This is a genomic window from Microbacterium sp. WCS2018Hpa-9 (genome assembly GCF_031843745.1).
GTDB lineage: Bacteria > Actinomycetota > Actinomycetes > Actinomycetales > Microbacteriaceae > Microbacterium.
In genome coordinates, this window is record NZ_JAVTIY010000004.1 from 1 (window position 1) to 55,998 (window position 55,998).

Here is a 55,998-nt window from a genome sequence, read left to right on the forward strand (position 1 = left end):
GGCGGATGCCGCGGCATCCGCCCCTTCTGTCTGTCTATGCCTGTATGCGTGTCTCGGAATGCGGGATGCGGGATGCGGATGCGTGACACCGGCCACGCTTCGGCGACGCCCGTGGCCGGTGCAGGCGCCCGGACACGACGAAGGCCCCGGATGGTGAATCCGGGGCCTTCGCTCGTGATCAGTTGGTGCGGGAGATCAGGTTCTCGGCGTCGTACACGTACGTGCCGATCGAGGCGCCCTGCGGGTCGCCGTTCTCGTCGAACGTGATCTCGCCCGAGTATCCGTCGTAGTCGGCCGTGCCGCCTCCGTTGATGATCTCGGCGCAGTCGGCGAAGCTGGTGCACTTCTCTCCGTCGCCAGTGCCACCCGAGACCTCAGCCATCTTCGCTGCGATGTCGGCGCCCTCGGTCGAACCGGCCGCGAGCGACGCGAGCGAGACGAGCACGACGGCGTCGTACGCCTCGGCCGCGTAGGTGAAGTCGTTGACCTCGGGGTTGCCCTCGCCGGTCCAGTACTCCTGCAGACGGTCGGTGAAGTCATCCTCGAGTGCCGGGCCGGGCTTGGTGCCCTGAGCGCCCTCGAGCGAGAACGGGAAGTTCGTGTCGGGCGAAGAGCCGTAGTCCGACAGGTTTCCGTCGACGAGGTAGAACTTGTCCGGCGAGATGCCCGCGTTCACGAGCAGCGGAGCGATCGTCTTGAACTGGTCGAACGACACGATCGCGACGGCGTCGGGGTTCTGCGCCTTGATGGTCTCGACCTGTGCGTCGAACTGACCGTCACCGACGTTGTACGACGCGTCGGCGACGACCTCGCCACCCGCGTTCTCGAACGTCGACTGGATGTTCTCGAAGAGTCCGGTGCCGTAGGCGTCGTTCTGGTAGATCACGCCGAGGGTCTTGTGTCCGTCTTCGGCGATCAGGTTGCCGAGGACCTCGCCCTGCAGCAGGTCGCTGGGAGCGGTGCGGAAGTAGAGGCCGTTGTCGTCCCAGTCCGTGAAGTCGGGGCCGGTGTTCGAGGCCGAGATCTGGAGGATGCCTGCGCTGACGTTGCCGTCGAGGATCAGGCGCGAGACGCCGGACGCTGCGGCGCCGACGATGGCCGTGACACCTGCGCTCTGCAGCTTGCTGATCGACGTCTCGTAGGCCTTGGTGTCGGTGTCACCCTCGTCTTCAGCCGTCAGGTTGATCGTGACACCTGCAGCAGCGTCGTTGACTTCCTTGACTGCGAGGCCGACGCCGGATTCCATGGGCGGTCCGAGGAACGACAGCGAACCGGTCTGCGGCAGCAGCGAGCCGAGCTCGAGCGTGAGGTCGGCCGTCGATCCGCCGCCCCCGCCGTCGGACGGCTCCTCAGAGGGCGTGTTGCTGCAGCCCGCGACGACGATCGCCGAGACGCTCAGCAGTGCGACTCCGGCGAGAATCTTGGCGCTGCGCGAGCGCGTGAATGAGGTCATGATGCTCCCTTGCGTGACTGGCCGTGGATTGTGACCGCGGCCGGGTGCTCTAACACTAGGACTGAAAGGCTTCGCATAGGGGTCGCCGATGTTTCGGTGCGTTAACGATCCGACACCGAGTTCCGCAGACGTGAACCGGGAGTTCAGACCAGTGCGGGCTGAGCGATCCGACGCCCTCGCCGCGCGGCGAGCAGCAGGTCGATCACGAACACGAGGATGGCGACCCAGACGATGATGAACCCCGCCCAGCGCTCGGGCGGCATCGGCTCGCCGAGCACGACCGCGCCGATGATGAACTGCATGATGGGCGTGATGAACTGGATCATCCCGATGACGGTGAGGTTGATGCGTCGGGTGCCGGCGGCGAACAGCAGCAGCGGCACCGCCGTGGCGACTCCCGCGAACGCGAGAAGCACGGCATGCCAGACACCGTGCGTGCCCATCGTGATCCCGGCGGGGGTGGCGGCGACGAGGATCAGCTGCACGACGGCGATCGGGATCAGCCAGAACGACTCGAGGGTGAGTCCGCTGACCGCGTCGACCGCGGGGCCGATCTTCTTCTTGATGAGTCCGTAGACCCCGAACGATGCCGTCAGCGAGAGAGCGATCCACGGGAACTCGCCGTAGAAGAGGACGATCACGATCACGGCGACCGCGGCGATGCCGATCGCGGCCCACTGCAGCCTGCGGATGCGCTCCTTGAGCACGAACACCCCGAGCAGCACAGTGGTGATCGGGTTGATGAAGTACCCGAGGCTGGTCTCGACGATGTTCCCGGAGAGAGTGCCGATGAGGAACACCTGCCAGTTGACGTAGATCAGGACGCCGGCCAGAGCGGTCCATGCCAGCAGCCTCGGCTGCCGGATGATCGCGCCGAACGCCGCCCAGCCGCGCATCACCGTGAGAAGCAGAAGACAGAAGACGAGCGACAGCAGCACCCGCCACGCGACGACCTCCCACGGGCCCGTCGGCACGAGCAGAAGGAAGTAGAGGGGCAGCACCCCCCAGAGCAGGTACGCACCCCCGGCGTACGCGACTCCCGCCGTCTGGGTGGCTCGGGATGCGGCGTTCGTCGGGGTCACCGCACAACCCTATGCCCGCCGTCGAGCGGCATCGCGCCCGCGGTGGTCGTCGACCGGACATTGGCAGGAATCGATGCAACGGTGACGCCTCCCCGGCCGTTCAGCGGCGCGGACGTCTGAGGACGACGGCGACGAGGAGTGCGGTCGAGAGCGCCATCGCCGCATTGAGTCCGATCGCCATCTGCAGCCCGGCGAGAAGGCCGGCACCGGCGAACGCCGCGACCACCGCCGCCATCACCGGTGTGCCCAGCGCGATGCCCGACTGCTGGCTCATCGTGACGAGCCCGGTCGCCAGGCCCTGCTGCTCAGAGGGAACCGCCCCCGTCGCCGTCACGACGTAGCCGACGATCGCGACGAGGTTCGCCACCCCACCGAGGAACGTCAGAATCAGGAGCGGAACCGCCCAGGCATGCTCGTCGGACGCGAAGGCGAGCGGAAAGGTTGCGGCGGACTGCACGATCAACCCGACGACGATCGCCCGCGACGATCCGACCCGTCCGATGACGCGGGGCGCGAGAAGGCCGCCGAGCACGGTGCCGAGACCGAGCACTCCGAGCATCAGCCCGGCCGCGATCGGGGTGTACCCGAGGATCTCCTGCAGATAGATGGTCAGCAGGAAGACGAGCGACGTCTCTGTCGCGAAGGCGAGGAGACCGGCGAGGTTGCCCCAGGCGATCTCCTTTCTCCTCAGCAGTGAGGGTGCGATGAGCGGTTCGGTCGCTCGCTTCTCGGCGAGAGCGAACACCACGAAGAACACGGCGGAGACTCCGAGCGGTGCCCATGTGCCCGGGTCGCCCCAGCCGACGCGCCCCGCGGAGTCGATGCCGAAGACGAGTGCCACCAGAGCGGCTGTCACGGTGATCGCGCCGACGACATCGAGGCGAGCCCGTGCGACGCGCCGCGGCTCGTGAAGGACGAACGCCCCGACGAGCAGAGCTGCAGCGGCCACCGCGACGTTGATGAAGAACGCCCAGCGCCACGAGACGCCTCCGGTGAGCAGTCCTCCGAGCACCGCTCCCGACGTGAACCCCGCTGCCATGAGCGCACCGTTGAGCCCGAGCGCCCGCGAACGCGCCCTCCCCTCGGGGAACATCGTGGTCATCAGCGCGAGAGCCGCCGGAGTGACCATCGCCGTCGCGATGCCCTGACCGACGCGGGCCGCCAGGAGCACACCCGGCGTGGTCGCGAGTCCGCCAAAGACCGACGCCGCACCGAGCAGCACGAGACCGGCGATGAACAGTCGCTTGCGCCCGAGCAGATCCGCCACCCGCCCGAAGAACAGGGTGAACGACGCGGCGCAGACCGCGAAGGCGGTCACGATCCACTGCAGCGACGCGGTGTCGAAGCCTAGTTCCCGCCCGATCGGAGGCAGCGCGACGTTGAGGATCGAGAAGTCGACGGCGAGGGTGAAGTTCGCCGTAAGAAGGACGCCCATGGCGAGCACCTGCGCCGGGGTGAAGCGATCGGTCGAGTGCGGCGCCGTGGCCGCGAGAGTCAGGTCGGTTTGAGTCACGCTCCTCAGCCTCCGCGCCGCCGCGCGGGTCAGCCAGCCCCCTCTCGTGACTAGCACCGACAGGGACAGGCTGTACGTGCGACGGTCATGGAGAATGGCACCATGGATCCGCAACCCGCCCTCGCCGGGCCGATCGCCTCTGCACGGCCGGTGACCGAGCTGGGCGAGTTCCTTCGCTCTCGGCGGGATCGCGTGACCCCGGATGACGTCGGAGTGGCCAGCTTCGGTCGCCGCAGGGTTCCGGGCCTGCGCCGCGAAGAACTCGCCCAACTCGCCGGGGTCTCGGTGACCTACCTGACCCGCTTGGAGCAGGGCCAGTCGCAGAACGCATCCGACGCGGTCGTCGACAGTCTGGCCCGTGCGCTCCAGCTCGACGCCGACGAGCACACGCACCTCCGAGCGCTCGCGCGCCCGAGATCGGCCGCTCCCCGCCGTGCCCGAAGGCCGGAGCAGCCGCATCGAGGCGCCTCGCAGCTGCTGCACGCCATGGGAGTGCCTGCCGTCCTGCTGGGACGTTTCAACGACATCCTCGACTGGAACAGCGCCGGCCACCTGCTGATGGCGGGCCATGTCGAGGTCGATGCCCCGTCTCGGTCGGCGGACCGCCCCAACCACCTTCGGATGCTGTTCCTCGATCCGCACACGCGAGATCTGTACGCCGACTGGCACGAAGAGGCCGTGTTGGCTGTGGCCTCACTGCGCTACGTCGCCGCGCGATTCGTCGACGACCGGCAGCTCGCCGAACTCGTCGGCGAACTGAGCCTGAGCAGCCCCGACTTCGCGAAGCTCTGGGCAGGACACATGGTCAAGCTCTGCACGAGCGGCAGCAAGCGCTTCCGCCATCCCGTCGTCGGCGAGCTCACACTGGGCTACGAGGTTCTTCACCTGCCCGAGGGAGATGGTCAGCGCATCCTCGCGTACAGTGCAGCTCCCGGCAGCGCTGCCGCGGCGGCCGTCGCCCTGCTTCCGTCGCGCTGAGTCCCGACCACGGTCGCCTCACACGATGCGGACACGCAGAAAGGCCCGGATGCGTGATGCATCCGGGCCATCCGAAGACGTTGTCTCAGCGGACGACGACTGCGAGCACGTCGCGAGCCGACAGGACGAGGTACTCGTCTGCGCCGAACTTCACCTCGGTGCCGCCGTACTTGCTGTAGAGAACACGGTCGCCCACGGCGACGTCGATCGGAACGCGGTTGCCGTTGTCATCGATGCGACCGGGGCCCACAGCCACGACCTCGCCCTCCTGGGGCTTCTCCTTGGCGGTGTCGGGGATGACCAGGCCACTCGCGGTGGTCTGCTCTGCCTCGACCTGCTTGATGACGATGCGATCCTCGAGCGGCTTGATGGAAACCGACACGGTCTACCTCTTCTTTCTTGACGCTGACAGGAAGACTTTTCGCACTCTCAACCCGAGAGTGCTAATTCAGTCTAGGCGCTCCGCTGGCACTCACGCAATGCGAGTGCCAATGGGGCGAACGGGCCGCCGCCTAAGCTGGAGGCGTGGAGATCTCCGAGCTGCGCGCCCTGCTCACCCCCGAAGGCCTGAAGGCGCTGGACGAACTCGGCCCCGTCGACGAGGTCGCCGATGTCGCTCGGATCGTGTCTCGGCTGCGCGCCGCCGGGCACTCCCCCGAGCTGGTCTCGGCCGTCGTGGGGCAGGCGCGTCTTCGCGCCAAGGCGAAGGGCAAGTTCGGCGACTTCGCGTCGCGGATGCTGTTCACCCGCGCCGGGCTCGAGCAGGCCACTCGACTGGGCGTCGCCGCACGGCACGCGCAGCGGCTGCGCCGGGCCGGCATCACTCGGGTGGCCGATCTCGGCTGCGGCATCGGCGGGGATTCGCTCGCTTTCGTCGGCGCCGGACTCGACGTCATCGCCGTCGATGCCGACGAGGTGACCGCAGCGATCGCCGCCTACAACCTCGCACCCTTCGGAGACAGCGCGGTCGTGACGCACGGCACCGCCGAGACCCACCTGCCGGTCGACGGCGACGAGACCCAGGCGATCTGGATGGACCCTGCCCGCCGCACCGCGGGTCACAGCGAGACGCGGCGCGTGTCGTCCAATGACTACTCTCCCCCGCTCGACTGGGCCTTCGATGTGGCCTCCCGCATCTCGACCGGCATCAAGCTCGGCCCCGGCCACGACCGGGACTCCCTCCCGGACGACGCCGAGGCGCAGTGGGTGAGTGCAGAAGGCAGCGTCGTCGAGCTGGTGCTCTGGACGAGAGCGCTCGCTCGCGACGGCATCCGCCGATCCGCTCTCGTGATCCGCGGCGAGCGCTCGCACGAGCTCACCGCGGGAGCGGATGCCGAAGATGCACCCGTGCGCGAGCTCGGCGCCTTCCTGCACGAGCCGGACGGCGCGGTGATCCGGGCGCGCCTGATCGGCGACGTCGCACGCAGTCTCGACGCGGGCATGCTCGATGAGCGCATCGCGTACCTCACCTCAGACACGGCGGTCACGAGTCCGTTCGTGCAGTCGTTCCGGGTGCGTGAGACGATGCCCGCCAACCCCAAGGCGATCAGCGCCGTGCTCAAGGCGAATGATGTCGGTTCGCTCGAGATCAAGAAGCGGGGCATGGACATCGACCCGGCCGCCTTCCGCAAGAAGCTGACGCTGCGGGGCGATCGATCGGCGACGCTGATCCTCACCCGCGTGGGCGATCAGCGCCGGGCGATCCTCGCCGATCGGGTGCCCGCGGCCGAGTAGCGTCAGCCGAGGCGGCCCTAGCCGTCGGAGTCGTCGGACGGGATGTCGACCTGGATCGGATCCTGCTTCTCGCCGCCGAGCTCGAGCGTCTCGCCGGGCTTGACGGTCTGCTCGGCCTGCGACGCATCGAGGTCTCCCGAGACCACGAGGTACGACACCCCGTTCGGCGTGTATGCGAGCGTCACAGTCCATTGATCGGCGGGTTGCCCGGACTCGTCGACGGTTGCCCCGCTCACCCTGATGCCGTCGGCGGAGGATGAGACGTCGCCTGCCACGCGGCATTCGACGCCCGCGACGGCGTCGACGATCAGGCAGTCCTGGGCGACGTCGTCCTCGATGCGCTGTCCGTACCAGACGGGGGCATCGCGGAAGTATCCGACGATCGAGAACGAGTACTCCTCGAACCCCTCCTCGACCAGCTGCTCGGCCCGGTCTCGCTCTTCACCCTGGAACTGGGCGAGCCAGGAGTCCTGGTCCGAGCGCCAGCGCTGGACGATCCCGACGACCTCCCCGTTCATCGCCCGCGCCGCCGACGCCCAGACCTGCTCGGCGGCTTCACCGTCCTCGTTCGCGACGATGACGCTGGCACTGATGCCGATGCCGTTCCCGTTGTCGAGATCGGCGGCCGGCTGACATTGGTCCGCCGACTTGTCGGCGGTGTCGAGCGTGATGCAGATCGTCTCGCCCTCGTTCTTGGTCGCGAACCAGACGAGCGCGTCCTCATCGCGTCCGATCGCCCGCAGGCTGCCGGCGTCGAACCCGCCCTCCGCCTGCAGCTCGGCGCGACGCTGCTGCTGTTCGGAGGTCAACGCCACGGCGTCACCGGTGTGCCCGAAGAGAGCCCAACCGACCCCGAGGCCGATCACGAGCATCGCTGCGGAGGCGGCGACGGCAGCCTTCCAGTGCTGTCGGATCGCTGCGCGAAGGCCCCCGGTCCCGAGAGGCCGTCGCCCGTCGGCCCCCTCATCGTCGGGATCCTCGCGACGCATGTCGGAGGCTGGCGCCTCGACGTGCGGGGGCAGCGAGTCCTCTGCCGCACGCGGCACGTCGACCGGGTCCGCGCCCTGACCCCCCGTGACAGCGGCGGCTCGGGCGTTCTCGTCCGGCTCGGCGCGCATCGATTCGAGGTGGACCAGCCTCGACGCTTCGGCCTCGGTCAGGCCGCCGTCGCGCCCGTACGCTTTACCCTGCAGGGCGCGCAGCTCGGCGGACTCACTCTCGTGCAGCATCTTCGCTCTCCCAGCCCTTCGTCACGGTGAGGTACTGCTGACCGTAGCCGAACTGGTACTCGTAGCGGGTCGTCTCTCCGTCGTCTGCGACGTCGAGCACGAGCGTCCGATCCGCATCGGCGAGCATCAGGCTGTCGTCGCATGCCATCGGCGGGTCGGGCATGGACCCGTCGTAGACGAGACAGTATCGCTGGGTGGACGTGTCGATCCCGGTCCAGATCGGCACCTCGTCGTCATAGCCGACGACCAGGATCGTGCGCCGATCCAATCCGGTCTGCTCGGCGAGCGTCGTCGCGGCCTCGGCCTCCGCCTCGCTGGCGAACATCGACGACGACTGTGACGACGTGATGTAGCTGCGGGTGATGACCGCGGGCTCGCCCTCCTGCGTGAGGAACATCTGCGCCTGGATGTCGTAGGTCTGAGATGCGCTCACGGGCTTCGCGAGCGTCGCGGTCACGCCCTGGACGGTCGCCTGCTCCCGCGTCGTGCATGCGGGAGCGGTCGCGTGTTCGTGGGCGAGGACGAGGCACACGTTCGCACTCTCGTTCTTCGTCGCGAACCAGATCACGACGCCCTCTTCCTGGGTGATGGCGCGCACAGAACCCGGGTCGAAGTCGCCCGATGCGACGATCGCACTCTGCCACTCCTGCTGCTGTGCGGTGAGCTGCATCGGGGCAGGACCACGATCGGCGAAGATCAGCCACCCCAGTGCGAGGCCGATGACGGCGAAGACCGCGGTGATCGCGACGGCAAGACGCCAGTGCCGTCGCAGCGCTGCGAGGGCGGAGTCGCCGGGGGTCACGCCGGTGGTGCGGGCCTGCGCGGACACCGGGGCGGCATCTCCCTCGACGACGGCCGATGCGGCGGCCTCGATATTCTCGGGTTCCGGCGGCCGCGGCGCCGCGCTCCTCGGTGCGGTCGGCTCCGTCCCGCGCGTCCTCCCGGTCTCCAGCTCGCGCAGCCGCGCGGCCTCCGCCTCATTCAGCGCACCGGCACGACCGTAGGCCCGCGCCTGGAGAGCCCGCAGCTCGACGGATTCGTCCGCGTCGAGCATCCGCTATCCGAGTCTCTCGAACTGCATCCCGGCCCAGACGAGCCAGCCGAGGCTGTAGACGGTCGCGCACAGACCGAGCACGAGCGCCCAGCGTGCGATGGCGCGGCTCTCGACCGGTCGGCGCAGCGACATGATCGACGCGATCACGGCGACGATGGCGATCGGGATGCCCCAGCCGACGAAGAACGACGAGACCAGGGCGACGACGGCGGCCATCAGCGCCCACGGGGCGAGGCGGGTGTCGTCGACGGCAGACGCGTCGGTCGACGGCGCCCAGTCGGTGCCGCGCCCGATGTCGTCTGCCACAGGCCCGCTGACGACCACCGGTTCGACTCCGACCGGCCCCGTCGGCAGCTTCGTGTATCCCTCGCGGCGCGACCCCGGTATGCGCGCCGAACCCGCCGGATGCTCGACCTCTTCGCTCGGGCGCTCGATCCTGGTCGGAGGCAACGCGGCATCCGACGCTGGTTCTGCGCCCACCGGATCGGGCGTGCGCGGCACGTCGCTCATCACATCACCGCGACGCGCTCGTCGACCTGGATCTCGGTGACCGGAAGGGTGGAGTCGGCTCCGAACGCGAGCGTCGACGGGCGTCGACCCGACGAGATCAGCTCCGCGGCGAGAGCAGCGATCATCGCCCCGTTGTCGGTGCAGAGCGACAGGGGCGGGATACGCACGGTCACCCCCGCCTTCTCGGCCCTCGCGAGCGCGACCTCGCGGAGTCGTCGGTTGGCGATGACCCCGCCGCCCAGCAGCAGTCGCGGCACTCCGAGGTCTGCGCAGGCGGCGAGCGCCTTCGTCACGAGCACGTCGACGACCGCCTCGCGGAAGCTCGCGGCGACGTCGGCGACCGGCACGGGCACGCCGTCGGCCTCGCAGCGTTCGACCCAGCGGGCGACCGCCGTCTTGAGCCCGGAGAACGAGAAGTCGTAGCGGTGCTTAGCCAGGTCCGATGCGCGAGACAGCCCCCGCGGGAACCGGATCGCATTCGGGTCTCCGTCAAGCGCCGCTCGGTCGATCTCGGGACCGCCGGGGTACGGCAGCGACAGGAGCCGGGCCACCTTGTCGAACGCCTCCCCCGCGGCGTCGTCCATCGTCTCGCCCAGCATCTCGACGTCGGTCGTGAGGTCGCGCACGTGCAGCAGCGACGTGTGCCCTCCCGACACGAGCAACGCGATCGTCGGGTACTCGAGAGGCTCGGAGTCGGGGGTCAGGATGTCAGCGGCGATGTGGCCGACCAGGTGATTGACCGCATACAGCGGCTTGTCGAGCGACACGGCGAGACCCTTCGCGGCGCCGACACCGACCATGAGCGCCCCCGCGAGACCCGGTCCGCTGGTCACCGCGACCGCATCGAGGTCGTCGAGCCGCACCCCGGCCTCCGCCAACGCGGCGTCGATCGACGGCTGCAGGGCTTCGAGGTGAGCGCGGGCGGCGACCTCGGGCACGACGCCGCCGTAGCGGGCGTGCTCATCCATGCTCGACGCGATCGTGTTCGACAGCAGCGTGCGTCCGCGGACGATCCCGATGCCCGTCTCGTCGCAGCTCGTCTCGATGCCCAGCACCAGCGGCTCGGTCATGCGGTGGCCTCCTTCGCGGCATCCACAGCCGGCGCGTCTCGATGCGACGAACACGGATGCTGCAGCGCGAGGCGCATCACGATCGCATCGACGTCGTCTGGCTGGTAGTACCGGGGGCGGCGGCCGATCTCCTCGAACCCCTCGGAGCGGTAGAGCCCCTCGGCGCCCGGGTTGTCGGCCCGCACCTCGAGGAACACCTCTCGGGCTCCGCGTTCGGCTGCCGCATCGAGCAGCGATCGCAGCAGCGCGCGACCGCGACCGGCACCACGGTGCTCGGCGTCGAAGGCGATGGTCTGGATATCGGCATCGCGCGACCCCTGCAGGGCGCGGACTCCGCCGTAGCCGATGATGACGCCGTCATTCTCGTCGACCAGATAACGGCCGTGCGGGCTCGCGAGCTCCAGCGCCATGGCTTGGGAGCTCCACGCGTCGGTCGGGAACGAGCGATGCTCTATCGCCATGATGGCGTCGAGGTCGTCTGGCGTCGCTGCGCGCAGAGTCATCGCCCCACCTTCTTCGGCGCTCCGGGCACGATGACATCGGGCTGTCGCAGATACAGCGGCTCGGCCCCCGCGAGCGTGCGCCCCGCGGCCACCGCTCGGGCGCCCACGCGGGCGAGGTCGACGGCAGACAGCGTCTCGACATCGATGCGACGGATGCCGTCGAGGTGCTCGTCCGCATCGACACGCGCCACGAGCACCGTGTCGGCGACCATGTTCGGGAGGCCGTCGGCATCCGTCCCGTCGAAGACCGTGATGGCGACCTCTCGCCGGCGGGCGTCGGTGACGATGGCGAACGGGCCGGTGACGGCCTCCCGCTCGATCGCGGTGAGCGCCGCGGCGAAGTGACTGGGTACGGGGATGACCGGGATTCCGCGGCCCAGAGCGAACGTGCGCGCGGTCGCGATGCCGATGCGGAGTCCGGTGAAGGGGCCGGGTCCCATGCCAGCCACTACATGGTCGATGGATCCGCTTCCGGTCTCGCCGATGGCTCGCACGAGCAGCTCGCCGATGACCTCCGCGTGACCGAGGGGGTCGGCGGCCGAGGCGTCGGACAGACGTGTGCCGTCGTCGTCGATGAGGGCGACGGCGGTGCCCAGAGAGGTGTCGACGGCGAGGATCACCTCTCCAGGGTAGTCGTCGTTCAGCCGGTGATCGCTGAGCGCCCTCCGCGCGTGATCGTCACGTGCCGCGGGGCATCCGCGTCGAGCTCGGAGGGGTCGAGATCGTCGTCGCCGCCGACCGGGCGCTCCAGCTCGATGTCCCACCAGGTCTCGGCCAGGTCCTCAGCCATTCCGCGTCCCCACTCGATCACGACCACTGATCGCGCGAGGTCGAGATCGAGGTCGTCGAGTTCGGCACCCGAGCCGAGACGGTAGGCATCCACGTGCACCAAGGGGGCGCGTCCGACGAGCGAAGGGTGCGTGCGCGCGATCACGAACGTGGGGCTCTGCACGGGGCCCCGCACTCCGAGTCCTTCCGCGAGCCCTCGCGTGAACGTCGTCTTCCCGGCGCCGAGGGGACCGGTGAGGATCAGCAGATCTCCGGCTTCGAGCTGCTCGCCGATGCGGAGGCCGAGCTGCTCCATGGCATCCGACGTCTCGATCTCGAGGCGTCCGAGGAAGGCAGGGTCGACGCTCATGCCGACCTCCGGGGCACGCGCGGGCCGATGCGCGTGACGATCTCGTAGTCGATGGTCGAGGCGGCGTTGGCCCACTCGGCCGCCGACGGAACCCCGAGGGTCGGGTCGCCGAACAGCACGACCTCGTCTCCGATCGACACCGGGGCATCGCCCACGTCGACGACGAACTGGTCCATGGCGACCCGGCCGACGTTGGTGTACCGACGACCGCCGATCGACACCGGCAGGCGTCCTGAGGCGTGGCGCGGCACCCCGTCGGCATAGCCCAGCGGCACGAGCACCAACGTCGTGTCACGCGAGGTGCGGTGGTCGTATCCGTACGACACCCCCGCACCCGCCGGTACGCGGCGCACGGCGGCGATCGCACCCCGCAGGGTCATGGCAGGGCGAAGCCCGAGCTCGGCCGACGAGCGGTCGTCGAAGGGCGAGAGGCCGTAGATGCCGATGCCGATGCGCACCGCATCCAGTCGCATCTCCGGCAGGTCGATCGCGGCCGCGGTCGCCGCGATGTGCCGGATCTCGGGGTGGATGCCGAATGAGGCCGCCGCGGTGACCGCCTCCTCGAACTTCGCCAGGGCCTCACGGTCGTCCTGGGGCGAGGTGTTCGAGAGGTGGCTGAAGAGCCCGATGATGCGCAGTCGTCCGATGCGCTCGAGACGCGCGGCCTCGGCGAGCACGCGCCGCCAGTCGGCCGGTGCGATGCCGTTGCGCGAGAGTCCCGTTTCGAACTTCAGGTGCACGCCGACCGGACGATCGACCGATGCGACGGCACCGGCGGCCTCGAGCTGGTCGAACGACGAGATGCCCACCTCGATGTCGTGCGCTGCCGCCTGGTCGAACCGCTCGCCGGGGGCGTGCAGCCACGCGACGATCGGAGCCGTGATGCCCTGACGACGGAGCTCGACGGCCTCGGGGATCTCGGCGACGCCCAGACGGGTGGCGCCGCCGGCGAGAGCCGCGACCGCTACGGCCGCGGCGCCGTGACCGTAGGCGTTCGCTTTGACGACGGCGATGACCTGCACGCCGGTGAGACGGCGGAAGTGGCGGACGTTGTCGCTGATGGCATCGAGTTCGATTCGGGCCTCGCGGAACGGAACGGTCACAGGGGCTCTCCTTCGGCGACGACGAACGCGGCGGCGAGTCCTGCGTCATGGGTGAGGGTCAGATGCAGTCGGGTGATCCCGCGCTCGGCGATGACCTCGGCGGTCGACCCCGACAGCACGAAGTGCGGGCGACCCGAAGCCTCGGAGGCGACCTCGATCTCGATCCAGTGCACCCCGTCCGAGCCGCCGAGGGTCTTGATCAGGGCTTCCTTCGCGGCATACCTCGCGGCCAGGGAGGGAAGCCGCAGCGCCCGCTCCCCCGGCGCGAACAGCCGCTCCAGAAGCCGCGGCGTGCGCTCCATCGTGCGCTCGAACCGCGGGATGTCCACGAGGTCGATGCCGGTCCCGATGATCACCCGTTCAGCCTAGTCGCGGCATCCGCCTCCTTCGGCTCCCGTCCCGCCCCGGCCCGCCCGGCCCCGCCTGGCCCGCCCGGCCGGCCCTCACAACACGGATGCATGCTCAGATCACACCTGCATGCTCAGATACTGCATCTGGGCCTGCATCCGTGATCTGAGCATGCATCCGTGCGGGAGACCGTCACTGCACGAAGGTTCGGCATCGAGAGTTGTCCACGGTTTCCGCGAAACGGTCGCGCCATCCTCGAACCGACCACGGATGCTCGAACGATGTGGGAACCCTCGGATCTTCTCGAAGCGCTCGGCGGCATAGCCCGGGGCCTGATCATGCAGCGTTACGGGTGCACTCGCACCCAGCTCGCCGCCGCCACACGCGCGGGCGCCATCCGTCGGATCCGTCCAGGGATCTACGCGCTCGGCACAACGGATCCCAAGATCGTCACTGCAGCGGCGCACGGTGGCGCGCTCACCTGTGCCGACGCACTCCGCGCGCACGGCGTGTGGGTGCTCCCCCAGGTCGATGCTGTCGTGCATGTATGGATGGGCGCGTCCGGGCGGAGGCATCACGGACACTCCTGCGGCTGCGTGACACACAACTCCCCCGGGACCGCCGACGTCGGGCTCGCACCGGTCGCCGCAGCCCTAGTTCATGCGTACAGGTGTCTCGATCGGGAGGCCTTCTTCGCCGCGTACGAATCCGCATGGAACAAGCGCCTCATCTCGACGAAGGACCGCGCGCGGATCAGGCGGGAGCTTCCGAAGTCGGCTAGCTGGCTCCTCGATCTCGCGCGTCCGGATGCCGAGAGCGGCCTCGAGTCTCTGCTCCGCCTGCGACTTCACCTGCTCGGCATCCATCTCGAGTGCCAAGTCGTGATCGGCGGGGTCGGCCGCGTGGACTTCGTGATCGAGCGCCGAGTGATCGTTGAGGTCGACGGGCGCGCGAACCACTCGGGCCGGGAGATGCGGCACAAGGACCTCGCGCGGGATGCAGAAGCATCCCGCCTCGGATACGAGACCCTCCGCTTCGACTACGCGATGGTGATCCATGACTGGGATGCCGTCGCGAGCGCGATCATCTCCGCTGTCGGACGGTCGAAGTGGTGACTGCTCGTACAGATGCATGCCGTGAACACAGATGCATGCCCAGACTCTTCATCTGGGCATGCATCCGTAATCCTGACCTGCAGGTGTCAGCCGATCGGCCGCATCGAGACGGCCATGACCGACGCCTACTCGACGGTGACGGATTTGGCGAGGTTGCGCGGCTGGTCGACGTCGAGGCCCTTCGCTGTGGCGAGAGCCATGGCGAAGATCTGCAGCGGGACGACGGCGAGCAGCGGCTCGAACATCGCTCCGGCGAGCGGAATCCGGATGACCTCGTCGGCGAAGGGCAGGACCGCCGCGTCACCCTCTTCTGCGACCACGATCACGCGGGCTCCGCGCGCACGGATCTCCTGGATGTTCGAGACGACCTTGGAGTGCACCACGGCCGAGTGGCGCGGAGACGGCACCAGCACGAAGACCGGCTGCCCTGGCTCGATCAGCGCGATCGGTCCATGCTTGAGCTCGCCGGCGGCGAAGCCCTCTGCATGGATGTAAGAGATCTCCTTGAGCTTGAGCGCGCCCTCGAGAGCGATCGGGAAGCCGACGTGGCGACCCAGGAACAGCACGGAGCGGGTGTCGGCCATCCAGCCGGCGAGCTGCGTGACGTGCTCCTGCTCGCTCGCGAGGACCTTCGCGATCTTCTCGGGAAGGGCGATGAGCTCGGCGACGTCGACGGACGCATCCTGGACGGAGCCGCGCACGCGCCCCACGTGCAGACCGAGCAGCAGCAGAGCGGTGATCTGTGCCGAGAACGCCTTGGTCGACGCGACCGCGACCTCGGGGCCGGCGTGCGTGTAGACCACGGCGTCGGACTCTCGCGGGATGGTCGCGCCCTGGGTGTTGCAGATCGAGAGGGTGCGCGCGCCGCGCTCTCTCGCGTACTTGACCGCCATCAGCGTGTCCATCGTTTCGCCGGACTGGCTGATCGAGATGACGAGCGTGTCATCGCCGATGACCGGGTCGCGGTAGCGGAACTCGTGCGCCAGCTCCACGTCGACGGGGACCCGCGCCCACTGCTCGATCGCGTACTTGCCGACGAGCGCCGAGTATGCGGCCGTGCCGCACGCGGTGATGATGATGCGGTTGATGCCGAGGAACAGCTCGTCGAGGCCGTCGAGCTCGGGGATGACGACCTGATCGCCCTGGATGCGACCGCGGATCGTGTTGGCGACAGCCTCGGGCTGCTCGGCGACCTCCTTGGCCATGAAGCTGGACCATCCGCCCTTCTCAGCAGCGGCGGCGTCCCACGAGACGTCGAACGGCTCGGCTTCGACAGCTGTGCCGGCGAAGTCGGTGACCGTGACGGCATCCGGGGTGATCGAGACGATCTGGTCCTGCCCGATGGCGAGCGCCTTGCGCGTGTGCTCGATGAATGCGGCGACGTCGGAGCCGAGGAAGTTCTCGCCCTCGCCGAGGCCGATCACCAGAGGCGAGTTGCGTCGCGCGCCGACGACGAGTCCGGGGTGGTCCTGGTGCATCGCGAGCAGGGTGAAAGCACCCTCGAGGCGGTTGACCACGGCACGGAACGCACCCTGCAGGTCACCGCCGTTGGTGCGGTACTCCCGACCGAGCAGCGCGGCGGCCACCTCGGTGTCGGTCTCGCTGCGGAACGCCACCCCGTCGGCGAGCAGCTCGTCACGCAGCGAGGCGAAGTTCTCGATGATGCCGTTGTGGATCACGGCGAGCTTGTCGTCATCGGCGAGATGCGGGTGCGCATTCTCGTCGGTGGGGCCGCCGTGGGTGGCCCAGCGGGTGTGCCCGATGCCCGTGTTGCCGTCTGCGAGGGCGGCATCCTTCAGCGAGTCGCGCAGCATCGCGAGCTTTCCCGCCTTCTTTCGCATGCCCAGAGAGCCCTCGCCGTCGATGACTGCGACGCCTGCGGAATCGTAGCCGCGGTATTCGAGACGGGCGAGCCCTGCGAGCAGGATGTCCTGGCTGGGGCGCGGGCCCACGTATCCGACGATTCCACACATGTGGTCAAGAGTAAGGCTGGGTTTTTGCGAAGGTGCCGAACGAAAGCCCCGACCCTGCTCAGAGCTTGCGGAGAAACACGCTCTCGACGCTGTGATCGACACCCTTGTTGAGCACGAGACGCGCCCGGTGCTTGGTCGGCATCACGTTCTCGACCAGGTTCGGCATGTTGATCTCGTTCCAGTAGCCGAGTGCCGTCGTGATCGCCTCCTCGTCGGTGAGGTGGGCGAAGACGTTGAAGTACGACGACGGATTCGAGAAGGCTCCCTCGCGCAGGGCGAGGAACCGGTCGACGTACCACTTCTCGATGTGCGAGGTGTCGGCGTCGACGAAGATCGAGAAGTCGAAGAGATCGCTGACGGCCACATCGTTGGGTGCGGGCGGCGGCTGCAGGACGTTCAGTCCTTCGACGATGACGACGTCGGGGCGCCGGACGACCACGTGGGCGTCGGGGACGATGTCGTAGCGCATGTGCGAGTAGAACGGCGCCCGCACCTCTGCGGCCCCGCTCTTCACCTCGGTGAGGAACTCGAGCAGCGCCCGCCGGTCATAGGACTCGGGAAAGCCCTTGCGCTCCATCAGGCCTCGACGCTCGAGCTCGGCGTTCGAGTGCAGGAACCCGTCTGTCGTGACGAGCTCGACGCGTGGGGTGCCCGGCCACCGGCTCATCAGCTCTCGCAGCAGACGAGCGATGGTCGACTTGCCGACGGCGACGGAGCCTGCGACTCCGACCACGAACGGGGTGGTGGAGTCGTCCTCCTGCAGGAACGAGCTCGTCGCCGCTCCCAGGCGCTTCGTGGCCGTGGCGTAGAGGCTGAGCAGACGGCTCAGGGGCAGATAGACCTCGCGCACCTCGGTGAGGTCGAGGCGGTCTCCGATGCCGCGGAGTTCGACGACCTCGGTCTCTGTGAGCGGCTGATCGAGGCCCGCCGCCAATCGCGCCCATTCGTCGCGCCCGATCTCGCGATACGGAGACAGGGGCAGCGTGGGGTCGACGGTGGTCACGGATACATCGTAACGGCGCACGAGTAGTCTCTATCCGTGCGCCTGGGAGTACTAGACATCGGTTCCAACACCGTCCACATGCTCGCCGCCGATGTTCGCCCCGGCGGTCGGCCGCTGGCGACCACCAGCGATCGCACCGTTCTGCGGCTGATGCGGTACCTCACCGACGACGGATCGATATCCGAAGAGGGAGTGCGCGCACTCGAGGCGGCCGTGACTCAGGCGCGCAAGGTCGCGGATGCCGAACGTGTCGACGAGCTGCTCGCCACCGCGACGAGCGCGGTGCGCGACGCCCGGAACGGTGCCGACGTGATCGCCCGCATCGAAGCTGCCCTCGGCCAGCCGCTGCAGGTTCTCGACGGAGAGACCGAGGCCGAGCTCACGTTCCTCGCCGTGCGGCGCTGGTTCGGCTGGTCGGCCGGACAGCTGCTGCTCCTCGACATCGGCGGCGGATCGCTCGAGGTCGCGGCGGGTGGCGATGAGCTGCCGGATGCTGCGGCATCCGTCCCGCTCGGAGCCGGCCGGATGACCGTGCAGTTCCTGCCTCATGATCCGCCGGGCGAAGACGACGTCGAGCGCCTTCGGGAGCACGCGACCGCCACGCTCGCCGAGGTGCTCCCCCGGTTCTCGGCGCTGCCGCGCCCCGATCACGTCGTCGGCTCGTCGAAGGCGATCCGATCTCTGGCCAGACTCGCGGGCTACCCGGTGCCTGGGTGGTCGGGAATCCAGCGCATGGTGCTGCCCCGCGCGTCATTGGGGTCGTGGATCCCACGGCTGGCCCGTCTGCCCGCGTCCGCGCGGCAGGAGCTTCCCGGCATCACCGCGGACCGCACGTTCCAGATCGTCGCCGCGGCGGTATCGCTGCACGCGGCCATGACCGCGCTCGACGTCGATGAACTCGAGGTGTCGCCGTGGGCGCTGCGCGAGGGTGTGCTGCTGCGATACATCGAGCAGTTGAACTGGAGCACGCCGCGCGGCTGACCTGTGGTCGGTGCCGCACGGCGCGCTCGACGGTTCAGAGCGAGAGTCGCTCGCGCACGACGGCGACCAGCCGGTCGGCGTATGCCTGAGCGGATTCGGCATCCGCTGCCTCGACCATGACCCTGACGAGGGCCTCGGTTCCGGACTTGCGGAGCAGCACGCGACCGGTCTCGCCGAGTTCGGCTGCGACCTCGCGCACGGCCGCCTGCACGACCGCGTCGGACTCGAGTGCGTCCTTGTCGACGTCGCGCACGTTGACGAGCACCTGCGGGTACACGGTCATCACGCTCGCGAGCTCGGCGATGGTCTTGTTCTGACGCGCCATCTCGGCGACCAGGTGCAGCCCCGTGAGCAGGCCGTCACCGGTGGTGGCGAACTCGCTCATGATGACGTGGCCTGACTGCTCACCGCCGAGGGCGTAGCCGCCCCGGTCCATGTCCTCGAGGACATAGCGGTCGCCGACCGCGGTCTGGCGCACGGTGATGCCGTGCTCGCGCATCGCGACGTGCAGACCGAGGTTGCTCATCACCGTGGCGACGAGCGTGTCGTCGGTCAGGTGACCGCGCTGCTTCATCGACACCGCGAGGATCGCCATGATCTGATCGCCGTCGATCACGTTGCCCTGCGCATCGACCGCCAGGCACCGATCGGCGTCGCCGTCGTGGGCGATTCCGATGTCGGCACCGAGGCGAACGACGGCCTCGGCGAGCTGGTCGAGGTGGGTCGACCCGACGCCGTCGTTGATGTTTAAGCCATCAGGGTCGGCGCCGATCACGGTGACGTCGGCACCGGCATCGCGGAAGGTCTCGGGAGACACCCCTGATGCGGCGCCGTGTGCGCAATCGAGCACGACCTTGATGCCACCTAGGCGGTTCGGCAGCGACCCGAGCAGGTGCACGACGTAGCGGTCTTCAGCGTCGGAGAATCGGTCGATCCTGCCGACGCCCGCACCGGTGGGCCGCAGCTTCTCGCCCGCCATCGCCTCTTCGATGCGCTGCTCGACGACGTCGGGCAGCTTCACACCGCCGCGGGCGAAGATCTTGATCCCGTTGTCGGGTGCCGCGTTGTGCGAGGCGGAGATCATCACGCCGAAGTCGGCGTCACGGTCGGCGACGAGGAATGCGAGCGCAGGCGTGGGAATGACCCCGGCCTCGAGCACGTCGACTCCCGAGGAGGCGAGTCCTGCCGCGACCGCTGCAGTGAGGAAATGACCGGAGACGCGGGGATCGCGGGCTACGACCGCGGTGAGTCGCTTGCCTTCGGCTTTGCGAGCCTCCGCAGTACGGCCCTGGCCCAGGACGACAGCAGTCGCCTGGGCCAGGGTGAGCGCGAGGTCGGCGGTGAGGATGCCATTGGCGAGTCCCCGCACACCGTCCGTGCCAAAAATCGGCATCGGAGCGGTTGACCTTAACGCTTCGAGTACTGAGGCGCCTTACGGGCCTTCTTGAGTCCAGCCTTCTTGCGCTCCTTGACGCGAGCGTCGCGCGAGAGGAAGCCGGCCTTCTTCAGGGTCGGACGGTTGTTCTCCTCGTCGATGCCGTTCAGCGAACGGGCGATGCCGAGGCGCAGCGCGCCGGCCTGACCCGAGGGGCCACCGCCGGAGATGCGCGCGATGACGTCGTAGCCGCCGGCGAGGTTGAGGATCGTGAACGGGTCGTTGATCAGCTGCTGGTGCAGCTTGTTCGGGAAGTAGTCCTCGAGCGTGCGACCGTTGACCGTGATCGTTCCCGAGCCGGGGACGAGACGCACGCGGGCGATGGCCTGCTTGCGACGGCCGACAGCGGCACCCGGGACGCTGAGCACGGGGCGGGGGGCCGCCTCGACTGCGTCGGTCTCGGGAGTCGAGGTCGAGAAGTTCTGCGGGTTTTCGGTGGTGTCCTGGATGTCAGCCACGAGTATGTCCTTAAGTCTTTACGGCGCTTACTGGGCGACCTGGTCGAGGGTGTACGTCTGCGGCTGCTGCGCGGCGTGCGGGTGCTCGGCACCGACGTACACCTTGAGCTTCGACAGCTGCTGACGGCCCAGGCTGTTCTTGGGGAGCATGCCACGGATGGCCTTCTCGACAGCGCGGATCGGGTTCTTCTCGAGGAGCTCGGCGTAGGTGACCGACTTCAGTCCGCCCGGGTAACCCGAGTGGCGGTAGGCCAGCTTCTTCTGGAGCTTCTGACCGGTGAGCGCGACCTTGTCGGCGTTCACGATGATGACGAAGTCACCCGAGTCGATGTGGTTGGCGAAGGTGGGCTTGTGCTTGCCACGCAGGAGCGTAGCGGCGTGCGAGGCCAGGCGGCCGAGAACGACGTCAGTGGCGTCGATGACGACCCAGTCACGCTGGACCTCGCCAGCCTTCGGGGAGTAAGTGCGCGTCACGATAGTGCTGCTTTCTTGTTCGAACGGAGAAGTTCGTGAATCCCACTCCGGGGTGGTTCTTCCCTACAGGGATGAACACGCCAGTGGAGGGCTCACGTTCGTTAGTGCTCGGCAGTCGAGTACCAAAGTGACAGCTTACGTCATTCCGGACGTTCTCCCAAACCGAGTCGGTCGGCGATCAGTCGAACTGCGTCGTCACCAGGATCGGTCGATGGTCGCTCATCCCCTGCGGGAGTGTGGTCACCCGCTGGATCTCGAAGCCGACGGAGGTCGCGAAGTCGTAGTGCCCTCGGAACACGCGGTAGCGGGTGTAGGTGTGGTCGTCGCTCAGCGTCAGCGCGTAGCCGTGCCTGCGGATCGTCTGACCGAGGTTCTCTTTGAACACCGGGTAGTTGTAGTCGCCGACCATCAGCTGCGGCAGCTCTTCGCCCAGGGTCGCGAGCTCGGTGAGGGCGGCCCGGATCTGGTGCCGACGCAGGGAGTTGAGCGCGGTCAGCGGCGCCGCGTGGAACGAAGCCGCGATGAACTCGCGCCCCGCGTCGATGTCTCTCAGCCGTGCGCCCAGAACGCGCTCGTGCGCGGGCTTGGCGATCCGATCGTGCAGGGACTTCTTCAGCTCGATCGTCTTGATCGCCTGCAGGTGGAACTCGCTGGCGCGATAGAACATCGCCAGTCCCAGCCGATTCCCCTGCGTCGCATCGGCGAGGGTGAGGTCGCCGATCGTCTCGGGCAGATCTGCGACATCGCATTCCTGGAGGCACAGGATGTCAGGATCGTGCGCCGAGACCAGTGCCGCTAGTTCTCCTGCGGCGCGGTGCTTCTGCAGGTTGTACGAGATGACTTTCATCGCACCTCACGCTAGTGGCTCAGTCTTGGATTCCGGTGGAAATCGCCGTGTGATCCGCTGCACGTCGCCCGCGCGACGTCACCCGTCGTATCCCCACCGGAGGTGCGATCGGCCCCAGGCGCGAGGTCGGGACCAGCAGGCTCCCGAGATGTCCTCGATGCAGACCGAGACGGTCCTCGATGCCGTCGACGACGCTCAGCGATTGCGGTCCTTCGGGCTGCCGATCACCGGAGCGCCAGTAGCTCAGCGTCGCCATGGACACCCGGTTGCCGTCGTCGATCAGCTGACTCCGCAGCCGTGCGAGGGTGATTCCCCGGTCTGAGATCGCCGCACGGAGCGCAGCGGCGAATGCGCCGCTCTGGTCATCGATCCGATCCGTCACAGTCCCCCGCCGCAGTGTGAAGGCGCCCTCCGTACGATCAGCATACGGTTCAGCAGCGCCACACCCCTCGGCCTGCACGAGTCGTCACCGCCGCGGACGGGCTGGGGCCCGCCGTCCGTAGCGGCGCTCCCGCATCGTGGCCGTCCTCGTGGGGAGGGCGGCCACGAATCGGTCAGCTGCGGCGCCGGCGTCTCCGCGCGTGCTCCGGCGTGTCGACACCGACGCGTCCGACGTCACCCGGGAACAGGACCTCCCGCACGAGCTGCCGCTCTCTGCGGCTGCGGCGCGCATCCGCCCACCCGACGACGAACCCGAGCGCGATCAGCACCACGGCGGCGAGGAGCACCGCGCGAGTGTCCACGGCGGCCCACTCCGCCCAGAGCGCCCCTGTGCCCACGACCACGGCACCCGCGCCGACGGCTGAGAGACCCAGCTGAAGACGCATCATCGACCGGTTGCCCGAGATCAGAGGCTCGATCAGGCTGACGTCGACACGACGAGATGCTCGGTCCGAGACCCACCCCACCAGCGCACGCTCCCGAGCGAACTGCAGGACCACACCTCCGATCCAGGCGAGGATGCCGAGCGCTGCGCACACGGCGATCGCCGCACCGCTGCTCAGGCTCAGCACATCGATGCCGTTCTCGATCGGCTCGTTCCAGTAGACCGGGTCGCAACCGCGACACTGCTGACGCATGAAGACCGAGAGCATGAAAGCGCCCAGTGCGACGAGCGTCGCGGTCAGCAGCACTCCGGAGATCCGATTGAGAGTCCGTCTGCTCGGAGTCGAGAGCCACTGCGGAACGACGGCTCGGACCGACGCCTCGCGACGATCCGCATCGGACGCCTGAGCGCGGGGGACGAGCTGCTTCCACCGCGACCACTGGTCGCGCATCCGCGCGTCGTCACGTTCGACGAGTCGTCGCCCCAGCCGCCGCAGCATCGCCGCGCCGAGGGCCAGCACCGCGAAGACGAGCAGCACAGCCCAGATCACGCCGTCTTCTCGCAGGTCCTCCGTGAAGAAGACGGCCAGCGCGAAGAGGGCTCCGATCCCGACGAGGCACCAGAACAGCACGGTTCCCGTCGTCTGGAGAAGTGTGGCGGGAGCCTTCGACAGCTCCATCCTCAGCGATCGCTGCGGCACGGCATCCGGGTTCGCGCGTGCGCTCGCCTCGACCGCGCGCAGGGCGGCGAACCGCTCGGCGACCAGCACGAACGGCACGGCGATGGCGAGCACCGCGGCGACGAGCAGGATCACCCCCATGCTCGCGCGGAACAGCGGATCGAGGTCGATCTGCCAGTACAGGGAGGACAGCGCCTCCTCCCCCACGATCCCGACCACGATGATGCCGAGGAATGTGTAGAGCGTGCCGACGCTCAGGCCGACGCAGGTGTCGAGAGCCGCCCGCCAGAACGCCCACCCGGGCGATGTGACCTCGACGAACACCGCAGTGCGGCGAGTCATGCGCTCGTGCTGTCGCGGCGAGCGCGCGTCTGCTCCGCCCTGGTCGACAGGAGCTCGTCTGCCGGGTATCCGACCTCGGTGAGCGTCAACCCCCTGGCCGCCAGCACCTTGAACTCGCTGGTTCGGGTGAGCGCGTCGCGCAGCACGACCAGATCGTCGACGTCGAGCCGCCCCTCGCCCACCGCGACGCACGCGCCCACCAGCGCCCGCACCATGCTGTGGCAGAACGCGTCGGCCTTCACCTCGGCGACGAGCACGCCCTCGGAGTCGCGCGACCATCGGTAGTCGAGGAGCGTGCGGATGGTCGTGGCCTCTTCACGGGGCTTGCAGTATGCCGCGAAGTCGTGCAGGCCGATGAGCGTCCGCGCGGCGGCATCCATCGCCTGTGCGTCCAGAACACCCCGGTGCGCGGCCGTGTCATGGCGACGAAGGGGGTCGTACCCGGCGGTCGAGTCGGCGAGCCGATATCGGTAGCGGCGCCAGACCGCCGAGAAGCGGGCGTCGAACCCTTCAGGCGCGATCGATGAGCGGGTGACTGTCGCGTCGGGGTAGGCACCGAGCACACCGCGCATACGCCGCGCGATCGACGCCGCGGGGTCTTGCGGGGCGCGACCCTGACGCGATTCGATGCGTGACCACTGCGCCTCGTCGAGGTCGACGTGAGCCACCTGGCCCTGGGCGTGCACTCCGGCATCCGTCCGCCCGGCGACGACGAACTGCACGTCCGAGCCGACGATGCGAGCGAGCGCGGCTTCGAGAGTCCCCTGCACGGTGCGCAGGGTCGGCTGCTTCGCCCACCCGCGGAAGTGGGTGCCGTCGTAGGCGATGTCGAGCCGGATGCGCACGGATAAAGCCTAGGCCGTACCCGTGCGCGATCCGGCTTCGCTCAGATGCCGCCGTCGATCGAGCGGATGACCTCGCCCGGCTCGTCCGGAACCATGACCTGGGTGTCGCGGTTCAGGCTCTCGCCGCGGAAGAACCGCTTCGAACGCGGGAACAGATACCAGGCGAACATGAGCACGAGACCGAAGGCGAGCGAGCCGATGCCGATCACGAACGTGCCGCCGATGCCGAAGAGCACCGTGTAGCCGTAGTCCACATCCCACATGTCGATCGCCGACTGCACGAACGCGCCCGTCAGCATGAGACCTCCGAGCAACGGGAAGAGGCCCTTGAAGAAGAAGTCCCGAGCCGAGGTCGTGAGGTCCTTGCGGAAGTACCAGACGCAGGCGAAGCCGGTGATCGCGTAGTAGAACGCGATGGCGAGGCCGAGCGACAGGATCGAGTCCTGCAGGATGTTGTCGCTGATCAACGTCATGCCGACGTAGTACACCGAGGCGACGACGCCCATGACGATCGTCGAGAACGAAGGCGTCTTGTAGGTCGGGTGCACGTCCTTGAACTTCGCGGGCAGAGCGCGGTAGACGCCCATCGCGAGAGTGCCGCGTGCGGTGGGCAGGATCGTCGTCTGCGTCGAGGAGATCGCCGAGATGATCACGGCCACCACCAGCACCCAGCCGAAGGGTCCGAGCAGTCCGTCCTTGATCGCGAGGAAGAAGTCGTCGGCGTTGGCCTCGTTGCCGAGCCCGGTGCCCGTGTCTCCGAGACCCGCGTACATCATGGCCGCGATCGTGACGCCCACGTAGGTGAATAGCAGGATGACGGTGGTCAGCAGCGCGGCACGACCCGGGATGCGCTTGGGGTCCCTCGTCTCCTCGTTGAGTGCGAGACAGGTGTCCCAGCCCCAGTAGATGAAGAGGGCGAGCAGGATCGACTCGGTGAAGCCAGACCAGGAGGTGAAGCCGAACGGGTTGAGCCATTCCATGTCGAACGGGGTGGGATTCGGCGCGGTGCCCGCGAAGAACTGCCAGAGGGCGGCGACCACGAAGATCGCCAGCGCGAGGTACTGGATGCCGAGCAGGACGTTCTGGATGCGCTCGCCGATCTCGACACCGCGCCAGCTCACCCACGTCATCGCGGCGATGAAGAGCACCGCCACCAGGATGATGCGCCAGTCGTTGTTCTCGAGATCGAAGCCGATCAGCGACCAGAAGTAGACCGAGGCGATCTGGGCGAGGTTGGCGAGCACGACCATTCCCGCGACCGCCACACCCCAGCCGCCCATCCATCCGACCCAGGGTCCGAAGGCCTTGGTGCCCCAGGTGAACGTGGTGCCGCAGTCGGGAACGGCGTTGTTCAGCTCACGGTAGGCGAAGGCGATCAGCAGCATCGGCACGAAGGCGATGATGAAGGCGATCGGCGCCTGCGCGCCGACAGCCAGCACCACGAATCCGAGCGTGGCCACCAGTGAATAGACCGGTGCGGTGGATGCGAGCCCGATGACCGTGGACCCCCACAGCCCGAGCGAACCGGTTGCGAGCCCCTTGCCGTCGGGGCGTTCGAGATGGATCGGCGTCGTAGCTGACATGCTCAGAACATACGGCTACCACGTATATCGCGTCAATCCTTTTCTTTGACCGACGGATTTCGTGGCTAACCGCGCTGACGAGCGACGGAATCCGTCGAGCTAGTCCCGATCGATCATTCCGTCGGCATGGTCGGCGACCCACTCGACGAGCGGCAGCATCCGCTCCATGAGATCGCGGCCGAGCGGAGTCAGGCTGTACTCGACGTGCGGTGGCACCGTCGGGAACGACTCACGGCGCACGAGCCCGTCGTCAGCCAGGGTGCGCAGGGTGGAGGCGAGCATCTTCTCGCTGATGCCGCCGACCTCGCGGCGGAGTTCGCCCCAGCGACGGGTTCCGTCTGAGAGCGACGAGAGCACCAGCACCCCCCACTTGCTCATCACGTGGTCGAGGATCACTCGCGTGCTGCATCCGGGCTCGAAGATCTGCGGGGTCGCCTCGCGGATCTGCGCATAACTAACCGTCATGTACGTACCTTACTTCAAAGTGGGTACCCTCAGCCTGGAATGTTCCTCACCGGTGGGGAGGTTGTCGCTCATGTCACCTACGAAAGGACATCCCATGACCATCCTCGTCACCGGCGCGACCGGCAACCTCGGACGCCTCGTCATCGCCAGCCTCCTCGAGCGCGGCGCCGACCCGCAGGCGATCATCGCCGGCGCTCGCGACGTCGCCAAGGCCGAGGATCTCGGCGTGCGGGTCGCGCGCCTGGACTACACCGACCCCTCCTCCGTCTCCGCTGCACTCGAGGGCGTCGACAGCGTCCTGCTGATCTCGGGCTCGGAGGTCGGCCAGCGCGTCGCCCAGCACCAGGCCGTCATCGATGCCGCCAAGGCAGCCGGAGTGACGAAGTTCGTCTACACCAGCGCCCCCAAGGCGACGACGAGCGATCTCGTGCTGGCCCCCGAGCACAAGGCGACCGAAGAGCTCATCGCAGCCTCTGGCCTCCCCTCGGTGATCCTGCGCAACAACTGGTACACCGAGAACTACGCCGCCGACGTCGCCCGCGCAGCCGAGACCGGCGTGCTCGCCTCGGGAGCCGGCGACGGACGCGTCGCCTCCGCGAGCCGCAAGGACTTCGCCGAAGCCGCAGCCGTCGTGCTGCTCGAAGACGGCCACATCGGCCAGGTCTACGAGCTCGGCGGCGACGTCGCGTGGGGCTACACCGATCTCGCCGGTGCGATCGCCGAGGTCACGGGTCGCGACGTGGATTACCAGCCGCTGACCGCCGACGAGCAGCTCGCCGGTCTCCAGGCGGCCGGTCTCGACGAGGGCACGGCAGGATTCGTCGTCGCTCTCGACGCCGGCATCGCTGCAGGCGCGCTCGCCGATACGGACGGAACCCTCGCCCGGCTCATCGGTCGGCCGACCACGCCCCTCGTCGAGGGCCTCCGCACGATCGCCTGATCACCCGTTCGCAGCGAAGAGGCGCCGATCTCCACCCAGGATCGGCGCCTCTTCACGCTCACGCGCACTCAGTCAGACGAGGCCTCTCGAGGATGGACGTACGCGATCGTGAGCGCGATCTCGACGGGCCCCAGCCCGTCTTCCGCGAGGACCTTCCCGATGGCCGCGCGAACGTCTCGGAGCAGCTCGAGGGCACTCGCCGAGTACTCGATGCCCAGCGATGCCTCGACCTCGACGCCGTCGTCCGTCACCCGGACCGCGACGAGAGGCTCGTCGTTGCGGCTGATGCCGAGCGCCACCGCCCCTTCTCCGACGAGATTCGACACCAGCGAGCCTGCTCGGTAGACATCGCGCATGCCGGGCGTCGCCAGCACCGCCGCCTCGATCCGCTCGGCGAGTCCGGGTAGGGCTGTCGTGCTCATGAGGTCTCCTCCGCCGCACTGCTGATCCGTTGGATGTCTCGCACCGTGACGTCGATCGAGGTCACGGTGAGATCCGTCTGGCGGCGCAGACGCTCCGCAATCTCGGTGCGAAGCCGTGCCACCGCCGTCGGGATCGATTCCCCGTAGACGGCATTGACCTCGATCGAGATCCTGATCGGCTCGCCCACGACGGTGACGTCTCCGTCGAGAGTCGACCGGCCGACCAGGATGCCCGGTACGGCGTTCTCCGCCGAGCGGATGAGTCCCCGAACCGCACCCTCCGTGATTCCGAAGTCCACGGACGGGTCAGGCTCGGCGAACGGGATGCGGCGCCCTGCACGGGCATCGAGCGCGATCCCCGAGAGGATGCGGTCGACCCAGCTGTCGTCGACCTCCGGACTCGCCGCGGCATCCGCCTCGATCAGCTGTCCGCCCAGACCGCGCAGCCGTTCGAGCGCGTCGAGTGCGAGCTGGCACCCGGGCGAGCCCTCGATCGACGGGTCGACCGGAAGCCTGTCGGCCTCGAGATAGTCGCTCAGCTCTTCGAGCGTGTGTCCGTCGAGATCACCCGGCTCGAGTCCGAGCTGGCGCACGTCGGGAGTCTCCTGCTCTTCAGTCATCGCCAGGCCTCCATCCGCACGATCATGAATTTTCTGGCTCGGGCGAGAAGACCACGTGCCGTCGACACCGAGATGTCGAGCTCCGTCGCGATCTCGTCGTACGAGTAGCCGCCCATCTCCCTCAGCACCCAGCATTCACGCTGAGCCGCGGGCAGCTCCTGCAACGCCGCACCGAGCGCCTCGATCCCCGCTCGTGCCTCCACCACGCGCGCGGGCGCGGCGTGCGACGGAGCCGCCTGCTCCAGATCGTCGACGTCGAGCATCGGTCGCAGCGCACGGATGCGGTCCACCGCCTTGCGGCTCACGATGCGCATCAGCCAGCTCTTGACCTTCGCCGGGTCATCGAGCTCGGAGAACCGCTGCCATGCGGTCACGAACGTCTCTTGAACGATGTCATCGACATCGGCCGAGGCGTTCAGCATCCGCTGCGTGTACGCGCGCATCATCGGGGTGTACCTGCGCACGAGCACCGCGAAGGCGGCCACATCGCCGTCCATCGCGCGACCGGCGACGATCCGGTCGTCGGCCTGCTCGAGAGCAGAGCGAAATCGTTCCCCGGCCATACGTCGACTCCCTCTTCCATGCCCCGCAAGAGATTCGGAGCGGACCGGCGATCGGATCGAGCCAACGACCCGATCGCGTGGTCACGAGATGCTGATCCGATCACTCGTTCGCATCTCGATGGGTCACAGGACACGCGTCTCCGCGTCGGCGTCGACGACGACGGTCTCGTCGGACGCGTCATCATCGGAGGGGATGTGCACGTCGTTGATGGTGACGTTGACCTCGACAGCCTGCTTGCCGACGAACTCGCTCATCGCGACGGAGATCGCCGCGCGGACGTCATCGGCGACCTTCTGCAACGACACCGGGTACTCGGCGACGATCGTCACATCGACCGCGACCTGGGTCTCGCCGACCTCGACGCTCACGCCCTGGGTGAGGTCCGTGGAGTTGAGGGCGTCGCGGATGGCACCGACCGCGCGCGCGGCTCCGCCACCGAGCGCGTAGACGCCGGGCACCTCACGAGCCGCGATGCCCGCGATCTTCGCGACCACGCCGTTCTCGATGATCGTCGCACCTGTCGAGGCGACGGTCGAACCTGCCGGGGCGACCTGGACCTTGGGCTGCTGTGCGTTCGAGACGTTCGCCATCGTGTGCTCCTTCATCAGTGTGTGGGATCCCCAGCGGGGAGGTCGCAGTGCAGCGACACCACTAAGACGGATGCCGGAAGCAGATCGTCACAGATTCGTCTGAGAATCTCTTCACAGTGCACTCTTAGGTTGAGAGTGCAACATTGCACTCTATGAGCGAGAGTGCAGATTCATTGCGAGAGCAGCGCAGACGCGAGACGACGCGCGCGCTCACCGATGCGGCGCGGCGCCTGACGACCGAGCGCGGCTTCGCCGGCTTCACGGTCGAGGAGCTCTGCGCCGAGGTCGGCGTCTCGCGACGCACGTTCTTCAACTACTTCGAGAGCAAGGAGAACGCCGTCTTCGGGTTCGCCGCGATCGACTCGAGACAGGAAGCGCTCGAAGCGGACTTCGTCGCGCAGAGCGGCGACCTGCTCGACGACTTCATCGAGCTGACGACAGCCCGCTTCGAGCTCTTCAATCCGCTCGACGACGCGCCCGCGATGTTCGCGGTGATCGAGCAGGAGCCTCGACTGCTCAAGGCCGCGTTCGAACAGCTGGCGAAGAACGAGCGGCGTGACATGGAGCTCGTCGTGCGGCGAAGCGGTGAGGGCGCCGACTCCGAGTTGCACGCGCAGGTCATGGTCCACACCGTCGGCGCACTGGTGCGCCTGTGCATGGACCAGCTGCTGCACCACCACTCGACCGATTCCTTCAGCGATCTCGTCAGCCGACGCCTCGAGATCGCTCGCGCCGTGTTCGCACCATCACAGAAAGCCGACTGAATGTCCGCCACAGCCACCAAGGATGCGCCTTTCCTGCTCACGAAGCGGCGCATCTGGATCATCTTCAGCGCCCTGATCGCCGGGATGCTGCTCTCGAGCCTCGACCAGACGATCGTCTCGACCGCCATGCCGACGATCGTCGGACAGCTCGGCGGCGTCGACCATCAGGTCTGGATCACCACCGCCTACCTCTTGGCGACCACCATCGTCATGCCCATCTACGGCAAGTTCGGCGACGTCCTCGGTCGACGCAACCTCTTCCTGGTCGCGATCGCCCTGTTCACGCTCGCCTCCGTCGGTTGCGCCTTCGCCACGGACTTCTGGATGTTCGTCACCTTCCGTGCTCTGCAGGGCCTCGGCGGCGGCGGACTGATGATCCTGTCGCAGGCGATCATCGCCGACATCGTGCCCGCCAACGAACGCGGCAAGTACATGGGCCCGCTCGGCGCCGTGTTCGGCCTCTCGGCCGTGGCCGGTCCGCTGCTCGGCGGGTTCTTCGTCGATCACCTGACCTGGCAGTGGGCGTTCTACATCAACATCCCTGTCGGCATCGCGGCGTTCATCATCGCGCTCGTCGCTCTCAAGCTACCGAGCAAGAAGGCGCAGAAACCGATCGACATCTTCGGCGTGATCTTCCTCTCGATCGCGACCACCTGCCTGATCTTCTTCACCGACTTCGGCGGCGACAAGGAGTTCGGCTGGGACTCCCTCGCCACTTGGGCCTGGGGCGCCGGGCTGATCGTGGCAGCGACAGCGTTCGTCATCACCGAGGCGAAGGTGCAGGACCCGATCATCCCGCTGAGCCTCTTCCGCAATCCGATCTTCGTCAACGCGACCGCGATCGGACTCGTGCTCGGCATCGGCATGTTCGCCGCGATCGGCTTCGTGCCCACGTTCCTGCAGATGTCCTCCGGAACGTCGGCCGCGGCATCCGGTCTGCTGATGATCCCGATGATGGTCGGACTGATCGGAACCTCGATCTTCTCGGGCATCGCGATCTCGAAGACCGGAAAGTACAAGATCTATCCGATCGTCGGCACGATCCTCACCGGCATCGCGATGGTGTCGATGACCACCTTGTCGGCTGCGACGCCGATCTGGTTGATCTGCACCTTCCTGTTCGTGTTCGGCGCCGGCCTCGGCCTGATCATGCAGGTGGTCGTCCTGGTCGTGCAGAACGCAGTGCCCGCGAGCGAGATCGGCACCGCGACCAGCACGAACAATTACTTCCGCGAGGTGGGCGCCTCACTGGGCACCGCCGTATTCGGCACGATCTTCACCACCCGGCTGACCGAGAACCTGCTCGGTGTCTTCGCTGATGCCGGGGCATCGCCCGAGGATGCATCGCAAGCGGCGTCGACCATCGACCCGGCGACGCTCAACGCGCTCCCGGATGAGGTGCGAGACGGGATCGTCACGGCCTACGCGGATGCTCTCGCACCGGTGTTCTGGTTCCTCGTGCCGTTCATCGTGCTCGCACTCGTGCTGTCGCTGTTCCTCAAGCAGATCCCGCTGTCGGATCAGGCCGGGCTCGTCGCCCGAGGCGAGGCCATCAGCGGCGAGGAAGCAGAGCGCCTCGAGGCCGAGCAGCGAGGTGCGGTCGTACGGACCATCTCCGGTTCGGACGGCGAGGGCCGCGTCGCTGTCGAGAGCGACGCGCCACCGACCGCTCGCTGACGTCTTTCGCACAGATCACGGGCCCGCTCCTCACATCGAGGAGCGGGCCCGTGGTGTCTGCGGAGTCAGGGAAGGTCGCCGACCTCGAGCTCGTCAGGGTGATCGGCGTTGTCGCCGTCGGCCTTCTGATCCTCACCGGGGGTCGCGGGGTCGACCTCGGGATCCGGGTCGTTCGTCACGAAATCGGCGTCCACGCCGGTCGCGTCGATCTCGGCACCTTCGTCCGGGCCTGCCTGAGGGTCTGACATGATCGCTCCTATCGTCGGGGGTAGTGGACGATCAGTGTGACCGCGGCAGACCCCGAGACGGCATCCCCTTGACATCCCATCTCCGCACCGTGCGGCGTTCGATCGGATGAGAGTCGTGCGACCATCGGATCATGCGCGATGCCCCTCTCGTCCTCCCGAGCCTCTCCGGCAGACACGTGCGGCTCCGCGCATGGCGCGACACGGACGTCCCCCTCGTCCAGGAGGCATCGCGCGACCCGCTCATTCCCCTCGTGACCACGGTTCCGCGGACGTCGGACGAGCCAGCGGCCCTGGCGTTCATCCGTCGTCAGCATCAGAGGCTCGAATCGGGCGCGGGCTACGCGTTCGCGATCGCAGACCTCGATGACTGCGCGGTCGGTCATATCGGCCTCTTCCCCGTCGGCAGCACGCGCGCGAGCATCGGCTATTGGATCGGTGCATCCCAGCGCCGACGCGGCTATGCAGCCGATGCTCTCGCCACCCTGACGTCGTGGGCATCGACTCTCGAACGCCTCGACCGCCTCGAGCTCTATGTGGAGCCGACCAACGAAGGATCCTGCCGCGTGGCGGAGAGCGCAGGCTACGAACGTGAGGGCCTTCTGAAAGCCTGGCAGAGGATCGACGGGCGTCCACGGGACATGTTCATGTATGCGCAGCTCACCGAGCATGCCCGGGCCGGAGCCGGTCGGCCCTGAGCCCGGATACGACAAAACCCCCGGGAAACCGGGGGTTTTGATCTGTAGCAGGAGCGGGGCTTGAACCCGCGACCTCACGATTATGAGTCGTGCGCTCTGACCAGCTGAGCTACCCTGCCACACCGCATCCGCATCGCAGATACGAACGCTGTGAGCCCCGAGTCAGGATTGAACTGACGACCCCTTCCTTACCATGGAAGTGCTCTGCCACTGAGCTATCGGGGCGTGCTGCCCCTCGCGGGGCAACCACACGAGAATACCATCACTGTGGCGTCCTCATGAAATCGAGGTGTCAATACGAGGTGCGACCCGCGTTCTCACGCAACCACGGCAGCGGGTCGATGGTGCCGCCGTTGATGATGATCTCGAAGTGCAGGTGCGCGCCGTACGAGCGGCCGGTGTTTCCCGTGTGCCCGACGATGTCGCCGACCTTCACGGTCTGCCCGGCCTTGACCTGCAGCGAGCCGTACTGCATGTGCGAGTAGTGACTCGTGACGATCTGTCCGTCGATCACGTGATCGATGTAGACGGTCACGCCGTAAGCGCCGCCCTGCTCGGTGGCGATGCGCACGACACCGTCGGCGATCGCCTGAATGGGAGCGCCCTCGCCGGGGACGAAGTCGATGCCCTCGTGCAGACGGCCCCAGCGCATGCCGTATCCCGAGCTCATTCCCACGCCGACCTTGAAGGGCCACTGGATGGCGGCCTCTGCGTCGTTGGTGAAGACCTCGTTGGAGTAGTTGATGCCCTCTTCGGACGCCACCTGGATCAGGGAGACCGTCGAGAAGCTGTCGGAGCGCGCGAGCGACTCGTTCTGCACATCGGAGGAGGTGACGAAGGCCTGGATCTCGTTGTCGGCGGTGTCCGCCGACTTGGAGCCCGATGCGGCGACGAGAGACGTGGCCGCGAGGGAGGGCGAACCCTGCACTGCGGCGACGGCCTCAGCAGGAAGAGTCATTCCGACCGCGAGGAGTCCGGCAAGGCTCATCACACCGACGGTCGCGCCGACCGTAAGGAACTTGCGAGCCGACGGACGGCGACGAGCGACATGCTCTGCAGGCGTCTCTTCCGCAGCAGGGGCCTCGGGCTCGACGGTCGGCTGGGACGCAGTCTTCGGGGCAGCGCGGCGGAACGCGCGGGCCGCGGTCTCGAAGGCATCGTCGGAGCTCGAACGCTGCTGGCCGGCGTCGTCACGCTCGGCGTGCGCCGGCTCGGACTCTTCCCGCTCGACTGATGCGGGCACGGCCTCGGACTCGATGGCGACCGGCTCTGGAGCCTCAGTCGGCTCGACCAGGGCGACATCCGCGGAGTCGGATGCTGCTGACGCTGCGGCTACCGCGCTCGCGGCGATGAACACCTCTGCGGTGTTCAGTCGCTGGCGGGCTGCGCGGCGCGAAGTCGGGGTCTCGAACGCGACGGACGCGGATTCGGATACGGGTGCAGCTTCGGAGACGGCTTCCGTCACTCCTGCCGCAGAGGCCTCGAAGGCCGCAGTGCGGGGACGGCTGGACCGGCGCGTGGGCGCAGAGGCAGCCTGGGGATTCTCGAAGGGCAAGTCAGATTCTCTCGGGTTCAACGTCAAGCTCGGGGGCGCTTACGACCTTCATCGATTCGGGCCGATGAAAGTAACGATCGGATAAACCCTAGCCTGATCCACCTGTGAATGCCATGAATCGTTCACGTTTCATCTCGAAGAATATCGAGCACGCGCCGGTGAACCTCGGTTCCACCCGCGATGAGCATGGGTCTCGTCGTGTGTCGATCGATCAGCGAGACGCTGCCCCCGGCCTCGGCGACGAGCAGCGCGCCCGCCGCGTGATCCCAGGGCTTCAGGCCGCGCTCGAAGTATCCGTCCAGGCGTCCGGCGGCCACGAACGCGAGGTCCAGCGCGGCTGAACCCGCACGTCGGAGGTCCCTCGCGATCGGCATGATCCTGCGCACTGTGGCGAGGTCGCCGTCGTGCGTCGCCGGGTCGTAGCCGAAGCCGGTGGCCAGCAGCGCACCGGCCGGCGTCTCGGTCGTGACCGAGAGCCTCGTCTCTCCCAGAAACGCACCGTGCCCCGTCGCCGCAGTGAACATCTCTGCGGATGCCGGGGCATAGACGGCAGCGGCGAGCGCCTCCCACTCCCCCGCGACAGCGCTGCCGCGCACCGCCGCGATGCTCACCGCGTAGGAGGGGATCCCGTAGGCGTAGTTGACCGTGCCGTCGATGGGATCAACGACCCAGGTGATTCCGCTCTCGCCCCGCTCGGCCTCCGATTCCTCACCGAGGAAGCCGTCGCCCGGTCGAGCGACCCGCAGCCGTTCACGGATGAGCACCTCGACCTCGCGGTCGGCATCGGTCACGATGTCTGCAAGCGTCGACTTCGTCGCGGCGAGGTGCACGCCCTCGGCGCGACGAGTGCGCGCCAGGTCGCCGGCCTCGCGTGCGATCCGGGAGGCGAGGTCGGCGAGCTCGAGTTCGAGGCTCACTGCGGCGGGAACGGCGGAGCCGGCGGGTAGGCGGCGGGGGCGTCGGGCGCATGCGGCACCGGGGGCGCCGGCTGGACCTGCGAGTACGGCTCCGGGGCAGCCGGGAAGGGTGCGACCGGGAACGGCTGCGGGGCCGGAGCAGCCGGCAGCGCCTGCTGCATGGCCTGCGGCGGCTGAACCGACGGGTGACCCGTGTAATACGCGTTCCAGTCCGGCGAACCATCGGGCAGCACCGGCAGCGGGCTGCGGCCGTCTGCATACGTCGGCCATGCGGGAGCGGAAGCGACGCCCTGAGCGGCGACAGCACGAGCGCCCGCAGGCTTGCGAGGAGCGAACAGAGCGTTCAGCAGAGGGATCAACGTGGTTCCCACCGCCGCGAGGATGGTGAGCGCGACGACGATACGCCAGTAGAGCTCGCCGTAGTCGAAGGTGTTCGGGAACGTGAGGAAGAAGATCAGCATGCCCACGAGACCGCCGAGGAACACGATCGTCGCGATGTAGATGATGCGGGTGAACGTCGTCACGTGGCGCTGCGCGGCCGGAGTGAACAGTCGCACATGCAGCAGCGCGAGCTGGAGGATTCCCACGACCAGGAGCAGCTGGAAGAAGCGCTCTGCGCCGGTGAAGAACTGATCGTCCTCGGGCAGCCAGATCTTGACGGCGCCGACCAGCAGAGCGACGATCCAGCTGACCATGCTCGACAGGGCGAGCCAGTCGGGACGGTTCGGTGCGAGTCCCGCCTCGAGGATCGCGATGCCTGCGAACGCGGCGAGCAGGAGGATGGTGAGGAAGGCTCGGCCGATCAATCCGTCCTGGTCGCCGACCAGCACCCACACGACGCAGACGAGCGCGGCGGCGATGAGCGCCCCGATGGCGATCCAGATCGCCCCCCTGATGAGAAGGGACATGTTCTTCTTCTCGACCAGCGCAGGGGGCTGCTGGGCGATCTCCGGCTGCGTCATCGCGTTCCTCTCGTTGGGCGGCGTTGCGTTCATCCTTGCATGCACCGGGGCGAGGGCAGCCGCGGCGGCACGATCCGTGGACACATCCGGGCGAATCGGATCCGGTGCAGTGTTCAGCGCTTGCGTGCGGAGGAGGCTGCGAAGGCGGCGATCCTGGCCTGGGCATCCGGTGTCGCCATGGCGGCGCCGATCGACCGCGCCTCTTCGCTCAGCTGCTCTGCGAACGTCCGCTCGGGCTGCGAGCGCACGAGTCGCTTCGCGTTTCCGTAGGCCTCTGCGGCCCCGGCCAGCCAGAAGCGGGCGACCTCCGCGGCGCGGGCTCTGACCAGGGCTGCTTCGTCCGCTGAGTCGGCCCCCTCGACGGCCTCTGCGACGAGGCCCCATTCCACGGCCTCGGCGGCGGACAGCAGGCGGTCCTGCAGCACCAGCTGCAGCGCTCGACGCTGCCCGACCGCCCGAGCGAGCTGGGCCGAGACCGAGAGGTCGGGGGTCAGCCCGATGTTCGCGTACAGACTGCCGAGGCGAGACCGGGAGCCGACGACGGCGTAGTCGCTGCTGAGCAGGATGCCGAGTCCACCGCCCGCCGTCGTCCCGTGAGCTGCAGCGACGACGGGCACCGCGGACTCCGTCAGCGAGCGGATGCCGGTGTTGATGACTTCGGCGAGCGCGGTGATGTCGTCGGCCGACCCCATCGTCGTCGCCATGTCGATCACGTCGCCGCCCGCGCAGAATGCCGGACCATGTGCGTCGATCAGGATCGCCTTGACGTCCGACCGCGACGTGGCCTCTGCCGTCGCATCCCGCCAGGCATGCGCGAGATCGGCGTTGAAGGCGTTGAGTCTCGCGGGGCGGTTCAGCGTGAGCCTGGCCAGTCCCTCATCGACGGTGAACAGGATGGCATCGTTCATGGCTTCTCCTTCGAGCACAGGACGTATGCCCCCAGGCTAACCGCGATCAGGCCTGCTGCCTCACGCGCTCCACGAAGCCCTCCATGCGACGCCTGGTGCCGTCGAGTCGGAAGTCCACCTGCCCCGGCGCCCTGACCTCGTTCGGGGCGAGCGGGTGCGCGAGCCTCACGTTCTCGTGGCACGAGAGGTCGGCGCAGATGTAGGTGCCCACCGAATCGCCGCGCACTCCGGCCTCGCCGGCGCGTCGCGCCGAGAAGAGCGCGACCTGGTTTCCGGGTTGCATCGTGTGGCAGATGTTGCACATCCCTGAACGCCCGCGGCCAGGGTCGGAGACTCGGAGGACGACTCCGGAGATCTGCCCGTCGTGCTGGGTCAGGACGTAACCGCGACGCCCAGCGCTCGGATCGCGCCATGCGAAGAAGTCGAGGTAGTCCCAGTCGATCAGCACGAGGTCGAGGGGCATCTCCATGACCCTCAGCTCGTCGGCATCCGCGTTGACGAAGGACGCACGGATGTCTGCCTCGGTGAGCGCTCGCATCCGACCAGTCTATGAACCCCCTCAGCCCCCGGCGCCCGCGCATCGCCATGATGAGCAGCTCCTCAGCGGCCGGGGTGAGTTCCAGGGTGAAAAGCGAGCCGAACAGCTCCTCACTCTCACCGGTCGCCATGCCGGCGCCTACGGTGAACACAGGTCGACCAGAGCACCGAACCCCCCGTTCGGTCCCCATGCTCCCGGCCAGGAGGCGCATCGCACACCCCACCTCCCAGACGTGCGGTGCGCCTCAGCCGGGCGGGGGCGCATCGTCGAGCAGGCCGAGCTCTGCCGCACGCAGAAGCGCCTGCTCTCTGGTCGCTGCGCCCAGTTTGCGATACGCACTGCGACGTTGGACCTTCACCGTGTTCGGCGAGACGAAGAGAGCTTCTGCGATCGCAACCGTCGATGAGGTCTCGCGAAGCTCCCGCATGACTGCGAGCTCTCTCGACGTCAGGCTGACAGGCGGTGGCAGCGCCGGAAACGGGCACGTCTCGGCAGCTCGGGCGAGGTAGCGGTCCAGGAACTCGACATCCGCGGGGTCGCAGAATCCCCGCACGGCGAGGATGAGGTCCTTGTCGAACAGCGCGAGCGGCGCGTCGGTGTGCTGCTCCCGCATCAGTGCGACAGCCAGAGACATCCCCCGCGCCGCGGCCTCCGGCTTGCCGAGGCGCGCCGCTGCGACTGCCGAGGTGATGAGCCCGAGGCAATGCCGATGGAGATCGGTGTCACCGTCCGATCGCGGGCTCGACGCTCCGGCCGCCGCGAACGCGCGCGCGTCGTCTCCGGCGAGGAGGGCGATGAAGCCGTCGACCGTGTTCCTCGGCGGGCTGGCGCCCGGCAGATCGGCCAGTGTGCGGCGCGCGCCGATCTGGTCGCCGAGCGCCAGCAGCGCCAGCGCATGGGCGACCGTCACGCGGGATGTTCCGTACGCGGAGGCCGCCGAGTTCACTCCTCGGCCGAGCGCATGTGTGATCGCGAGCAGCGCCTCTGCGCTGCGCCCCGCGCGCACATCGATCTCACTCTGCACGCAGACGACGAAGGGCCAGAGTTCGGCGGTGCCGAGGTGATGGGCGATGGAGTCGGTGCGCCGCCGGGCTTCGTCGAGGTCCAGCGCCGCCACTGCCACGAGAGCTCGGGCGAGCTGCTCGAGGATCCCGAAGAGGTCGTAGCGCCAGGCGGGAGGCGGATCGGCGCCGTCGATCTCGTGCAGGATCCGACACGCGTCGGCGATTCTGCCGTGCAGGGCGTGGACGCCGGCAAGCGTCGCCGCGCAGTGATACCAACCGCCATCGTCGTTCGGCATGCGCAGGGCGTCGCCGTCTTCGAGGATCATGACGACATCTGCCACTCGCAGCGTCATCCCGAGTTCGAGCACGTCGACGGCATCCGCGATCCGACCGGACTGGAGGTAGCTGAGGCCGCAGTTGCTGAGCAGTAAGGCGGTCACCCCCGCGCACTCCGCACGGTCCTCCGGGCGCATCGCCTCGAGGGTCGCGATCACCCGATCTGCCGTCGCCGCAGAACGCTCGAAGTGTCCGGCGTATCGCTCCGCGAGTGTCTTCGCGCTGAGCATCCAGAACCGTTCGACCGGATCATCGTCGACCCCTCGCCGACGCAGTGACAGAGCCGCGCTCTGGAAGTAGGCGAAGGCGCGCAGTCGATGGCCGAGCCGCAGCAGCACCATCGCCATGATCATCGCCAGCACCGGGTGACGCACGAGCACCAGCGGGTTCTCACGCCGCAGAAGTGCTTCGACATCTGCGGGCGCAGTGCGGGAGAGGACGAACCAGGACTTGCGTCCGAAACGGGATGCCAGGGGGTAGTCCTTCGCCCTCACCGCGTTCGTGAGTGCTTCGAGATGGCGCCCGTGCTCGAATGCCCAGACCGCGACCGCTCGGCGGATCGGTGCGACGATGTCGATCGGTCGCTGATCGAGTCTGCGGGTGAGGGCCTCCCGCAGCAACGGCGTGTAGACGAACGCAGGACCGTCGTCGGCGAACTCCCACATCCCCAGCCCGTACAGCTCCGCCCGCTCGAGATGCTCCGTCCCTCCGTCGGCCCACCCGAGCCGCATGGCGATCTCTGCCGTCACGGCTCCGGGAACCGACGTTCGGAGAAGGAACTCCTGGAAATCAGCCGGAGCGTCTGGGCCCACAAGCCTCGACATGAGCACGTCCGCCACATCGCGGAGCTCCACCTCGGAGAGGTCGACGGGCCGGCGCTGCGTCGCCAGACTGAGCCCGAGCGTGCGGGCGGCGAGCGGCAGCGCAGCAACCTCGCCCAGGGCGTGCAGCGGCAGCGGCTGACCGGACACGCGCTCCACGACCTCTCGGGTCTCGTCAGGCGTGAAATACAGATGCGCAGGCCCGATGACGCAGACGTCAGCAGCAGTGAGCATCTCCAGCGTTCTCGAGACGATCGATCGCCGCGTCGCGATGACGATCCGCAGCAGTGGGGCTGCCTCGAGGAGCTCGAGGCTCCGCTCGAGCAGCGCCCGTTCGTCGACCCGCTCCGCGTTGTCGATGAGAAGCACACAGGGAGCCGCGAGACCCTCGAGGACGCGCCGCAGCTCATCGGCCGGATCTCGGACGCTGTCGAACCCCCGGAGCGCCGACCCTGCCGTCTCTCGGTCGTCGACCAGGTCGTGGTCCACGAGTTGCACCAGCAACTCACGCAGCAGGAGGTGCTCGTTCGTGATGCGTTCGTCGAACGCCAGTCGCAGCGGAGCGACCCCGTCGGCCGTCTGAGCCTTCTGAGCCCACTGATTGATCAGGACCGACTTGCCGCCCCCTGCGGGGCCGCTGATGACCGTCAGAGCGTGTCCGCGATCGAGGATCGCGGTCAGCCTCGGCCTGTCGACCGTGTGCACAGGCAGGCGAGCGCTGCGTGCGCCTCCTTCACGACCCTGAGCCATGTGCCGCCCCCACACGATCGCTCCACCCTGCGCGATCCTGACCCCGATCGTAGAACTGCGGGAGGTCGCGGAGGCGTGTCAGACGTGACGTATACCGGGATACCGGGCCGGGGCGAGCGCTCTCTCAGGCGGTCTGCGGCTGCCTCGTCGCAGCATCCGAGCGATCGCGGATGAGGAACCCGAAGCCGAACGCGATGAAGAACATCAGCACTCCGTAGACCGCCGCCGGCAGACTCAGCTCGACGGATCCGAGCACGGACTGGGCGATGACGATGGCGAGGGTCGCGTTGTGGATGCCGATCTCGAACGAGGTAGCGATCGCCTGACGTCGGCCGACGCGGAGCAGACGCGGGACGAGGAAGCCGATCGCGAGACTGATCACGCAGAACAGCACGGTGATCAGGGCGAGCTGCGTGAAGTTCGCCACCAGCAGCGACCAGTTCGAGGCCACCGCCCCGCCGATCACGACGATGAGGATCACGACCGAGGCGATGCGCACCGGCTTGTCCATCCCCTGGGCGAACTTCGGCGCGAGCCGGCGGATGAGCATGCCGAGGGCGACGGGCAGCAGCACGATCGCGAACACCTCGAGAGCCTTCGCCCACTGCAGACCGAGTTGGTCGTCGAAGGGCTGGAAGTACGCGATCGCGAAGTTCGTGATGAGCGGCAGGGTGATCACGGCGATCACGGAGTTCACGGCCGTGAGCGAGATGTTCAACGCGATATCGCCACGGAACAGATGGCTGTAGAGATTCGCCGTGGTGCCTCCGGGAGAGGCGGCGAGCATCATCATGCCGACGGCGAGCACAGGTGGCAGCTGGAAGAGGAGCACGAGACCGAAGCAGATCGCCGGCAGGAGGATGAGCTGGCAGAGCAGCGCGATGATCACCGCCTTGGGCTGCTTCAGCACTCGAGCGAAGTCGGCGAGCGTGAGGCTGAGCCCGAGACCCAGCATGATGATGCCGAGGGCGACGGGGAGTCCTATGGTGGTCAACGCTGATCCCATGGGACTCAGTGTGACGGACGCAGGGCCTCGGTGTCACGCGTCTCGCGCCGCAGACGCGTGCGTGCCGCGCTACTCCGCGGCGCGCTGCATCGCCTCGTCAGCTTCCGAGACGATGTTGCGCATGGCGGCCGCCGCCGCATCCGCGTCGCCACTCGCCACCGCGAACGCGACATCGCGATGCCACTGCACCGCGTTCTGGTTGGCCACGTGAGGCATGAGGGAGTGGGCGGTGCGCCCGCGGAGCACCGCCTCCACCGTGCCGCCGAGCGCGGCGAGCATCCCGTTGCCCGATGCCTCGAGGAGGAGTCTGTGGAATCGGATGTCGGCGGTGAGATAGCGCTCGCGATCCGCCTCGTGGTCTTCCTCCGCCATCGCGACCACGAGCGAGACGAGCTCGACCTTCTGCTCCGAGGTCGCCGTGACCGCAGCGAGGCGGGCGGCGAGCGGTTCGACGACCGAGCGCAGCTGGCTGAGCTCGCGCAGCTGCTCGTCTCGGCCCGGTCCTGCGAGCCGCCACGCGATCACCTCAGGGGCATACACGTTCCAGTCGGCGCGCGGCCGCACCTCGACACCCGACTTGCGCCGCACCCAGACCAGGCCGAAGGACTCGAGGACGCGAACGGCCTCGCGCGCGGCGGAGCGTGACACGCCCCTCTCCCTCGCGAGCTCGACCGTGAGCATCCGCGAACCAGGGAGGTGCTCGCCATCGACGATCGCGCGCCCGAGCTCGGCGACGAGCGAGTCGTGGACGGGGCTTGCAGGGCCGGCGACGGTCATATGTCGAGTATGCCCGCAGCGACTCCGTGACGTGGGACGTCTCACACCATTGTTTCGTTTATGTTGCGCATGACGTGGTATGCGTGCTTATTATGTACGGCATAAGGTCGTAAACCACGCCCGGATCAAGGAAGCTCATGGCACTCTTCACCCCCGCCGCCGACGCGCTCATGATGGCCGCCGCCGACACCGCAGCCCCTGACCGCCCCGCAGGTCAGCTGATCACCGCCGCACTGCTGGGGATCGCGATCATCATCGTCCTCATCACCTGGGTGAAGCTGCATCCCTTCCTGTCGCTCACCATCGGCGCGCTCGCCACCGGCGCGATCGCCGGCATGGACATCGCCGCGTCCGTCACCAGCTTCTCGACAGGCTTCGGAACGACCATGGGCGGGGTCGGCATCCTGATCGCACTCGGCGCGATCTACGGAAAGCTCCTCGCCGATTCCGGCGGCGCCGACCGCATCGTCGACACGCTCGTCAGCCGCGCCAGCGCACGTTCGCTGCCCTGGGTCATGGGGCTCATCGGTGCCGTCATCGGCCTGCCGATGTTCTTCGAGGTGGGCCTCGTGCTTCTCGTTCCGGTCATCATCCTCGTGGCGCGCCGCTCGGGTGCGCCGCTCATGCGCATCGCGATCCCGACGCTCGCCGGCCTCTCGGCCATGCACGGCCTCGTGCCGCCGCACCCGGGCCCTCTCGCGGCGATCGACGCGCTGGGAGCCAACCTCGGCCTCACCCTCGCCTTCGGTGTGATCGTCGCGATTCCCGCCGTGATCATCTCGGGTCCCCTCTTCGCACGTTTCGCCGAGCGCTGGGTCGATGTGCCGGTGCCCGAGCTGTTCGTCACCGAAGAGGACGAGGGCGTCGAGCAGCGTCGTCGCCCCTCGTTCGGCGCCACGCTCTTCAGCATCCTGCTGCCGGTGTTCCTCATGCTCGCGAAGGCGATCGCCGACATCTCGGCCGCAGGGTCGGACGCCCCCTGGAAGCTCGCACTCGACTTCCTCGGCACCCCGGTCATCGCACTGCTCATCGCCGTGCTCGCCGGCTTCTTCATCCTCGGACGCGGCGCCGGCTTCGACCGCACCAAGATCAACGACATCGTGGGATCGTCGCTCGGCCCGATCGCCGGCATCCTGCTGATCGTCGGCGCTGGCGGCGGTTTCAAGCAGGTGCTGGTCGACACCGGCATCGGAAACGTGATCGCCGAGTTCGTCTCCGGATCCTCGGTCTCGGTGCTGATTCTCGCCTGGCTGGTGGCCGTGGTCATCCGCATCGCCACCGGATCGGCTACCGTCGCGACGATCACCGCCGCCGGCATCCTGCAGCCGCTGACCGAGACCCTCGACTCCCCCATGGTCGCGCTGCTCGTGCTCGCGATCGGCTCGGGCTCGGTGTTCCTGTCGCACGTCAACGACGCGGGCTTCTGGCTCATCAAGGAGTACTTCGGACTCAGCATCCCGCAGACCCTGAAGTCGTGGACGGTGCTCGAGTGCCTGATCTCGGTCACCGGGCTCGCCGGCGTCCTCATCCTGAGCGTCTTCGTCTGAGCGCGCCATGATGTCCGTCAACGCACCCGTCCTCGTCTTCATGGGCGTCGCCAGCACCGGAAAATCGACCGTTGCCGCCATGCTCGCCGGACGTCTCGGTTGGGCCTTCGAAGAAGGCGACGATCTGCACCCCGAGGCGAACGTCGCCAAGATGGCCGCAGGCCATGCGCTCAACGACGACGACCGCTGGCCCTGGCTCGACCGCATCGCCGAATGGATCGACGAGCGCATCGAGGCGGGCGAGCCCGGCATCGTCACGTGCTCGGCCCTGCGCCGCAGCTACCGCGACGTGCTGCGCCGTGAGGCAGTGACGTTCGTGCATTTCACGGGCTCGCGCGAGCTCATTCTCGATCGGATGCTGCGCCGCGAGGGACACTTCATGCCTGCGACGCTGCTCGACTCGCAGTTCGCCACCCTGGAGCCCCTGCAAGACGACGAGAGGGCGATCGAGATCGACATCGCTCTGACGCCCTCCGAGCAGGCCGCGCAGATCGCCTCGCGGCTGCGCCTGCACCCCGACTACTGAGACGATTCCTCGGCTCGCGACACTGAAGAGTCATGAGGAACTCGACGCGGCACCCGATTCGCACACTGCTCGTGGCGGTATCGCTCAGCGTCGGGCTGGCGGGATGCTCGCCACAGGCCATCACCCCCGGAACCCAGCACGATCCGACCAGTGACGCGTCAAGCACGGAGAGCGGGGAGCTCGCGACCACTCCCCCTGCCACCTCGCGAGCCTGCGAGGGGCTGGCGCTGATGCTGACGATCGATCCCGCATCGCCACGCGCGGGCCACACGGTCTCCGTATCCGTCGATCCTGCCGAGTGCCCCATAGACGAGCAGTGGGCGGGAGAACTCATCGTCCGCACTGGCGATGGTGACACGAGCACCGGCTCACGCCTCGAGACCGGAGCGACCACCGTCTCGGTCGAACTGCCGCCCGATATCACGGGGCCAGCGCTGCTGATGCTCGCGCCCGATCTGGACTGCGAGCAAGCGGGCGCGACCGGCGACTGCCACTATCCGTTCGTGGAGATCCAGATCCGCCCCTGACCGCGCGAACACGCGGAGATCTGGACGCCATCGCCCGCTCTCACGTCGTCGGCGTTCCGCAGCGCTCCTTGCCTCATTTCTCGTGCAGCCCCAGCGCCGTGATCCCCTCGACGACGAGGTCGTGATCGTCGGCTGAGGGAAGCCCCGACACCGTCGCGACGGCGACGACACCCACGCCTTCGACACGGATGGGCACCGAGCCGCCGGCGACGGCGTATGTGACGGGGTCGAGCCATCCAGGCTCGAACATGTCGCGCTCGCCGTGCTCGACACGGGCCTCGAGCAGCGCGGTGCTGGTCTCGAAGCGCAGAGCGGTCGCGGCCTTCTTCTGCACCCAGACGTCATTGTCGGCCGTCGCGCCCGGAAGTGACGCGTGGAACAGGATGCCCGAAGCGGTGCGCACGTCGACCGCGACCGGAGCCCCCTGTGCGAGCGCCCGCTCGGCGATGGAGCGTCCGAGCTGCCACGCATCCGCGCGGTCGAACCGACGCACGACCATTTCGACGTGCTCTCTCTCCAGCTGTGCGAGCCTCGTCTGGTCAGTCATCAGCAGTGCCTCTTTCGTAGATGGTTCGACTGCGACTGTACCCGCGGCGCATCGCTACTCACGAAGTGCGCGCCGCGCCCGGAGCACGCCGAGCACGATAGGGCTCCCCTCCGTTGGGCGGAATCGGTCAGCCGAGCTCGCCCGACCCGTAGGGCCGCACAGGTTGCTGCTTCTGGAACTCGTACTCGCCTCCCTGACGGCCACCGAAAGGACGCCCATGGTCGGCGAACTCCTCCCGGTAGTACGCCAGACGCCAAGGTCCGATCTCGATGCGGGATCCGGTCCGCAGAATCCTGGCGTTCTCCGTGCTGTGCGGGAGATTCGGTCTGCCGCCACCGGTCGCCGCATACGAGTAGAGGACGTACTCGTCGTCGTCGTTATGACGGACTTCGGCGTGGCGGGCTTCGAGCCCCTCCAACCGCAGGTCGGCGTCCGGCCCGGAGCCGATGACCGTGCGCCCCGGAAGCAGGTCGAACTCTCGCGGCCTGCTGAAGTTCCAGTCGCCTGAGCCGACCGCGAAGATCAACCGAGGACGGCCGGACCCTGGCAGGTAATGGGTCGTCGTGACTCGCCGAGGGACTCTCCGCGCCACCGTGGGGACGAGCGGGAACAGCGTCGACGGAGGGAGGGGAAGCCGGAATCCGCTGCCGCGTTCCCGATGCTGGGCCTCCGACAACAGCGCGGAGAGATGCCCCAGCTTGATGTGCGGCGAACCGGCGATCGCCCGCCCCACTGGCCCCGATTTCACATCCCCGAGCTGAACGAGAGTGCCCTTCGGTCCTTCCACGCGCACGCGGATGCCGCGTCGCGCGAGCCCATCGGCGAGCGGTACGAGCTGAGTCAGGTCACGACGGCTCATACCGCCGAGCCCCGGAGTGGACTCGAGGGTCACGACGACCTCCTGAACCTCAGCTCGCACGCTGAACCGCATCGGAGGGCCGCCGTCCGGGGCGGCCTGCTCGACGTGCAGGTCGATATCGAGGCGAATCATCGCAGGAGATCGTTCTCAGACCGAGCCCGTGCCACCGGACGCGCTGTCGCTGGTCGTCACCCGAAGGGTGCCGTTGAACTTCCAGGTCGCCCGCGGGGCATCCGGCCCGATATCGCGAGGCACCTCGACGGTCATGTCGTCGAACGTGTAGTTGACCGCGGCTCCACGACCTGTGAGGTATGCCCACATCTCCCGACCGAGATCTGTCCAGTCGGTGATCGATGCACCGGTAGGCCCAGAGGCCGAGTCAAACAGTTCCGTCGGTTCGTTCGCGTCACTCATGGCGTGCTCCTTTGCTAAGCCCATGTCCTGTGGATCAGATTATGCGCCCGCTGCACCGAGCTGTCCAGAGGTTTCTGAACACCGTCCAGAAATACTTATCGAGCCGCCCACGATCCCTGCGATTCGCATGGCGATCGACCCGTTTCTCAGCGCGGGGCCGAGGTGTCGATGCCGGCGTGTGAGCGCAGCGACTCAGTGACCTGTCGGAGATACCTGGTGATCACGTCCTGTTCGCCTGGAGTGAATGAGTCCAACTCCGCATCGACCCCCATGATCATGGGGATCAGACGCCCCATCGCCCTGTCGCGCGACTCGGGCCGCGGAGCGACGAGGATTCCCCGGCGGTCGTTCGGGCGGGGTTCGCGAGAGACATGCCCGAGCGCGACGAGGCGATCGACAGAAGTGGTGGTCGCGCCGGCAGAGAGCCCCACTCGCCGAGCGAGCTCGGTCGGAGCCAGCGGGCCGCTCATGATCAGGTGCTCCATGACCTGCAGGTCGGTGGGGTTGACCCCCAGCTCGTCGGCGAGCGAGGACTCGAACAGCTCGCTGAGTTCGATGAAGTCCCTCAGCAGCGCCGTCGCCGGTCGGGCGGGCGCGAACGCAGCCCTGTCGACCTCTGGTGAGGGCCCCTCGCTCGCTTGCATGACTTCTACGATATCGCTATTGTCTTTCGATAGTCGTATTATTTGATCAACGAACTACTTACCAAGGTGGAGAATCCTCGTGAGCGCACTGACTCGCTTCCTGACGTCTGCGAAGACGTCATGGATCATCCTCGTCGCGACCGCCGTCGCGGCCGCCGCTCTCTTCGCCGTCGCGGGGAGCAACGATTCCGAGACAGCCCCCTCTGTGGGGCTCCCCTCGTCGGCAGAGTCAGTCAAGGTCGACGAGCTTCTGGAGGAGTTCCCGAGCGCCGACGCGACCTCGGCGCTCGTCGTCTTCGCCGCCGAAGAGGGAGAGCTGGATGCTGAAGCGCTCGCTCTCATCGACGAGAAGGCCTTCGGCGATCTGGCGGACCTATCGCGCGACGGCGCCGTCCCACCTGCGCAGATCTCGGACGACGGAACGGTCGCACTGGTGATCGTGCCCCTCGAGCCAGAGCCCGACGTCGCCGAGCAGTCAGCCCGCGCACAGGAGATCCGCGACATCGCCGCCGCAGACCTCGATGGGGTTCGCGTCTACCTCACCGGCGCAGAGGGTTTCGAAGTCGACATCGCCGCCGTCTTCGACGGAGCGGACTTCACCCTGCTGCTCACGACCGTCATCGTCGTCGCGGTGCTTCTGCTGATCACCTACCGCAGCCCCTGGCTGTGGATCGTGCCGCTGGTCGTCATCGGCCTGGCAGACGCCCTCGCCGGAATCGTCGCGCGACAGGTGGCGAGCGCCGTGGGCATCCAGCTCGACGCGTCGATCACCGGCATCCTCTCGGTGCTCGTCTTCGGTGCAGGGACGAACTATGCACTCCTGCTGATCGCCCGATACCGCGACGAACTGCGGTTGCATCAGGATCGTAGGGAAGCGATGCAGCAGGCGCTCCGTGGCGCCGGCCCCGCCATCATCGCCAGCGGATCGACCGTCGCTCTCGCCCTCCTCACGCTCCTTCTCGCCGAGATCGCCGGCAACCGCGCGCTGGGGCTGGCATGCGCCGTGGGCATCCTCGTCGCGATGTTCTTCGCCCTCTTCGTGCTCCCCGCTGCACTCGTGCTCTTCGGCCGGGGTCTCTTCTGGCCCTACATCCCCCGGTTCAACTCGCCCGATGCCATCTCGCGCAGCGTGTGGGGCAAGCTCGGTCGCGGGGTCTCCAAGCGGCCGGTGGTGGTGGCATCGATCGGTTTCGTGGCGCTCGGCGCGATGGCCAGCGGGCTGTTGTTCGTGCAGACCGGACTCTCGCAGAACGACCGGTTCCTGCAGAAGCCTGAGGCTGTGCAGGGCCAGGAGGTTCTCGCAGACGCATTCTCGGCTGGGACCACGTCCCCCGCGATCGTCGTCGTTCCTCTCGAGGATGCCGATGCAGCGACCGCCGCTCTCGGAGACCTCGACGGCGTCGATTCGGCGACCATGGGCGAGACGACGGATGACCTGGCGCGGATCGATGTCACACTCGACGCCAGCGCCGAGACCGATGCCGCGTTCGCGACAGTAGAACGTATGCGTGACGCGCTCGACGACGTCGGGTCCGGCGAAGGCCTCGTCGGGGGGCTCGACTCTCAGGCACTCGATGTGGCCGATGCGCAGGCCCGCGACCAGGCTCTCCTCATCCCGCTGATCCTGGTGCTCGTCTTCGTCGTCCTCGTGCTGCTGCTGCGGGCGTTCGTCGCCCCGTTGCTGCTTCTGGTCGCCGTCGTGGCCAGCTTCTTCTCGGCCATCGGCCTGAGCTGGTGGCTCTTCCAGTCGCCGCTCTTCGGATTCCCCGCCATCGACACGAACGTGCTGCTGTTCAGCTTCCTGTTCCTCGTCGCGCTCGGTGTCGACTACAGCATCTTCCTCGTCACCCGCGCGAAAGAAGAGGCTGCACACCTCGGCACCACGCAGGGGATGATCCGCGCTCTCGCCGCCACGGGCGCCGTGATCACCAGCGCCGGCATCCTGCTCGCCGCAGTGTTCGCCGTCCTCGGGGTCCTGCCGCTGATCACGCTGACGCAGATCGGCATCATCGTCTGCATCGGCGTGCTGATCGACACGCTGCTCGTGCGAACCGTCATCGTTCCGGCGCTCGCCTTCATCACGAAAGACAGCTTCTGGTGGCCTCGCCGTCCGCCGCTCTCCGATGCCGACGCCGCCCGGCAGGGCTCTGACGCGCTCTCCTCCGAACAGAGGACTGAAGCCGTGAGCGTCCGCTAGGACCGCGGGCTCCGGCTCAGGCAGCCCCGAGGACGAATCGATCCGAGAGCACAGAAACGAGAAACGCCCCCGAAGCACGGGGGCGTTTCTCATCGTGTGGTGGCGAGTGAGGGATTCGAACCCCCGAATGCTGAGCAGTCTGATTTACAGTCAGATCCCTTTGGCCGCTTGGGTAACTCGCCAGAGCGCACCCGTCCGACTTCGACAGCCAACCGGGGGCACGATAAGTAATCATACCTGCCGAGGGCAGGCCTGAGAAATCGAGCGCTCAGCTCCCGAAGACGCCCTGATCGGGGTCGGCCAGCGACTCGGGAGTCCGCAGCAGGCCCCCCTCGGCGCGGCACGTCGCAGCGGCCACGTCCATCGCGCGAACGAGCAGCTGCTGCCACCCGTCGGCGTCGGAGGGCATGCCGTGCGCCAGCCCCGTAGCGACGGCGGCGAGGGTGGCATCGCCGGCTCCGACGGTGTCGACGACGCGTCCGGGAAGCGTCGAGATCGGCGCCGTGACGATTCCGGCGTCCGACTCGAGTGCCGCGCCGTCCGCCCCCGCGGTCGCGAGAACGGCGCTGACCCCGAGCGCGCGCAGCCGTGCCCTGAGGGCGTCGAGATCGCCGTCATAGAGAAGAGACGCATCATCGCCGCCGACCTTGACGATCGACGCCCCGGCAGCCGCACGCTCGAAGCCCCGCACGAACTCGGCGCGGTCGCTCAGCATCCCCGAACGCGGGTTGGGGTCGACGGCGAGACGAGCATCGCCGACGGCCCCGAGCAGCGCATCGACCTCGGCGGGGACGTCGAAGGGGAAGCAGCTGACGGCCACGAGGCCGGCGTCGGCGATCACCTGCACGGCTTCGTCCGAATAGCGGATGCTGCGCCGCTGCGCCGCCTCGTTGAAGACGTAGACGGGCTCGCCGTCAGCTCCGCGCTGCACGATCGCACGAGACGACCCCAGGGGCGCGTCGCTCGCGATCAGGCGCACATCGTGATCGTCGAGGTACTCGCGGATGTGTGCACCCGCTTCGTCCTCTCCAACCATGGCGATCAGCGTCGTCGGCACGCCCAACCGGCGAAGGCCGACGGCGACGTTCAGCGCTGCGCCGCCCACCAGCTCTCGAACCCCGCCGATGTCATGGATCTCGTCAATCAGCGCGTCACCGACGACGACCGCACCGGGCACACGGGAGGAATCAGCACTCATTCTGCCGACACTACCGCGAGAGCGGCTTCTGCGCCGGTTCGGTCAGCCTCCCGGCGTGGGCTGTGCGCAGCGCTACGGTGAGCGCATGAACGCTCGAATCGCCGCCGGAGCTGCGGCGCTCCTCATCGTCGCGGTGCTCACCGGCTGCGGTCCGGCCGGATCCGGATCCGGAGAGTCGAACGAATCCGCGGAGCCGTCGTCGAGTTCTACGCCCGACGCGTCAGCGAGTCCGTCGCCCTCCCCCACGCCGACTGAGACGCCGGTCGCTCTGCCCACCGATTGCCGGGCGATCCTCTCGGACGACGTGCTCGCCCAGCTCGACGGCATCCCGCTCAATGATGCGGCCTTCGGACCCTCCGGCGTAGGAGACGACGGCACGCTGACGTGCATCTGGGCAGATCCGAAGGCCGACACCACCCGTCTCGTCACCACGATCTCCCTGATCAACCGCGGCCCGGCCCTCGACATGCTCAACACGCTCGTCACGACCGAGGGCTTCACGTGCTTCACGCCCGACGGCGGCACGCGCTGTGAGAAGACCTGGCCGAACCCGCAGTACCCGGTGACGGACGGCCGCACCCTGTTCTGGCGTGACGACGTGCTGATCGACTCCAAGTACTCGAACCTGGCCCCCGAGGGCTACACCTCGAGCATCGTGGCGCACCTCTTCGACTAGCCCGGTCGTCTGCTCGTCGCCTGCTTCTGCTTCTGGCCCCGGGCACAGTTTCGGATGCCGGGTTCGCCACGCCGGGCCGACAGGCCCTGTGACGGCGAGCCGCCCACCATCTCCGAAGTTGTGTGCGTGAGAAGCGGCACCGGTCTCCGGCATCAGGGCACGAAGAAGGCCCCGGGCGAATCGCCCGGGGCCTTCTCACTCACTCAGTACGTCAGTTGTACGTACCCGGCGTGATGTCGTCCGTCGAGAACGCGTCGAAGTCGACGTAGCCGAAGTCGCCGTCAGCGTACGCGCCGTCGGATGCGAAGATCCGGTTCGGGTAGCGCTCGCTCTTGGCTTCCTCGGTGGCCTCGACCGTGACGTCGCGGTACTTCGAGAGACCGGTTCCGGCGGGGATGAGCTTACCGATGATGACGTTCTCCTTGAGACCGACCAGCGGGTCGCGCTTGCCCTGCATCGCAGCCTCGGTGAGCACGCGGGTCGTCTCCTGGAAGGAGGCGGCCGACAGCCACGACTCCGTCGCGAGCGACGCCTTCGTGATACCCATCAGCTCCGAACGGCCGGACGCGGGGCGCTTGCCCTCTGCCACAGCCTCGCGGTTGATCGCCTGGTAGCGCTTGAGGTCGACCATCTCACCCGGAAGCAGGGTCGTGTCGGCGTGATCAACGACGGTGACCTTGCGGAGCATCTGACGGACGATGACCTCGATGTGCTTGTCGTGGATCGGCACACCCTGCGAGCGGTACACGCCCTGAACGCCACCGACGAGGTAACGCTGCACCTCGCGGGCACCCATGACACGCATGACCTCCTTGGGGTCGAGCGTTCCGACCAGGAGCGGCTGACCGACGCTGACGTGCTGACCGTCTTCGACCAGAAGCGTTGCACGCTTCAGGACCGGGTAGATCACTTCCTCGTCACCGTTGTCGGGCGTCAGGATGAGCCTCTTGGCCTTGTCCGTCTCGTCGATCGTGATGCGACCGTCAGCCTCTGCGATCGGCGACGCAGCCTTGGGGGTACGCGCCTCGAAGAGCTCCTGCACGCGGGGCAGACCCTGCGTGATGTCATCGGCCGAAGCCGAACCACCGGTGTGGAAGGTACGCATCGTCAGCTGGGTACCGGGCTCACCGATCGACTGGGCCGCGATGATGCCGACGGCCTCTCCGATGTCGACGGTCTTACCCGTCGCGAGCGAACGGCCGTAGCACTGTGCGCAGACACCGACAGCGGAGTCGCAGGTCAGGACGGAGCGCACCTTGATGCTCTCGACCCCGAGTCCGACCAGCTTGTCGATGAGCACGTCACCCACGTCGTCACCGGCAGAAGCGAGGATCTCGCCCTTGCTGTCGACCACGTCGGAGGCCAGCGTACGAGCGAACACCGAGTTCTCGACGTTCGCGTCGCGCACCAGCTCGCCCTGCGAGTTCGGAGCGGCGATCGGGAGCTCGAGGCCCTTCGACGTGCCGCAGTCCTCTTCGCGGATGATGACGTCCTGCGAGACATCCACCAGACGACGGGTCAGGTAACCCGAGTCGGCGGTACGCAGAGCGGTGTCGGCCAGACCCTTACGGGTACCGTGCGTCGCGATGAAGTACTCCGCCACCGACAGTCCCTCGCGGTACGAGGAGATGATCGGACGCGGGATGATCTCACCCTTGGGGTTGTTGACGAGACCACGCATACCGGCGATGTTCCGGATCTGCAGCCAGTTACCACGAGCACCCGACGACACCATGCGGTTGATGGTGTTGTCTTCGGGGAAGTTCGCCCGCATCGCGGTCTGAACCTCGTCGGTCGCCTCGGTCCAGATCTTGATGAGCTCCTGGCGACGCTCGGTGTCGGTCGTCAGGCCCTTCTCGTACTGGGACTGGACCTTCGCGGCCTGCTTCTCGTAGCCGGCGACGATCTCAGCCTTGTTCGGCGGCGTGAGGATGTCGCTCAGAGCGACGGTCACACCGGAGCGCGTGGCCCAGTAGAAACCGGCGTCCTTGATGCGGTCCAGCGACGCAGCCGTCTCGACCTTGGGGTACTCCTCGGCCAGCTTGTTGACGATCTGCGACAGCTTGTTCTTGTCAGCCTGCTCGCGGACGAACGGGTATCCCTTGGGAAGCGTGTCGTTGAAGATCGCCTGACCGAGCGATGCGTCGACGAGACCGTGACGCTCGTAGCCCTCGGGAGCTTCGCCCTCGAGGAACGTCAGACCCGGGATGCGGATGCGGACCTTGGCCTGCAGGTCGAGGGTGCCCTCGTCCTTGGCCAGGATCGCCTCGCCGACCGAACCGAATGCGCGACCCTCACCGGATGCGCCGACCTTGACCGTGGTCAGGTGGTGCAGACCGATGATCATGTCCTGCGAAGGCAGGGTCACCGGGCGGCCGTCAGACGGCTTCAGGATGTTGTTCGACGCGAGCATCAGCACGCGGGCCTCGGCCTGAGCCTCGACCGACAGCGGCAGGTGGACAGCCATCTGGTCACCGTCGAAGTCGGCGTTGAACGCCGCGCAGACGAGCGGGTGCAGCTGGATGGCCTTGCCCTCGACGAGCTGAGGCTCGAAGGCCTGGATGCCCAGTCGGTGCAGGGTGGGTGCACGGTTGAGCAGCACCGGACGCTCGCGGATGATCTCCTCGAGCACGTCCCAGACCTCGGGACGGGTGCGCTCGACAGCGCGCTTGGCTGCCTTGATGTTCTGCGAGTGACCGAGGTCGATCAGGCGCTTGATGACGAACGGCTTGAAGAGCTCCAGCGCCATCTGCTTGGGCAGACCGCACTGGTGCAGCTTGAGCTGCGGTCCGACGATGATGACCGAACGGCCCGAGTAGTCGACGCGCTTGCCGAGCAGGTTCTGGCGGAAACGACCCTGCTTACCCTTCAGCATGTCGCTGAGGGACTTCAGGGCGCGGTTGCCGGTACCGGTGACGGGGCGACCACGGCGACCGTTGTCGAACAGTGCGTCGACGGCCTCCTGCAGCATCCGCTTCTCGTTGTTGACGATGATCTCGGGGGCACCGAGGTCGATCAGACGACGAAGACGGTTGTTGCGGTTGATCACACGACGGTAGAGGTCGTTGAGGTCGGAGGTCGCGAAGCGGCCACCGTCGAGCTGCACCATCGGGCGCAGCTCCGGCGGGATCACCGGAACGACATCCAGAACCATGGCGGCCGGGCTCATGCCGGTCTCCAGGAACGAGTTGACGACCTTCAGACGCTTGATCGCGCGGATCTTGCGCTGGCCCTTGCCCTCGGAGATCTGCAGGTGCAGGCTCTCGGCCTCGGCTGCCAGGTCGAACGCCGCGAGGCGACGCTGGATCGACTCGGCGCCCATGTAGGCCTCGAAGTACTGGCCGAAGCGGTCCTGCAGCTCGTGGAAGACGTCGTCTTCGGGGCGCAGTGCGCCGACCTCGAGGGTGCGGAAGTCTTCCCACACGCGCTCGAGCTTGGCGATCGCCTCGTCGGCACCCTTGCGGATGAGCGACATCTCCTTCTCGGCGGCGTCCTTGACCTTCTTCTTCGCGTCGGCCTTGGCGCCCTCCGCCTCGAGGGAAGCGAGCTCCTCCTCCAGGCGAGCCAGGCGCTCGGCGATCTTCGCGTCGCGACGGTCTCCGAGCGTCTTCAGCTCGAGACGGATGTTGTTCTCCTGCGTGCCCAGGTCACGGTGACGAGCATCCTCGTCGACCGAGATGACCATGTAGGCAGCGAAGTAGATGACCTTCTCGAGGTCCTTCGGCGCCATGTCGAGCAGGTAGCCCAGACGCGACGGAACACCCTTGAAGTACCAGATGTGCGTGACGGGAGCGGCGAGCTCGATGTGACCCATGCGCTCACGACGGACCGAGGACTTGGTGACCTCGACGCCGCAGCGCTCGCAGACGATGCCCTTGAAGCGGACGCGCTTGTACTTTCCGCAGGCGCACTCCCAGTCGCGGGACGGGCCGAAGATCTGCTCTCCGAAGAGACCGTCCTTCTCCGGCTTCAGGGTGCGGTAGTTGATGGTTTCAGGCTTCTTGACCTCGCCGTAGGACCAGGCGCGG

At 67.6% G+C, this 55,998-nt stretch carries 56 protein-coding genes and 3 tRNA genes (1 of these 59 only partly in view); 13 read left to right on the forward strand and 46 right to left on the reverse strand.

Annotated features, from left to right (window positions below; translation table 11 throughout):
• Positions 1–178: 178 nt before the first annotated feature.
• The 3 genes from RQG82_RS09325 to RQG82_RS09335 form a co-directional block, all read right to left on the reverse strand.
• Positions 179–1,453 carry an ABC transporter substrate-binding protein gene (locus RQG82_RS09325; protein WP_311258814.1) on the reverse strand — a complete coding sequence of 425 codons (1,275 nt, stop codon included), beginning with the start codon at positions 1,451–1,453 and terminating at the stop codon, positions 179–181.
• A gap of 143 nt (positions 1,454–1,596) precedes the next feature.
• Positions 1,597–2,535, reverse strand: coding sequence for an EamA family transporter RarD (rarD, locus tag RQG82_RS09330; RefSeq protein ID WP_311258815.1), 939 nt, complete (start codon positions 2,533–2,535; stop codon positions 1,597–1,599).
• Positions 2,536–2,635: 100 nt separating this feature from the next.
• The gene (locus RQG82_RS09335; RefSeq protein ID WP_311258816.1) at positions 2,636–4,048 is read right to left on the reverse strand and encodes an MFS transporter; all 1,413 of its coding nucleotides are present in this window, start codon (positions 4,046–4,048) and stop codon (positions 2,636–2,638) included.
• A 102-nt stretch (positions 4,049–4,150) separates the two neighbouring features.
• Here RQG82_RS09335 and RQG82_RS09340 point away from each other — a divergent pair, with 102 nt between their 5' ends.
• Entirely contained in the window at positions 4,151–5,026 is an 876-nt protein-coding gene (locus RQG82_RS09340) for a helix-turn-helix transcriptional regulator (RefSeq protein ID WP_311258817.1), read from the forward strand.
• Positions 5,027–5,111: 85 nt separating this feature from the next.
• Here the strand turns inward: RQG82_RS09340 and groES are convergent, their stop codons facing one another.
• Entirely contained in the window at positions 5,112–5,408 is a 297-nt protein-coding gene (groES, locus tag RQG82_RS09345; protein WP_311258818.1) for a co-chaperone GroES, read from the reverse strand.
• Between the two features lie 143 nt (positions 5,409–5,551).
• Between groES and RQG82_RS09350 the strand changes: the two genes are divergently transcribed.
• Positions 5,552–6,760 (forward strand): class I SAM-dependent methyltransferase, encoded by a 1,209-nt coding sequence (locus RQG82_RS09350; RefSeq protein ID WP_311258819.1) that lies wholly within the window; start codon positions 5,552–5,554, stop codon positions 6,758–6,760.
• A gap of 17 nt (positions 6,761–6,777) precedes the next feature.
• On the opposite strand, the gene RQG82_RS09355 is transcribed toward RQG82_RS09350, so the two are convergent.
• The 9 genes from RQG82_RS09355 to RQG82_RS09395 are packed head-to-tail and all read right to left on the reverse strand — an operon-like array spanning position 6,778 to position 13,723.
• Complete coding sequence (locus RQG82_RS09355; protein WP_311258820.1) at positions 6,778–7,989, reverse strand: hypothetical protein; 1,212 nt, start codon at positions 7,987–7,989, stop codon at positions 6,778–6,780.
• Positions 7,973–9,043, reverse strand: coding sequence for a hypothetical protein (locus tag RQG82_RS09360; protein WP_311258821.1), 1,071 nt, complete (start codon positions 9,041–9,043; stop codon positions 7,973–7,975). Before RQG82_RS09360 ends, RQG82_RS09355 begins: the two co-directional genes overlap by 17 nt.
• A 3-nt stretch (positions 9,044–9,046) precedes the next feature.
• Entirely contained in the window at positions 9,047–9,553 is a 507-nt protein-coding gene (locus RQG82_RS09365; RefSeq protein WP_311258822.1) for a hypothetical protein, read from the reverse strand.
• Positions 9,553–10,623, reverse strand: coding sequence for a tRNA (adenosine(37)-N6)-threonylcarbamoyltransferase complex transferase subunit TsaD (gene tsaD / locus RQG82_RS09370; protein ID WP_311258823.1), 1,071 nt, complete (start codon positions 10,621–10,623; stop codon positions 9,553–9,555). The genes RQG82_RS09365 and tsaD overlap by 1 nt, the downstream gene beginning before the upstream one ends.
• Entirely contained in the window at positions 10,620–11,126 is a 507-nt protein-coding gene (gene rimI / locus RQG82_RS09375; protein WP_311258824.1) for a ribosomal protein S18-alanine N-acetyltransferase, read from the reverse strand. The genes tsaD and rimI overlap by 4 nt, the downstream gene beginning before the upstream one ends.
• Positions 11,123–11,746: a tRNA (adenosine(37)-N6)-threonylcarbamoyltransferase complex dimerization subunit type 1 TsaB gene (tsaB, locus tag RQG82_RS09380; RefSeq protein ID WP_311258825.1), complete on the reverse strand. Its 624-nt coding sequence runs from the start codon at positions 11,744–11,746 to the stop codon at positions 11,123–11,125. Before tsaB ends, rimI begins: the two co-directional genes overlap by 4 nt.
• 20 nt (positions 11,747–11,766) lie before the next feature.
• Positions 11,767–12,264, reverse strand: a complete 498-nt coding sequence (gene tsaE, locus RQG82_RS09385; protein ID WP_311258826.1) for a tRNA (adenosine(37)-N6)-threonylcarbamoyltransferase complex ATPase subunit type 1 TsaE — start codon at positions 12,262–12,264, stop codon at positions 11,767–11,769.
• Positions 12,261–13,367 carry an alanine racemase gene (gene alr, locus RQG82_RS09390; protein WP_311258827.1) on the reverse strand — a complete coding sequence of 369 codons (1,107 nt, stop codon included), beginning with the start codon at positions 13,365–13,367 and terminating at the stop codon, positions 12,261–12,263. The genes tsaE and alr overlap by 4 nt, the downstream gene beginning before the upstream one ends.
• On the reverse strand, positions 13,364–13,723 hold the full coding sequence (locus RQG82_RS09395; RefSeq protein WP_311258828.1) for a holo-ACP synthase: 360 nt from the start codon (positions 13,721–13,723) through the stop codon (positions 13,364–13,366). The genes alr and RQG82_RS09395 overlap by 4 nt, the downstream gene beginning before the upstream one ends.
• Positions 13,724–13,996: 273 nt before the next feature.
• Between RQG82_RS09395 and RQG82_RS09400 the strand changes: the two genes are divergently transcribed.
• Positions 13,997–14,830, forward strand: coding sequence for a DUF559 domain-containing protein (locus RQG82_RS09400; RefSeq protein ID WP_311258829.1), 834 nt, complete (start codon positions 13,997–13,999; stop codon positions 14,828–14,830).
• Between the two features lie 125 nt (positions 14,831–14,955).
• Here RQG82_RS09400 and glmS read toward each other — a convergent pair whose 3' ends face one another.
• A complete protein-coding gene (gene glmS, locus RQG82_RS09405; RefSeq protein ID WP_311258830.1) occupies positions 14,956–16,803 on the reverse strand; it encodes a glutamine--fructose-6-phosphate transaminase (isomerizing) in 1,848 nt (615 codons plus the stop codon).
• Between the two features lie 58 nt (positions 16,804–16,861).
• Positions 16,862–17,806, reverse strand: a complete 945-nt coding sequence (coaA, locus tag RQG82_RS09410; RefSeq protein ID WP_311258831.1) for a type I pantothenate kinase — start codon at positions 17,804–17,806, stop codon at positions 16,862–16,864.
• A gap of 36 nt (positions 17,807–17,842) precedes the next feature.
• On the opposite strand from coaA, the gene RQG82_RS09415 reads away from it, so the two are divergent.
• On the forward strand, positions 17,843–18,787 hold the full coding sequence (locus RQG82_RS09415) for a Ppx/GppA family phosphatase (protein WP_311258832.1): 945 nt from the start codon (positions 17,843–17,845) through the stop codon (positions 18,785–18,787).
• Positions 18,788–18,821: 34 nt separating this feature from the next.
• On the opposite strand, the gene glmM is transcribed toward RQG82_RS09415, so the two are convergent.
• The 9 genes from glmM to RQG82_RS09460 form a co-directional block, all read right to left on the reverse strand.
• The gene (gene glmM / locus RQG82_RS09420; RefSeq protein WP_311258833.1) at positions 18,822–20,180 is read right to left on the reverse strand and encodes a phosphoglucosamine mutase; all 1,359 of its coding nucleotides are present in this window, start codon (positions 20,178–20,180) and stop codon (positions 18,822–18,824) included.
• A gap of 14 nt (positions 20,181–20,194) precedes the next feature.
• Positions 20,195–20,680 carry a 30S ribosomal protein S9 gene (rpsI, locus tag RQG82_RS09425; protein ID WP_042539158.1) on the reverse strand — a complete coding sequence of 162 codons (486 nt, stop codon included), beginning with the start codon at positions 20,678–20,680 and terminating at the stop codon, positions 20,195–20,197.
• Positions 20,681–20,707: 27 nt separating this feature from the next.
• Positions 20,708–21,154, reverse strand: coding sequence for a 50S ribosomal protein L13 (gene rplM, locus RQG82_RS09430; protein ID WP_042539156.1), 447 nt, complete (start codon positions 21,152–21,154; stop codon positions 20,708–20,710).
• 178 nt (positions 21,155–21,332) lie between these two features.
• Positions 21,333–22,001, reverse strand: a complete 669-nt coding sequence (locus RQG82_RS09435; protein WP_311258834.1) for an endonuclease/exonuclease/phosphatase family protein — start codon at positions 21,999–22,001, stop codon at positions 21,333–21,335.
• Positions 22,002–22,020: 19 nt separating this feature from the next.
• On the reverse strand, positions 22,021–22,383 hold the full coding sequence (locus RQG82_RS09440; RefSeq protein ID WP_311258835.1) for a hypothetical protein: 363 nt from the start codon (positions 22,381–22,383) through the stop codon (positions 22,021–22,023).
• Between the two features lie 172 nt (positions 22,384–22,555).
• The gene (locus RQG82_RS09445) at positions 22,556–23,848 is read right to left on the reverse strand and encodes a hypothetical protein (RefSeq protein WP_311258836.1); all 1,293 of its coding nucleotides are present in this window, start codon (positions 23,846–23,848) and stop codon (positions 22,556–22,558) included.
• Positions 23,845–24,693, reverse strand: a complete 849-nt coding sequence (gene truA / locus RQG82_RS09450; RefSeq protein WP_311258837.1) for a tRNA pseudouridine(38-40) synthase TruA — start codon at positions 24,691–24,693, stop codon at positions 23,845–23,847. Before truA ends, RQG82_RS09445 begins: the two co-directional genes overlap by 4 nt.
• A gap of 41 nt (positions 24,694–24,734) precedes the next feature.
• Positions 24,735–26,276, reverse strand: coding sequence for an APC family permease (locus RQG82_RS09455; protein WP_311258838.1), 1,542 nt, complete (start codon positions 26,274–26,276; stop codon positions 24,735–24,737).
• A 99-nt stretch (positions 26,277–26,375) separates the two neighbouring features.
• Positions 26,376–26,741 carry a helix-turn-helix domain-containing protein gene (locus RQG82_RS09460; protein WP_290159738.1) on the reverse strand — a complete coding sequence of 122 codons (366 nt, stop codon included), beginning with the start codon at positions 26,739–26,741 and terminating at the stop codon, positions 26,376–26,378.
• 94 nt (positions 26,742–26,835) lie between these two features.
• Here RQG82_RS09460 and RQG82_RS09465 point away from each other — a divergent pair, with 94 nt between their 5' ends.
• Positions 26,836–27,681, forward strand: coding sequence for an SDR family oxidoreductase (locus RQG82_RS09465; RefSeq protein ID WP_311258839.1), 846 nt, complete (start codon positions 26,836–26,838; stop codon positions 27,679–27,681).
• A gap of 68 nt (positions 27,682–27,749) precedes the next feature.
• Here RQG82_RS09465 and RQG82_RS09470 read toward each other — a convergent pair whose 3' ends face one another.
• From RQG82_RS09470 to RQG82_RS09485, 4 genes are all read right to left on the reverse strand, one after another.
• A complete protein-coding gene (locus tag RQG82_RS09470) occupies positions 27,750–28,103 on the reverse strand; it encodes a hypothetical protein (RefSeq protein WP_311258840.1) in 354 nt (117 codons plus the stop codon).
• Positions 28,100–28,723, reverse strand: a complete 624-nt coding sequence (locus tag RQG82_RS09475) for an Asp23/Gls24 family envelope stress response protein (RefSeq protein ID WP_311258841.1) — start codon at positions 28,721–28,723, stop codon at positions 28,100–28,102. The genes RQG82_RS09470 and RQG82_RS09475 overlap by 4 nt, the downstream gene beginning before the upstream one ends.
• The gene (locus RQG82_RS09480; RefSeq protein ID WP_311258842.1) at positions 28,720–29,286 is read right to left on the reverse strand and encodes a sigma-70 family RNA polymerase sigma factor; all 567 of its coding nucleotides are present in this window, start codon (positions 29,284–29,286) and stop codon (positions 28,720–28,722) included. Before RQG82_RS09480 ends, RQG82_RS09475 begins: the two co-directional genes overlap by 4 nt.
• 123 nt (positions 29,287–29,409) lie before the next feature.
• Positions 29,410–29,877 (reverse strand): Asp23/Gls24 family envelope stress response protein, encoded by a 468-nt coding sequence (locus RQG82_RS09485; protein WP_311258843.1) that lies wholly within the window; start codon positions 29,875–29,877, stop codon positions 29,410–29,412.
• Between the two features lie 152 nt (positions 29,878–30,029).
• Here RQG82_RS09485 and RQG82_RS09490 point away from each other — a divergent pair, with 152 nt between their 5' ends.
• Together RQG82_RS09490 and RQG82_RS09495 are read left to right on the forward strand one after the other, a co-directional pair.
• The gene (locus RQG82_RS09490; protein ID WP_311258844.1) at positions 30,030–30,641 is read left to right on the forward strand and encodes a TetR family transcriptional regulator; all 612 of its coding nucleotides are present in this window, start codon (positions 30,030–30,032) and stop codon (positions 30,639–30,641) included.
• Positions 30,642–32,318: an MDR family MFS transporter gene (locus tag RQG82_RS09495; RefSeq protein WP_311258845.1), complete on the forward strand. Its 1,677-nt coding sequence runs from the start codon at positions 30,642–30,644 to the stop codon at positions 32,316–32,318.
• Positions 32,319–32,383: 65 nt separating this feature from the next.
• Here RQG82_RS09495 and RQG82_RS09500 read toward each other — a convergent pair whose 3' ends face one another.
• Positions 32,384–32,566: a hypothetical protein gene (locus tag RQG82_RS09500; RefSeq protein ID WP_311258846.1), complete on the reverse strand. Its 183-nt coding sequence runs from the start codon at positions 32,564–32,566 to the stop codon at positions 32,384–32,386.
• Positions 32,567–32,697: 131 nt separating this feature from the next.
• Between RQG82_RS09500 and RQG82_RS09505 the strand changes: the two genes are divergently transcribed.
• Positions 32,698–33,261, forward strand: coding sequence for a GNAT family protein (locus RQG82_RS09505; protein ID WP_311258847.1), 564 nt, complete (start codon positions 32,698–32,700; stop codon positions 33,259–33,261).
• A 45-nt stretch (positions 33,262–33,306) separates the two neighbouring features.
• Here the strand turns inward: RQG82_RS09505 and RQG82_RS09510 are convergent.
• The 10 genes from RQG82_RS09510 to RQG82_RS09555 form a co-directional block, all read right to left on the reverse strand.
• Positions 33,307–33,380, reverse strand: a tRNA-Met gene (locus RQG82_RS09510).
• Positions 33,381–33,414: 34 nt separating this feature from the next.
• Positions 33,415–33,486 (reverse strand) — tRNA-Thr (locus RQG82_RS09515).
• Positions 33,487–33,553: 67 nt separating this feature from the next.
• A complete protein-coding gene (locus tag RQG82_RS09520) occupies positions 33,554–34,816 on the reverse strand; it encodes a peptidoglycan DD-metalloendopeptidase family protein (protein WP_311258848.1) in 1,263 nt (420 codons plus the stop codon).
• 122 nt (positions 34,817–34,938) lie between these two features.
• Positions 34,939–35,733, reverse strand: a complete 795-nt coding sequence (locus tag RQG82_RS09525; protein WP_311258849.1) for an inositol monophosphatase family protein — start codon at positions 35,731–35,733, stop codon at positions 34,939–34,941.
• Positions 35,730–36,695 (reverse strand): hypothetical protein, encoded by a 966-nt coding sequence (locus RQG82_RS09530; RefSeq protein WP_311258850.1) that lies wholly within the window; start codon positions 36,693–36,695, stop codon positions 35,730–35,732. The genes RQG82_RS09525 and RQG82_RS09530 overlap by 4 nt, the downstream gene beginning before the upstream one ends.
• 113 nt (positions 36,696–36,808) lie before the next feature.
• Entirely contained in the window at positions 36,809–37,603 is a 795-nt protein-coding gene (locus RQG82_RS09535; RefSeq protein ID WP_311258851.1) for an enoyl-CoA hydratase/isomerase family protein, read from the reverse strand.
• A gap of 46 nt (positions 37,604–37,649) precedes the next feature.
• Positions 37,650–38,141: an FBP domain-containing protein gene (locus RQG82_RS09540; RefSeq protein WP_311258852.1), complete on the reverse strand. Its 492-nt coding sequence runs from the start codon at positions 38,139–38,141 to the stop codon at positions 37,650–37,652.
• Between the two features lie 244 nt (positions 38,142–38,385).
• The gene (locus tag RQG82_RS09545; protein WP_311258853.1) at positions 38,386–41,052 is read right to left on the reverse strand and encodes a LuxR C-terminal-related transcriptional regulator; all 2,667 of its coding nucleotides are present in this window, start codon (positions 41,050–41,052) and stop codon (positions 38,386–38,388) included.
• 124 nt (positions 41,053–41,176) lie between these two features.
• Complete coding sequence (locus RQG82_RS09550; protein WP_311258854.1) at positions 41,177–42,058, reverse strand: bile acid:sodium symporter family protein; 882 nt, start codon at positions 42,056–42,058, stop codon at positions 41,177–41,179.
• Positions 42,059–42,127: 69 nt separating this feature from the next.
• Complete coding sequence (locus RQG82_RS09555) at positions 42,128–42,835, reverse strand: FCD domain-containing protein (RefSeq protein ID WP_311258855.1); 708 nt, start codon at positions 42,833–42,835, stop codon at positions 42,128–42,130.
• A 137-nt stretch (positions 42,836–42,972) separates the two neighbouring features.
• Between RQG82_RS09555 and RQG82_RS09560 the strand changes: the two genes are divergently transcribed.
• Genes RQG82_RS09560 through RQG82_RS09570 form a run of 3 tightly spaced genes read left to right on the forward strand, consistent with a single transcriptional unit; the run spans position 42,973 to position 45,435 of the window.
• On the forward strand, positions 42,973–44,382 hold the full coding sequence (locus tag RQG82_RS09560; RefSeq protein ID WP_396653589.1) for a GntP family permease: 1,410 nt from the start codon (positions 42,973–42,975) through the stop codon (positions 44,380–44,382).
• Between the two features lie 10 nt (positions 44,383–44,392).
• Complete coding sequence (locus RQG82_RS09565) at positions 44,393–44,908, forward strand: gluconokinase (protein ID WP_396653604.1); 516 nt, start codon at positions 44,393–44,395, stop codon at positions 44,906–44,908.
• A gap of 32 nt (positions 44,909–44,940) precedes the next feature.
• A complete protein-coding gene (locus RQG82_RS09570) occupies positions 44,941–45,435 on the forward strand; it encodes a hypothetical protein (RefSeq protein WP_311258857.1) in 495 nt (164 codons plus the stop codon).
• 73 nt (positions 45,436–45,508) lie between these two features.
• Here RQG82_RS09570 and RQG82_RS09575 read toward each other — a convergent pair whose 3' ends face one another.
• The 4 genes from RQG82_RS09575 to RQG82_RS09590 all read right to left on the reverse strand — a co-directional run bounded on the left by RQG82_RS09575 (position 45,509) and on the right by RQG82_RS09590 (position 47,899).
• Positions 45,509–45,982 carry a heme-binding protein gene (locus RQG82_RS09575; protein ID WP_311258858.1) on the reverse strand — a complete coding sequence of 158 codons (474 nt, stop codon included), beginning with the start codon at positions 45,980–45,982 and terminating at the stop codon, positions 45,509–45,511.
• Positions 45,983–46,109: 127 nt separating this feature from the next.
• Positions 46,110–46,973, reverse strand: coding sequence for an FHA domain-containing protein (locus RQG82_RS09580; RefSeq protein WP_311258859.1), 864 nt, complete (start codon positions 46,971–46,973; stop codon positions 46,110–46,112).
• A gap of 15 nt (positions 46,974–46,988) precedes the next feature.
• Positions 46,989–47,255 carry a hypothetical protein gene (locus tag RQG82_RS09585; RefSeq protein ID WP_311258860.1) on the reverse strand — a complete coding sequence of 89 codons (267 nt, stop codon included), beginning with the start codon at positions 47,253–47,255 and terminating at the stop codon, positions 46,989–46,991.
• Between the two features lie 146 nt (positions 47,256–47,401).
• The gene (locus RQG82_RS09590) at positions 47,402–47,899 is read right to left on the reverse strand and encodes a MarR family transcriptional regulator (RefSeq protein WP_311258861.1); all 498 of its coding nucleotides are present in this window, start codon (positions 47,897–47,899) and stop codon (positions 47,402–47,404) included.
• A 79-nt stretch (positions 47,900–47,978) separates the two neighbouring features.
• On the opposite strand from RQG82_RS09590, the gene RQG82_RS09595 reads away from it, so the two are divergent.
• A complete protein-coding gene (locus RQG82_RS09595; protein WP_311258862.1) occupies positions 47,979–50,096 on the forward strand; it encodes an MMPL family transporter in 2,118 nt (705 codons plus the stop codon).
• 97 nt (positions 50,097–50,193) lie between these two features.
• Here RQG82_RS09595 and RQG82_RS09600 read toward each other — a convergent pair.
• Both RQG82_RS09600 and RQG82_RS09605 read right to left on the reverse strand, forming a co-directional pair.
• Positions 50,194–50,278: transfer RNA gene (locus tag RQG82_RS09600), tRNA-Tyr, on the reverse strand.
• Between the two features lie 86 nt (positions 50,279–50,364).
• On the reverse strand, positions 50,365–51,294 hold the full coding sequence (locus tag RQG82_RS09605) for a PfkB family carbohydrate kinase (RefSeq protein ID WP_311258863.1): 930 nt from the start codon (positions 51,292–51,294) through the stop codon (positions 50,365–50,367).
• Positions 51,295–51,379: 85 nt separating this feature from the next.
• On the opposite strand from RQG82_RS09605, the gene RQG82_RS09610 reads away from it, so the two are divergent.
• On the forward strand, positions 51,380–51,970 hold the full coding sequence (locus RQG82_RS09610; RefSeq protein ID WP_311258864.1) for a hypothetical protein: 591 nt from the start codon (positions 51,380–51,382) through the stop codon (positions 51,968–51,970).
• Positions 51,971–52,181: 211 nt separating this feature from the next.
• Here the strand turns inward: RQG82_RS09610 and rpoC are convergent, their stop codons facing one another.
• A protein-coding gene (rpoC, locus tag RQG82_RS09615) for a DNA-directed RNA polymerase subunit beta' (protein WP_311258865.1) crosses the window boundary here: on the reverse strand, positions 52,182–55,998 show its 3' portion. 59 nt of this gene lie beyond the right edge of the window; 3,817 of the gene's 3,876 nt are visible here — the last part of the coding sequence; its start codon lies off the right edge, out of view; its stop codon occupies positions 52,182–52,184.

Excerpts from the sequence above, each read along its gene's own strand:
- RQG82_RS09480 (WP_311258842.1), bottom strand. The coding sequence starts at position 29,286 with ATGGCCGGGGAACGATTTCGCTCTGCTCTCGAGCAGGCCGACGACCGG.
- glmM (WP_311258833.1), bottom strand. The coding sequence starts at position 20,180 with ATGCCGATTTTTGGCACGGACGGTGTGCGGGGACTCGCCAATGGCATC.
- RQG82_RS09545 (WP_311258853.1), bottom strand. The coding sequence starts at position 41,052 with ATGGCTCAGGGTCGTGAAGGAGGCGCACGCAGCGCTCGCCTGCCTGTG.
- glmS (WP_311258830.1), bottom strand. The coding sequence starts at position 16,803 with ATGTGTGGAATCGTCGGATACGTGGGCCCGCGCCCCAGCCAGGACATC.
- RQG82_RS09435 (WP_311258834.1), bottom strand. The coding sequence starts at position 22,001 with ATGAAAGTCATCTCGTACAACCTGCAGAAGCACCGCGCCGCAGGAGAA.
- RQG82_RS09400 (WP_311258829.1), top strand. The coding sequence starts at position 13,997 with ATGTGGGAACCCTCGGATCTTCTCGAAGCGCTCGGCGGCATAGCCCGG.
- RQG82_RS09535 (WP_311258851.1), bottom strand. The coding sequence starts at position 37,603 with ATGAACGATGCCATCCTGTTCACCGTCGATGAGGGACTGGCCAGGCTC.
- tsaD (WP_311258823.1), bottom strand. The coding sequence starts at position 10,623 with ATGACCGAGCCGCTGGTGCTGGGCATCGAGACGAGCTGCGACGAGACG.
- RQG82_RS09490 (WP_311258844.1), top strand. The coding sequence starts at position 30,030 with ATGAGCGAGAGTGCAGATTCATTGCGAGAGCAGCGCAGACGCGAGACG.
- RQG82_RS09530 (WP_311258850.1), bottom strand. The coding sequence starts at position 36,695 with ATGACGCAGCCGGAGATCGCCCAGCAGCCCCCTGCGCTGGTCGAGAAG.
- RQG82_RS09470 (WP_311258840.1), bottom strand. The coding sequence starts at position 28,103 with ATGAGCACGACAGCCCTACCCGGACTCGCCGAGCGGATCGAGGCGGCG.
- RQG82_RS09340 (WP_311258817.1), top strand. The coding sequence starts at position 4,151 with ATGGATCCGCAACCCGCCCTCGCCGGGCCGATCGCCTCTGCACGGCCG.
- RQG82_RS09460 (WP_290159738.1), bottom strand. The coding sequence starts at position 26,741 with ATGACGGTTAGTTATGCGCAGATCCGCGAGGCGACCCCGCAGATCTTC.
- RQG82_RS09325 (WP_311258814.1), bottom strand. The coding sequence starts at position 1,453 with ATGACCTCATTCACGCGCTCGCGCAGCGCCAAGATTCTCGCCGGAGTC.
- RQG82_RS09365 (WP_311258822.1), bottom strand. The coding sequence starts at position 9,553 with ATGAGCGACGTGCCGCGCACGCCCGATCCGGTGGGCGCAGAACCAGCG.
- RQG82_RS09360 (WP_311258821.1), bottom strand. The coding sequence starts at position 9,043 with ATGCTCGACGCGGACGAATCCGTCGAGCTGCGGGCTCTCCAGGCGCGG.
- RQG82_RS09505 (WP_311258847.1), top strand. The coding sequence starts at position 32,698 with ATGCGCGATGCCCCTCTCGTCCTCCCGAGCCTCTCCGGCAGACACGTG.
- RQG82_RS09500 (WP_311258846.1), bottom strand. The coding sequence starts at position 32,566 with ATGTCAGACCCTCAGGCAGGCCCGGACGAAGGTGCCGAGATCGACGCG.
- RQG82_RS09475 (WP_311258841.1), bottom strand. The coding sequence starts at position 28,723 with ATGACTGAAGAGCAGGAGACTCCCGACGTGCGCCAGCTCGGACTCGAG.
- RQG82_RS09355 (WP_311258820.1), bottom strand. The coding sequence starts at position 7,989 with ATGCTGCACGAGAGTGAGTCCGCCGAGCTGCGCGCCCTGCAGGGTAAA.
- RQG82_RS09550 (WP_311258854.1), bottom strand. The coding sequence starts at position 42,058 with ATGGGATCAGCGTTGACCACCATAGGACTCCCCGTCGCCCTCGGCATC.
- RQG82_RS09455 (WP_311258838.1), bottom strand. The coding sequence starts at position 26,276 with ATGTCAGCTACGACGCCGATCCATCTCGAACGCCCCGACGGCAAGGGG.
- RQG82_RS09610 (WP_311258864.1), top strand. The coding sequence starts at position 51,380 with ATGAACGCTCGAATCGCCGCCGGAGCTGCGGCGCTCCTCATCGTCGCG.
- RQG82_RS09585 (WP_311258860.1), bottom strand. The coding sequence starts at position 47,255 with ATGAGTGACGCGAACGAACCGACGGAACTGTTTGACTCGGCCTCTGGG.
- RQG82_RS09560 (WP_396653589.1), top strand. The coding sequence starts at position 42,973 with ATGGCACTCTTCACCCCCGCCGCCGACGCGCTCATGATGGCCGCCGCC.
- RQG82_RS09445 (WP_311258836.1), bottom strand. The coding sequence starts at position 23,848 with ATGACTCGCCGCACTGCGGTGTTCGTCGAGGTCACATCGCCCGGGTGG.
- RQG82_RS09555 (WP_311258855.1), bottom strand. The coding sequence starts at position 42,835 with ATGACCGTCGCCGGCCCTGCAAGCCCCGTCCACGACTCGCTCGTCGCC.
- RQG82_RS09575 (WP_311258858.1), bottom strand. The coding sequence starts at position 45,982 with ATGACTGACCAGACGAGGCTCGCACAGCTGGAGAGAGAGCACGTCGAA.
- rimI (WP_311258824.1), bottom strand. The coding sequence starts at position 11,126 with ATGACTCTGCGCGCAGCGACGCCAGACGACCTCGACGCCATCATGGCG.
- RQG82_RS09605 (WP_311258863.1), bottom strand. The coding sequence starts at position 51,294 with ATGAGTGCTGATTCCTCCCGTGTGCCCGGTGCGGTCGTCGTCGGTGAC.
- RQG82_RS09570 (WP_311258857.1), top strand. The coding sequence starts at position 44,941 with ATGAGGAACTCGACGCGGCACCCGATTCGCACACTGCTCGTGGCGGTA.
- RQG82_RS09540 (WP_311258852.1), bottom strand. The coding sequence starts at position 38,141 with ATGCGAGCGCTCACCGAGGCAGACATCCGTGCGTCCTTCGTCAACGCG.
- tsaE (WP_311258826.1), bottom strand. The coding sequence starts at position 12,264 with ATGAGCGTCGACCCTGCCTTCCTCGGACGCCTCGAGATCGAGACGTCG.
- RQG82_RS09580 (WP_311258859.1), bottom strand. The coding sequence starts at position 46,973 with ATGATTCGCCTCGATATCGACCTGCACGTCGAGCAGGCCGCCCCGGAC.
- RQG82_RS09590 (WP_311258861.1), bottom strand. The coding sequence starts at position 47,899 with ATGCAAGCGAGCGAGGGGCCCTCACCAGAGGTCGACAGGGCTGCGTTC.
- RQG82_RS09465 (WP_311258839.1), top strand. The coding sequence starts at position 26,836 with ATGACCATCCTCGTCACCGGCGCGACCGGCAACCTCGGACGCCTCGTC.
- RQG82_RS09565 (WP_396653604.1), top strand. The coding sequence starts at position 44,393 with ATGTCCGTCAACGCACCCGTCCTCGTCTTCATGGGCGTCGCCAGCACC.
- RQG82_RS09485 (WP_311258843.1), bottom strand. The coding sequence starts at position 29,877 with ATGGCGAACGTCTCGAACGCACAGCAGCCCAAGGTCCAGGTCGCCCCG.
- RQG82_RS09495 (WP_311258845.1), top strand. The coding sequence starts at position 30,642 with ATGTCCGCCACAGCCACCAAGGATGCGCCTTTCCTGCTCACGAAGCGG.